This window comes from Micromonospora lutea, assembly GCF_016863535.1.
GTDB classification, from domain to species: Bacteria; Actinomycetota; Actinomycetes; order Mycobacteriales; family Micromonosporaceae; genus Micromonospora; species Micromonospora lutea.
The window spans coordinates 226066-283736 of record NZ_BOPB01000001.1 but is presented as its reverse complement, the minus strand read 5'-3'; the positions used below and the strand labels follow the sequence as shown (position 1 = coordinate 283736).

Here is a 57671-nt window from a genome sequence, read left to right as displayed (position 1 = left end):
CGACGTCCTGCCGGAGGGTCAGCTGCTGGCCGTGCGGCGCACCGCGAACCTGCACACCGGCGGCACCATCCACGACGTGACCGGGGAGCTGCACCCGGCGATCGCCGAGGCGTGCGTGGCCGCCAGTCGCGCCATCGACATCCCGGTCACCGGGCTGGATCTGCTGGTGCCGGCGCCGGACCAACCCGAACACGTCTTCATCGAGGCCAACGAGCGGCCCGGGCTGGCCAACCACGAGCCACAGCCGACCGCCGAGCGCTTCGTGGATCTGCTCTTTCCCGGGACTCGGGCACCGCAGCGGCTGTGGACCCCGGCCGGTGCGGCACCATCTGGGGCATGACCGTACGCAAGACCACTCCGCTCCCCATCGACCTGGACTATCTCCGTCAGGTGCTGGTCGAGCTGCTCGACATTCCGAGTCCGTCGGGACGCACCGACCATGTGCAGCAGTACGTCGGTGAGCGCCTGTCGGCGCTCGGCATCCCGTCGACGCTGACCCGCCGGGGCGCGCTGAGCGCCTGCCTGCCCGGGCCTCGCGAAACCGGCGCGGACCGGGCCATCGTGGTGCACACCGACACGATCGGCGGGATGGTCAAGCGGCTCAAGGAGAACGGTCGGCTGGAGCTGAAGCCGATCGGCACGCACAGCGCCCGGTTCGCCGAGGGTGCCCACGTACGGATCTTCACCGACGACCTGGATCGGGTGATCACCGGTCAGGTACTGCCGCTCAAGGCCAGCGGCCACCGCTACAACGAGGCGGTCGACCTGCAGGGCATCGGCTGGGAGCAGGTGGAGGTACGCGTCGACGAGCCGGTGGAGGACATCGCCGGGCTGCGGGCGCTCGGCATCGACGCGGGCGACTTCGTCGCGTTCCTGCCCAACCCGACGGTCACCCCCAGCGGGTACGTCAAGTCCCGGCACCTGGACGACAAGGCCGGGGTGGCCGCGGTGCTGACCGCCATGAAGGCGATGGTCGACGCCGGGGTGAAGCCCGCGGTGACCGCGCACCTGCTGATCACCGTGACCGAGGAGATCGGCCACGGCGCGTCCCACGGCCTCGACCCCGACGTGGCCGAGATCGTCTCGGTCGACGCGGCGGTGGTCGCCCCCGGACAGCAGTCCCGGGAGCACTGCGCCACCCTGGCGATGGGCGACGGCGTGGGGCCCTTCGACTACCACCTCACCCGCAATCTGGCCGCGATCGCCCGGGAACACGACGTGGATCTCGTCCGGGACGTCTTCGACTACTACCGCTCGGACGTGGCGGCGGCGGTGGAGGCCGGTGCGCACGCCCGGGTGGCACTGCTCGGCTTCGGCGTCGACGCCACCCACGGTCACGAGCGCACCCACCTGGAAGGACTGCGCCACCTGGCCCAGTTGATCTGCCTCTACCTCCAGAGCGACCTGGTGTTCCCCGAATGGGACGCAGAGCCGGAGGGGGACCTGGCCGACTTTCCGTCACTGGCGGTGCAGCCGGCCAACGCCGACGGCCCCCGCGAGGGCCCGATCGGCATCGTCCAGGACGCCTGACACCGGGTACGACCGGCAGTGTGATCGAAATCCGTTGCCCGTGGGCCGGCGGCTGGATAGCGTGACGGTACACGGGAAAGGAGGTGGTCCAGACTTGTATAGCAATCGGACTCGTGAGGTGGCTGTCCGCTAGCCGCTGTCCTCGACAGTGACGCTCGTCCCTCGGACGGGCACGGTAAGAGTCGTCGAGACCGTGTGGCAGCGGTGCGGCGAAACCACGACAGCCACCCGACCCCCGGGGTGCCGGCCCAGTCCAGCCGGCCCGCGTCAGCGCGGAAGCCCCGGGGGTCGCTTCATCTTCACCGGAGGCGGCCCGTGTCCATGCGCGAGCTGGTGGTGCTCGGCACGGCGAGCCAGACGCCCACCCGGGCCCGCAACCACAACGGCTACGTGCTGCGCTGGGACGACGAGGTGATCCTCTTCGACCCCGGCGAGGGCAGTCAGCGGCAGTTGCTGCACAGCAGCGTCACCGCCACCGACCTGACCCGGATCTGCGTCACCCACTTCCACGGCGACCACTGTCTCGGCCTGCCCGGCATGATCCAGCGCCTGTCCCTGGACCGGGTGCCCCGCCCGGTGGCGGTGCACTTCCCGGCGGGGGGTGTCGACTACTTCGCCCGGCTGCGACACGCCAGTTCCTTCCACGAGACCGCCGAACTGGCCGTGGAACCCATCGAGGCGGACGGGCAGCGGATCGTGCTGCGCCACGGGACGTTGGAGGCGCGACGGCTGCGGCACCGCGTCGAGACGTACGGCTATCGGCTGCTGGAGCCGGACGGGCGTCGGATGCTGCCGGAGAAGCTGGCCGCGTACGGCATCGCCGGGCCGGCCGTCGGTGAGCTGCTCCGCACCGGCCACCTCGACCTCGACGGGCGCCGGGTCACCCGGGAGGAGGTGAGCGTGCGCCGGCCGGGGCAGCGGTTCGCCTTCGTGATGGACACCGCGCTCTGCGACGCGGTGTACGCCCTCGCCGAACACGCCGACCTGCTGGTCATCGAGTCGACGTTCCTGGAGTCGGAGGCCGCGCTCGCCGCCGAGTACGGGCACCTCACCGCCGGCCAGGCCGCGCGGGTGGCGGCCGAGTCGGGGGTACGCCGACTGGTGCTCACCCACTTCTCCCAGCGGTACGCCGATCCGGCCCGCTTCGTCGACGAGGCCCGCCGGCACTTCGACGGGGATCTGGTGATCGCCGAGGATCTGACCACGGTTCGGGTACCACCCCGGCGGGTACCCTCGGACGAGTGACCGTCACGCTACGTGCCGCGACTTCCGATGACCTCATGGCGGTCGGTGCCCTGCACCAACGTTCCCGGGTCGCCGCCTACTCGTCTTTCCTGCCGCCCGAGGCGCTGGCCGACCCGACGCCGGAGGCGATGGGCGAATACTGGACGCAGCGGTGGACCTGGGAGCGCGACAGTCACCGGATGACCCTGGCCGTACGGGACGACGCCCTGGCCGGATTCAGCTACTTCGGCCCGGACGACGAGGACGGGTCGGATGCCGGGATGCTCTGCGCGATCCACCTGGCCCCGGCCGAGCGCGGTCGAGGCGTCGGCCGGGAGCTGATGAGCGACGCGCTGGCCGGCATGCGGAAGCGGGGGTGGCGGCGCGCGGTGCTCTGGGTGCTGCGCGACAACCTCCCGGCCCGCCGCTTCTACGAGCGTGGTGGCTGGCAGCCGACCGGCACCGAACAGAACGAATTCATCGGCACCATCCAGGTCCCTCAACTCCGCTACACCCTGAGTCTGTAAGGAAGGGCACCTTCTTAACGCCTGCGGTATAGGAAGGGCACCTTCTTAACACTCGATCTTGCGAATTCGAGGGCGGCGTTAAGAGGGGGCCCCTGCTATGCACCAGGCGTTAAAAAGGTGCCCTTCCTTGCACGTTCAGCGGGCGCCGAGGTGGGCTAGGAGGTCCTGGCGGGTGAGCACGCCCTTGGGCTTGCCGTCGATCAGCACCAGCGCGGCATCGGACTTCTCCAGCAGGTTCACCGCCTCGCTGACCGGCTGACCGCCGCCGATCATCGGCAGCGGCGGCGCCATGTGGCGCTCGATCGTGTCGTGGAGCTGCGCCTGGCCGGTGAAGAGCGCGTCGAGCAGGTCCTTCTCCGCGATGGAGCCGGCCACCTCACCGGTCACCACCGGCGGTTCGGCCTTGAGCACGGGCAGCTGCGATACGCCGTACTCGCGCATGTAGTCCACCGCGTCGCGGACCGTCTCGGTCGGGTGCACGTGCACCAGTTCGGGCAGGCGACCCGGCTTGCTGGCCAGCGCCTCCGACACGGTGGGCTCGGAGCCGGCGGCGTCGAGGAAACCGTAACGGGCCATCCAGTCGTCATTGAAGATCTTGGAAAGGTAGCCCCGGCCGCCGTCCGGCAGCAGCACCACGATCACGTCGTCCGGGCCGGCGGCGCGGGCCACCTGCAACGCCGCGACGGCCGCCATCCCGCAGGAGCCACCGACCAGCAGCCCCTCCTCGCGGGCCAGCCGCCGGGTCATCTCGAACGACTGCTTGTCCGAGACCTCGATGATCTCGTCGGCCACCGTCCGGTCGTACGTCTCCGGCCAGAAGTCCTCGCCGACCCCCTCGACCAGGTAGGGCCGGCCGGTGCCGCCGGAGTAGACCGAGCCCTCCGGGTCGGCGCCGATGACCTTGACCGTGCCGCCGGACGCCTCCTTCAGGTAACGCCCGATCCCGGAGATCGTGCCGCCGGTGCCCACCCCGGCCACGAAGTGCGTGATCCGTCCCTCGGTCTGCTTCCACAGCTCCGGACCGGTGGTCTCGTAGTGCGAGCGCGGGTTCGCCACGTTGGCGTACTGGTTGGGCTTCCACGCGCCGGGGATCTCCCGGGCCAGCCGGTCGGAGACGTTGTAGTAGGAACGGGGGTCCTCCGGTGCCACCGCGGTCGGGCAGACCACCACCTCGGCGCCGTACGCCCGCAGCACGTCCTGCTTGTCCTGGCTGACCTTGTCCGGGCAGACGAAGACGCACTTGTAGCCCTTGAGCTGGGCCACCAGGGCCAACCCGACGCCGGTGTTACCGCTGGTCGGCTCGACGATGGTGCCGCCCGGGCGGAGAATTCCCGCCGCCTCGGCGTCCTCCACCATGCGCAGCGCGATCCGGTCCTTCACCGACCCGCCGGGGTTGAGGTACTCCACCTTCGCCAGCACCGTCGCCTGGATGCCCTCGGCCACGTTGCGCAGCCGGACCAGCGGCGTGTTGCCGATCATTTCGACGACGTTGTCGTAGTACTGCACGTCTTTGTGCCCTTCTGCTCCGGCACCGGCACGCCAGGCCGGGCGGGTGAATCAGGTGGAGTTCCCGCCCAGGGTACGTCGGTCAGGGCACCACATGCCCAGGGACCACGGTGCTGCGCCGGGCCTCCCACTCCAGAAAACGCTCGGTCTCGGCCAGCACCGCGCCGGCCAGCCAGGTGACCATCACCGCGTCGTCGATCAGCCCGAACACCGCGAGGAACATTTCCGGCACCACGTCGATCGGCGAGACGATGTACGCCGTGGCCGCGGTCATCATGGCCAGCCGCAGCCCGCCGTCGTACTGGCCACGGGCGGTGGCCGCGATCATCCTGGGCAGCGCCCCGATCCGGGCGCCGAGTGACGGCCCGCCCCGGGCACCGGCGGTCATCGCCCGGGCCAGGGCCACGAACGCGGCACCTCGCTTCAACGTCTTAGCCATCGTCGTGCTCCTCTCCACGTGCAGCGTGACGCCCCGCCGCAACACCGTCCATCCAAGTACCCACCGCCGTCGTTTTCCAGGCACCGGAGCGGCGTGACGACGACAGCGGGACGTCGGACGGGCGCGCTAGTGTCACGGTATGGGGGTCGCTGGTTCCGTCGTACCGGATCGTCCGCGCTGGCAGCGTGCCCTGCGGGTGGCACGGATGGCAGCCATCGGCACGGGCGCCACGGTAGCGGCCGCGGCGGCGACGACCGGCGTGCTCTTCGGTCAGGCCCGCCAGGCCCGGCGCACCATCCCCATGGCCGAGGCACCGCCACCGCGCTGCGACGGCGTCTACGGCGCGAAGTTCCCCGGAACCGCGATCACCATGGTCATTCTCGGCGACTCGTCGGCCGCCGGTTACGGGGTTCACCGACGCCGTGAGACGCCGGGTGCGTTGTTGGCCACCGGCCTGTCCCGACGCCTCCAGCGTCCCGTCCGGTTGCACCGCTTCGCGGTGGTGGGCGCCATCTCCGCCGGCCTGAAGTACCAGGTCGAGGCGGCGCTGGAGTGTGACCCCGATGTCGCGGTCATCCTCATCGGTGGCAACGACGTCACCAACCGTACGCCGCCGGCCCTGGCCGTGCGCTACCTCGTCGAGGGGGTCCGGGCGTTGCGCGCGGCCGGTGCCGAGGTGGTCGTCGGGACCTGCCCCGACCTGGGCGCGATCCGACCCATCCAACCGCCACTGCGATGGTTGGCCCGCCGGTGGAGCCGGCAACTCGCCGCGGCGCAGACGGTCGCGGTGGTGTCGGCCGGCGGTCGGACAGTCTCCCTCGGCGACCTGCTCGGTCCCCGGTTCAACGCCGAGCCGGGACGGATGTTCGCGTGGGACCGGTTTCATCCCTCCGCCGACGGATACGCGGCGGCAGCCGCCGCGCTGTTGCCGACGGTGATTTCCGCCCTGGGGCACGGCGCCGAACGCAGGCCTTCGCCAATCAGCCTCGAAGGCGTACGGTCGTTGCCGAAGGCCGCGCAGGAGGCGGCCCGGCACCCAGGGACGGAGGTCAGCGGCACGCAGCTCGGGGGCAGCGAGAGCGGACCGGCCGGCCGTTGGGCGCAGTTGCGCCGACGGAGGCTCTTCGGCACCGCTCCGTCGCCGCAGCCGGCCCCCACCGTCGACACACCCGCAGTGGAAGGATTCTCATGACCGAGCGGATCAGGGGCCGACACGGCTTCGACGCCGGCCCGAGGTTGACGCCATGACCGGCCTCCCTTCCGGCGCTCGGGTCGCCGCGCGGGTCGCCCGCACCGCCGCTTACTCCCTGCTCGCTGGCGCGCTCGGCGGGGCTGCGGTGCTCGCCGGTGAGGCCGTGGTGGCGCGCAACCGCCGCTATGCCCAGCCGGAACTCGGCCTGGCACTGCGGGCGACCGTCGGTCGGGCCGGCACTCCACCGTTGCGCCTGGTGCTGCTCGGCGACTCCTCCGCTCTCGGTGTCGGTGTCGACCGTCTCGGCGACACCATCGGCGGGCAACTGGCGGAACTGCTCGCCGAAGGGCCGGGCGGGCGTCAGGTGCACCTGTCCAGCGTCGGTGTCTCCGGTTCACGCTCCACCGACCTGGCCACCCAGGTGGCCCGGGCTCTGCTCGGTGAGCGGCCGGACGTGGCGGTCATCCTGGTCGGCGCCAACGACGTCACCAGCCTGCGCCGCCCGGCCGAGGCCGCCGCCTACCTCGGCGCGGCCGTGCACCGGCTGCGCCAGGCCGGTGTGGAGGTCGTGGTGGGCACCTGCCCGGATCTCGGCGCGGTACGCGCGATCGCGTCCCCCCTGCGGCAGGTCGTCGGATGGATAGGGCGTCGTGTCGCCCGGGCACAGACCACTGCGGTGCTCGACGCCGGCGGGACGGTGGTCGACCTGGCCGCCGAGACGGGTCCGGTGTTCCGGGCCGATGCTGGCACCTTCTGTCACGACGGCTACCACCCCTCCGCCGACGGTTACCGGGTCTGGGCCCACGCCCTGCTGCCCGCGGTCGTCGCCGCGGCGGCCATCGCCCCGCGTCACTGACGGGCCAGCTCATCGGGCGTCCGGATGTGCGGGGTGACATTTCCCGGTCACCGGAAAACTTCCGCTGCAAGTTACCGGCGAGTTAACGTGGCGGTATGCCGATTGAGTCGTCCCGCGACGCCGTCATCGTCGCCACCGCCCGCTCGCCCATCGGCCGGGCCCACAAGGGGTCCCTACGCGATCTCCGCCCGGACGATCTGGCCGCCACCATCGTGCAGGCGGCCTTGGACAAGGTGCCGCAGCTCGACCCACGACAAATCGATGATCTCTACCTCGGATGCGGTCTGCCCGGTGGGGAACAGGGCTTCAACATGGCCCGCGTGGTCGCCGTGCTGATGGGTCTCGACGGCCTGCCCGGTGCCACCCTCACCCGCTACTGCGCCTCCTCGCTGCAGACCACGCGGATGGCCATGCACGCGATCCGGGCCGGCGAGGGCGACGTCTTCATCTCAGCCGGCGTCGAGATGGTCTCCCGGTACGCACGCGGCAGCTCCGACGGGCTGCCTCCCGAGGCTCAGGCCCTGCTGGGCGGCTGGGAGAACCCCCGCTTCGCGCAGGCACGCGAGCGGTCCCGGGCCCGCACCGAGGCCGGCGCGCCGGTCTGGACCGACCCCCGAGAAAAGGACGCCCTGCCCGACGTCTACCTGGCCATGGGGCAGACCGCTGAAAACCTCGCCCAGGTGTACGACGTGAGCCGCGCGGAGATGGACGCCTTCGGCGTACGCAGTCAGAACCTGGCCGAGAAGGGGATCGCCGACGGCTTCTGGGCGCGTGAGATCACCCCGGTGACCACACCCGACGGCACGGTGGTCAGCACCGACGACGGTCCCCGGGCCGGGGTGACCCTGGAGGCGGTCTCGGCACTCAAGCCGGTCTTCCGCCCCGATGGCCGGATCACCGCCGGCAACTGCTGCCCGCTCAATGACGGGGCCGCCGCCGTGGTCGTGATGAGTGCCCAGCGGGCCGAGGAACTGGGTGTCACTCCGCTGGCAAGGATCGTTTCCACAGGTGTCACCGCCTTGTCGCCGGAGATCATGGGTCTCGGTCCGGTGGAGGCGAGCCGGCAGGCACTCGAACGCGCCGGCATGACCATCGACGACGTCGACCTGGTCGAGATCAACGAGGCGTTCGCCGCCCAGGTGATCCCGTCGTACCGCCAGCTCGGCATTCCGGAGGAGAAGCTGAACGTGATGGGCGGTGCGATCGCCGTCGGTCACCCCTTCGGAATGAGTGGTGCCCGGATCACCGGCACCCTGCTCAACGCCCTGCAGTGGCATGACGCGACCATCGGTCTGGAGACCATGTGCGTCGGCGGCGGGCAGGGCATGGCGATGATCGTCGAGCGCCTGAGCTGACGACCCTACCGCCCGGCGGTACCAGGACCGCCTGGTCCGACCGTCCGCGCGCGGGCACCTAGCCTAGTGCGGTGTCCAGAAACGTTCACCGGGCCGCACCGGGCCCAGCCGACGACCGGCGGCGTTGGACACCGCACTAGAGGGCGGCCCGGGTCGCCGCCACCTCGGTGGCGGCCCGAGTCAGCGCCTCCTCGCTCGCGTCCGCAGCGAGCAGGTCGGCGGTGACCACCCGGAGCTGGTCGGGCAGGGCGAGGTCGTTGTCGAGCCGGGGTACGACTCGTCGTGGCTGCCCTTCCGCATCCGCCGCCAGGTTGGCGATCTCCTGCACCAGCCGGTGCACCAGATCCGCCCGCGACACGTTGCCGGCCGCTGCCGCGGCCGACCACCGGGGCTGCTGCCAGTGGCTGACCTGCCGCACCAACAACTCCACCCCCCGCGCGACCTCTTCCCCCACCCCCCTCTCCACCCCCCAAACTCTACGCACCCACCCCACCTCACCGCCGATCATGCAGTTGTGGTTGTTGATTTCTCCGCATATGCCCGACTTGTACGGTGCCACAACTGCATGATCGGCGCGGTGGGGTGGGGTGGGGTGGGGTGGGGTGGGGGACGACGGCGCCCGCCCCCGGGGAGGGGGCGGGCGCCAGTCGGTCGGGGGGCGGGGAGGAGGTTAGTCTTCGCCCTGGAAGTAGCTCAGCAGGCGGAGCATCTCGATGTAGAGCCAGATCAGGCTGACCAGGATGCCGAACGCGGCCACCCAGGAGTAGCGCTGCGGCAGGCCCATCCGGACGCCGTCCTCGACCTCCTTGAAGCTGAGCACGAAGCTCAGCGAGGCCACCACGATGCAGACGATGCTGAATCCGATGGCCAGCGGGCTGCCGTCACGCAGGCCGGTGTTGACGCCGAAGAGCGCCAGCACCAGGTTGATCAGCATGACGGCGAACAGGCCCGCCATCACCGCGATCATGCCCTTGACGAACTTCGGCGTCGCCCGGATGACCCGCGCCTTGTAAAGCATGGCCATCACGAAGAAGACACCGAAGGTGGCGGTCACCGCCTGGATCACGATGCCGTCGTACAGCGACTCGAAGAACTTGCTCAGCGCGCCGACGAGAACACCCTGGACAACGGCGTACGCGACGACGAGCGCCGGGTTCGCCATCCGGGAGAACGAGATGATCAGGCCGAGCACCAGGCCGACGACGGCCGCGCCGATCCAGGCGACGCCGAGCGCCTCATCGGGCACCAACGCCCACGCCGCCGCGGCGGCGACGCCGAGGATGGCCAGGAGGGTGACCGTCTTGACCACCACGTCGTCGATCGACATGGGGGTGACCGCCGGTGGCGCCGACGGGAAGCCGGGGGCACCGGGGTAACCGGCCTGCGGCGGGGCCTGCTGGGGATAACCGGGCTGTCCGTACGGCCCGGACGGGGCGTACCCGGCGGCCCGCTCCCGCTCGGCCGCCTGGCCGAGCCGTGCGAGCACCGGGTTCGAAGTCTTCACTGTCTGGCCTCCCTAAGGGGGTCGTGGCACGTCAACGCGCGCTACAAGAGTAAACGCCCGGCACAGCCCGATGGTGAGGGGAAGGCTGAGCGATCGCTGAGAGTGCCCGGGGCGGGGGTCGAACCCGCACGCCTTGCGGCAGCCGCTTTTAAGGCGGCCGTGTCTGCCGTTCCACCACCCGGGCGGGTGACACCGAGCGCCGGCACGCACGGTGCAGTGCACACGGTAGCGGGTTCGTCGCCACTGCGGCGTCCCCCGTCGAGGCACCGCCACTAGGGTCGAAGCCGTGAGCAGCCGCCCACCCACCGCCCCCACCGACGATGTGGCAACGCCGGCAGATCACACCCCCACCCGGGTACGCCCGCAGCGGCTGCGCCGGTGGGCCCGGACCGCCGCCCGACACCGCACCGACCTGCTGGCAGGGCTGTTCTTCGCCGCGCTCGCCGGCACGCTCACCCATCGGCTCTGGGCCGACCCGAGCGGACTGGTGCTCGCCCTCAACCCCGAGGACCAGGTGCTCTACGAGTGGTTTCTGGCCGTCGACGCGCGGGCGCTGCTGGGTGACTTCGGCCTGTCCACCGACCGGCTCAACGCCCCCGACGGGGTGAACCTGATGGCCAACACGTCGGTGATCGCCCTCGGTGTGCTGTTCGCCCCGGTCACCTTGCTGTTCGGCGCTCCGGTCACCTTCGCCCTGCTGGTCACGGTCAACCTCGCCGGTACGGCGACCGCCTGGTACCTCCTCTTCAGCCGTACGCTACGGGCCCACCGGGCCGCCGCGACGCTGGGCGGCGCACTGTGCGGCTTCGCGCCCGGAATGGTGTCGCAGAGCAACAGCCACCTGCACATGACGGCGCAGTGGCTGCTACCGGTCATCGTCTGGCTGGTGGTACGGCTGCTGCGGGCCGCCGATCCCGTCGCCCGGTCCGCGCCGGCTACCGGCGTACCCGTCGGCGCTCCGGACCTGCGTCGGCTCGTGACCTCCGCGGCAGGGCTCGCCGCCGCCGTTTCCGCTCAGGTGTTCATCGGTGAGGAGGTGCTGTTCCTCGCCGCGCTCACCCTGCTGGTGATGGCGCTCACAATGATCGTCGTGGACCGTGACCTGGCCCGTCGCGCGCTGCCCGCCTTCGCCGGCGGGATGGCCCTCGCCGCCGGGACGGCCCTGCTGGTGCTCTTCCGCCCGCTGTGGTTCCAGTTCGCCGGTCCCCTCAGTGTCGCCGACGGCATGTTCAGCCCGCACTACTTCTCGACCGACCTGCGCAGCTGGTGGGCGATCTCACCACTCTCCCTGCTCGGGGACGATCGTTCCGCCCAGCTGAGCACCGGCCCCGCCGAATACAACACCTTCCTGGGCTGGCCGCTGCTGGTGGTCACCGTTGGCTGCGCCATCTGGCTGGGACGCCGTCCGCTGGTGCTGGCCTGCACCGCCGGTCTTCTGGTGATGGGTGCGCTGTCGCTCGGCCCCGAGGTGGTCTTCGGCGGCGACGACACCGGTCTACCCGGGCCGTACGCACTGCTCGGCGGCCTGCCGGTGGTCGACGGCGCGCTGCCGATGCGGTTCGCCCTGGCCGCACCGCCGCTGATGGCGACGCTCCTGGTGCTGGCGGTCGACCGGGCGCTACATGCCAGGGGCCGCACCCGCCGACTGACGCTGGTCGCGGTCGCCGTGGCGTTGGTGCCGCTGCTCCCGGCACCGCTGCCCACCGCGCAACGCCCGCCGGTGCCGGAGTTCATCACCGCCGGCCACTGGCGGACCTGTGTCGAACCCGGCGGTGTCCTGGTGCCGGTGCCACTGGCCACTCCCAAGGAGCCCTGGCCGATGCGGTGGGCGACCGCGGCGCACGTCGAGTTCAGCATGCCGGAGGGCTTTTTCATCGGCCCGCACGGCCGGGGCGGCAGCGCCGCGATGGGCGTCGCCCCGCGACCCACCTCCGCGCTCCTGGCCGAGGTGTCCAGGAGCGGCCTCCGGCCGGTCGTCGGCGACGAACAGCGCCGCCGGGCCGCGGTGGACGCCGAACACTGGGGTGCCTCGTGCGTGGTGCTGGCGGCCGACACCGCGCACGCCGACAGCCTGCGCCTGACCCTGGAGGGGCTCTACGGCCCGTCGAACCGGCTCAGCGACGCCTGGTTCTGGCGGGTCTGATCCCGCAGGCGAGAACCCTCCCCCGGCGGAGGAGGGTTCTCGCACTCACACCTTCAACGGTGGTTGGGACGCCTCGGCGAACTCCTCACGCGGGTCGTGCAGCTGGCCGAGGGCGACCACCTCGCGCTTGAGGACGAACGCCAACGTCCAGTCGACCACGACCCGGACCTTCCGGTTCAGCGACGGGATCCGGCTCATGTGGTACGTCCGGTGCATGAACCACGCCGGCCAACCGGTCATCTTGATGCCGTAGACCTGGGCCACCCCCTTGTGCAGGCCGAGGCTGGCCACACTGCCGGCGTGCTTGTGCTTGTAGGGGACCGGCTCCCGCCCCCGGATCACGGCGACGATGTTGTCGGCCATCCGCTGGGCCTGACGTACCGCGTGCTGGGCGCTCGGCGAGCAGTAGCTGCCCGGCGGCTTGGTCAAGTCCGGCACGGCGGCGCAGTCGCCGGCGCTCCAGGCACCCTCGACCACCCGGTCACCGTCGACCACCTGCAAGGTCGGCAGGCAGGTGACCCGACGCCGTTCCTCGCGGGGAAAATCGGTCGCGTCCAGCATCGGTGACGGCTTCACGCCGGCGGTCCAGACGATGGTGTCGGAGCTGAAACTGTCCCCGTCGGAAAGCTTGACCACCCCGTCGACGCAGGACTCGAGCCGGGTGTCGAGGCGGATGTCCATGTCCCGCTTCAACAGCTGCTGCACCGTGTAGGCGCCCATGTCCCGGTCCACCTCCGGCAGCACCCGCTGGGTGGCCTCGACGAGTACCCACCGCATGTCCGCGATGTCCAGCTCCGGGTAGTACTTCAGCGCGTGGCGGGCCATGTCCTCCATTTCGGCCAGCGCCTCGATACCGGCGTAACCGCCACCGACGAAGACGAAGGTCAGCGCGCGACGGCGTACCTCCGGGTCGGCCGTGGCAGCGGCCACGTCGAGCTGTTCCAGCACGTGGTTCCGCAGATAGATCGCCTCACCGATGGTCTTGAAGCCGATGCCGTGCTCGTGCAGCCCGGGGATCGGCAGGGTCCGGGAGACCGAGCCCGGGGCGACCACCACGTGGTCGTAGGTGATCTCACGGGGCGGGCCGATGATCGGCTGCACCGTGGCGGTCCTGCTCGCGTGGTCGATCCGGGTGACCGCACCGGCCATCACCTTGCACCGGCGCAACTCCCGACGCAGCGGCACCACGGCGTGCCGTGGGGAGATGTTTCCTCCCGAAGCCTCGGGTAGGAACGGCTGGTACGTCATGTGCGGCTGGGGGTCGACGACGACGACCTCGGCCTCACGGGGACTCAGCTTCTTCGACAGGCGCAGCGCCGCGTAGAGACCGACGTGCCCGGCGCCCACCACAAGGATCCGCTTCGGATTCACGCCTACCATCTTTCCCGCACTGGCAGCGGTAATCCCGTGCGCGGCCTGCTTCTGTGACCGAGCACAAGCCTGCTGTGACGGCGGTAACGCGGCCTGCGGAAACCACTTTCTCCCCGGCGGCACTGCTGAACCGGAATCCCTTCCGGCACTTCGATCACCTGCGTCGCAGCAGCCCAGCCAGCAACGCGGCCACCCCGACGGCGAGCAGCAGACCGGCGATCGTGACCGCCTGCCAGCCACCGTCACCGGCACGGACCTCGGCCAGTTCGAGCAGCAGCACACCGAGCACCGACGTGGCGAGCAACACCACGGCGGCACGGGTGAGCCAACGCACTATCACGTCCGGGTCCACCACGGCGTCGTACGGCAACACCGCCACCAGCGCGCAGAGCGTATGGGTCAGGTAGAGCGCCACCGCCACCGCCATCAGCCGCCACAACGCGATCGGCCGGCCGTACCCGTCGGTGGCGAGCAACCACCCGCCGACCGTGACCAACGCGGCGAAGGTCGGCCAGAGCCGGCGCGGCATCAGGGCCGGCAGCACCGCGACCACCACCAGCGGGCCCAGAGCATTCCCGACCACGACCTCCGCGGGGTACGCCAGCAGCAACCCCACCAGTGCGCTGAGGAAGATCCCCACCCGGACCAGCAAGGGAGCCAGGGAGATCCGCGCCGCGGCCGTCCGCACCGCGCGCACCCGCCCGATGACGGACCCCACCATCGCGCTCACCGAGCCGACCTTCCGTTCGCGACTGCGGGACTCCGCTGCGCTACATTCCTCGCGCTCACCGGCCACCGACCCGAGGGGCGGTGGCCAGCCTCGCCACGTCACGCAGCACCTGGTCGAGGCTGCCGGCACCGGCCCACGGCACCACCGGCACACCGTGCTCGCGCAACTGCGCGATCATCGTGTCCCGGTCCAGCCGCCACAGCCGGTACGCCACTTCAGCCCAGCCCCGATCCTTCGGCGGTGACAGATCCGCCGGGAGTGTGTCGACGGCCACCACGAAGCGTCCCGACCGGGCCAACCGGGCCAACATCTGCGCCGACCGCTCCTCCAGCAACGGCGTGAGCACCACCACCAGCGCGTCCGCGGAGAGCAGTTGCGGCCCGAACACCTGGTCGTACGGCTCGTGCGGGGAGGACTGGGCCTTGACGTCCAACAGCCACTCCAGCACGGTCAGGTACTGCCGGCGTCCGGTCGCGGGGCGCAACCGCCGGGCACTCGGGCCGTACTCCAGCAGCGCCACCCGGTCGCCCCGGTGCAGGTAGTGCTCGGCGATGGCGGCAGCCGCCCGGACCGTGGTGTCCAACACCGAGGCCGTACCAGCGACCCCACCGGAGCGACCCGCCTCAGCCAGCACGTCGAGCAGCACCACCACCTCGGCGTCCCGGTCGGAGAGAGTGGCCGCCACGTGCAGTTGCCGAGCTCGCAGCGACACCCGCCAGTCGATGCGACGCAACCGGTCACCAGGGGCGAAGACCCGCACCCCGGCGAGTTCTCCCCCCTCTCCAGGGCGACGCGAGTGGTGGGCGCCGACCAGGCCGGCGGCCCGGGGCATCGCCTCTACCGCCTCGAACGGCTCGGTCTTCGGGTACACCTTGGACCGGACCGGTTCGACGATCACCGCACGCGAGACCAGCAGTCCCTGGGCGGCGGCGACCCGGGCACCCGCCGGGCCCAGCGGATGCCGACCCCAACGCAACGCGGTGCCGCCCAGTTCCAGGTCGACGGCGGTGTCCGGGGCGACCGACGTGACGAACGGACGGTCCCCCACCGCCGGTTGACCGGCACCGGTTCGACCGGACCCGGCCACGGCGCTGCCGGCGAGACCCACCCGTTCCACCCGCAGCCACGGTGAGATCCGGGTACGCAGCACCGCCACGTCGTACGAGACCTCACCCGGGTTGCCGACCGTGACCGTTCCGGCCATCCGACCACCCTCTACCAGGGAATCCTCGTCGGTGCTGAGCCACACCCGGGGCAGTTCGACGGGCCGGCGCCGCAACGCGTACGCGGTACCGAGCGCGAACGGGACGGCCAGCACGATCAGGTCCACCCGCCCCAGCAGCACCGCGGCGACCAGGAGCAGACCGGTGAGCAGCACCGCCCTACCGAACGCCCAGGTGGGCGTCCAGTTGGGCGGTGCCGGACGATCCGGTGCAGTCACGCCGGGTCAGTCTCCCTGCCGACCGGCGGCGTAGCTGGGCAGCGCGCCGCTCGCCGGTGCCGGTGTGCCGTCAAGAACCTCACCGACCACGAAGGACGGATCGACCCGACGCAGCCACATCTCCGGCCGCAGCGTGATCCGGTGCGCAAGCGCCGGAGCCGCGACGTCCTTGACGTCCTCGGGAATCACGTAGTCCCGCCCGGAGAGCACCGCCCGCACCCGGGACAGCAGCAACAGCGCCAACGAACCGCGTGGCGACGCGCCGACCAACACCGACGGATGCTCGCGGGTGGCCGCGGTCAGCGCCACGATGTACCGACCCACCGAGTCCTCCACCACCACGTCCTCCAACGCCGCCTGCATGGCGCGCAGCGTGCCGGCGTCGACCACCGGTTTGATCTCGGCCTCCTCCCGACGGCGCGCCATCCGCCGACGCAGCACCTCCCACTCCTCGTCCTGCGGCGGGTAGCCGAACGACACCCGCAGCAGGAACCGGTCCAGTTGCGCTTCCGGCAGCGGATAGGTGCCCTCGTACTCGATGGGGTTGGCGGTGGCCAGCACATGGAACGGCTCATCAAGCCGGTACGTCACACCCTCCACCGAGACCTGCTTCTCCTGCATCGCCTCCAACAGCGCCGACTGGGTCTTCGGCGGGGTCCGGTTGATTTCGTCGGCGAGCAGCAGGTTGGTGAAGACCGGACCGGCCCGGAAGGTGAAGTCGCCGGTGCGCTGGTCGTAGAGGAACGAACCGGTGACGTCGGCGGGCAGCAGATCGGGAGTGAACTGGAGGCGGCGGAAGTCCAGCCCCAGCGCCTGGGCGAAAGACCGCGCGGTGAGCGTCTTGCCCAGCCCCGGCAGGTCCTCCAGCAACACGTGCCCGCCGGCGAGGATGCCGGCGAGCACCAGTTCCAGGGCATCCCGCTTACCGACCACGACCTGGCCCACGGCGTCCAGCACCGCCCGGGCGAGGCGACCTACCTCGATGGGGGGCATCGTCCGGCCGACGTCGTTCATCAGATCTTCTCCAGTTCGGCGACGATCGCCGCGAGGTCGCGCGGCGAAGGGGTGCGGCGGGGTGGGGTCTCCAGGAACGTCGACAAGCGATCGCCCAGCAGGGCACGGGCCCGAGCCGGATCCGACTCGCGGGTGACGCCGTGTTTCAGGCGCAGTCGCTCGTCCGCCAGCTCGGCCAGGCGGGGCAGAATCACGGTGGTGAAGCGTTCCGGGCGCGTCTTGGACCACTCCAGGGGAGTCGCCCAACCGTTGATCGCGGCACGCAGCGCGTCCCGGGCGTCCCAGTTGTAGGTGCCGGGTTCCTCGCCGCCCCGTGATGATGAGCCGCCCTGGCCGGACTTCGGCGGTGGGGCCAGCGCAGCGACGATCCGGCGTACCACCAGCAACGCGACCACGGCGGCGACCAGCACCAGCAGCGACACCCGCAGCCCCACCGCGCGCAGCGCGGCGACGGCCACGACGGTGGCGGCGGCGGTGACACCGAGCAGACCGACCACGGTACGCAGCCGTCCGCCCTCGCGCGGCTCGGAGTGGACCGGCCGCTCCTCGGAGAAGCTGAGCAGGTCGTCGATGCTCGTGCTGCTCACACCGTCTCCCGCTCGGCCAGTGCGGTGAGTTCGCCGCGCAGCCGACGGAGTGCCGCCCGGGCCTGGTCCCTGGTCCGTTCGTCCACCGGCCGGGTGGCGTACCGGGCCTCGCGGTAGACGTTCGCGAACTCGGCCAGCACGTCGGCGCTCACGATCGCCGGCACACCGGTGGCCGGGTCACCGCGCAGCAGCCGGATGACCAGGTCGGTGGGGGTGTCGCCGGTCAGCCGGGACACCCCGGCGGCGGCGGCGGCCTCTTCGAGGCGTACCCAGCAGGCGATCACCGCGGCTCGTGGGTCGGTGGCACGGTCGTCCAGGTCGACCAGGCCGGCGTCGACGGCCGCCACCACCTCCGCGGCGGTGCCCTCGGCGCTGCGCCGGGTCGACTGCGCCGGCAGTGCCCGGGTGACCCGACGCGCCACCGCCCGCGTCACGGTCCAGAGCAGATAGCTGAGGGCGCCCAGCAGCGCCAGCCCGAGTATCGCCACCGCCACCGTGCCGAGCCAGGACGGAATGTGGGTACGCGTCTCCTCGGCGACCTCGCGGGGTTCGACCGGGATCGACGGACGCGGCTCCCCGCTCGGGTACTCCAGCACGAAAGGCGCATCCTTGACCGCGGGCGGTATCTGACTCGCACCGATCGACGAATGTGCGGTCGCCAGGGTGACGGCGGCGAGCAGGGCGACCACCGCCGTCACCGGCCACCACCTGCGAAGCACGTCCATCGGTTACCTCCGGGCCATCGGGGCGTACGGCGGGAGCTCACGCACTCGGTCCGCCATCGTCACCGCCCCGCCGCCTCAATCCACCCCGGCCAGCTGTTTCGCCCGAGCGAACACATCGTCCAGCATCTCTGGTGTCAGCCGGCCGGTGAAGGTGTTCTGCTGGCTGACGTGGTAGCAACCCAGCAGTTCCGGTACGGCCGTGCCGGACCAGTGTGCCCCATGCCCGAACGACGGTCGCGGGCTGGGCGGACGGACGCCGTACGCGGCGCGCAACGCTGGCCACCATGCGGCCCAGGCGAAGGCGCCCAGCGCCACCACCACCCGCAGCGTCGGCCGGATCAGCTCGACCTCCCGGTGCAGCCAGGGCGCGCAGGTGTCCCGCTCACCCGGAGTGGGCTTGTTGTCCGGTGGCGCGCAGCGTACAGCGGAGAAGATTCTCGTCGCCCGCAGCGCCAGTCCGTCGGTGGCGGACACACTGGTCGGCTGATTGGCCAGGCCAGCCCGATGCAGAGCGGCGAAGAGCACATCACCGGAACGGTCGCCGGTGAAGATCCGGCCGGTGCGGTTGCCACCGTGCGCGGCCGGGGCCAGACCGAGGATGGCGATCCGGGCCGCCGGGTCACCCATGCCCGGCACCGGCCGTCCCCAGTACTCCTGATCGCGGAAGGCCGCCCGCTTCGTGCGGGCGACCTCCTCTCGCCAGTCGACCAACCGTGGGCAGGCGAAGCAGTCGACGACGCCCGCGTCCAGGTCAGCCAGATCCGTCGCCCGCGCGGCGCGAGCGACGACCTCGGCGGGGGTACGCGACTCAGCCAAGCTTGGCCCGGAAGAGTTCCAAAGTGCGCGCCCAGGCACTGGTGGCTGCCCGCTGGTCGAACTTCTCGGGCCGGTCCTCGTTGAAGAAGGCGTGCGCGGTGCCCGGGTAGTCGTGCAGCTGGCAGGTGCCACCGGAGACTTCGATGGCTCGGCGTACCGCCTGCACACCCGGATCCGCCGAGGTGCCGTCCGCCTCGGAGCAGTGCACCAGCGCGTCCTTGCCCGCGTACTCGGCCCACTCGGTACGCATGCCCTCCCAGGGCAGCTGAGGGTAGAAGGCCGCGGTGGCGACGATCCGCTCGGAGAAGTTCGCCGCCCACAACGCCAGACTGGCCCCGGCGCAGAAGCCGGCGCAGCCCACCTTGCCGGTGACCTCGACGCGACCGGCGAGATAGTCGGCGGCGGCGGCGATCTCCCGTGCCGTCTCGTCCATCTGCGGCCCGTTGAGCAACCGCCGAGGCTCGCTCGGCTTCCCGGCTGGCTCGCCGTGCCGGAAATCGGGGGCGAGGGCGACGAAACCCGCCTCGGCGAAGCGGTCCACCACCGACCTGATGTGCGGCACGAGGCCCCACCAGTCCTGAATCACGATCACCGCTGGGCTTGCCGCATCGGTGGTGGGTATCGCGAGATATCCCTCACCCGTGCCGCCATCACCACGGTAGGTCACCATCTCGCCCATCGGCCCGTCCTCCTAGCGGTCAGTCATCGTTGGCTGGTCGCCCAGTGGTCCTACGTGCCGGTAGCCTGCCACGGGGTGACCATTGCCGGGAAGATGCCGGAACAGTGGCATTCACCTCCTGTTCGCGTTTGCCAGGCTCCAGGCGATGCCGTCGAGGATGTCGTGCTCGGAGGCGATCACGTCCGCCATGCCCGCCCGTTCCATGGCCACCCGGAGCACCAACGCGCCAGCACCGATCACGTCGGCTCGACCGGGATGCATCACCGGGATGGCCAGCCGCTGCTCACGCGTCATGGCCAGCAGTTCGGCGGTGACCTCCGCCACCCGCTCGTACGACACCCGGGCGTGGTGGATACGGCCCGGGTCGTACCCGGTGAGGCCCTCGGCGATCGCGACCACGGTGGTGACCGAGCCGGCGAGCCCGACCAGCGTGGCCGCCTGCCGTCCCGGCACGGCCGTCAGCGCCCGATCCACCGCGACCGCGATGTCGGCCTGCGCCGCGGCGATCTCGTCGAGGCCGGGCGGGTCACCGTGCAGGTGCCGCTCGGTCATCCGCACACAGCCGATGTCCATGGAGATGGCGGCGTCGACACCACCGTCCCGGGTGCCCACGACGAACTCGGTCGAGCCACCGCCGATGTCCAGCACCAGGTACGGCGACTGCGCGTCGGTGGGCAGACCGCGCACCGCCCCGGTGAACGACAGCCGGGCCTCCTCGTCACCGCTGACCACCTCGGGTGGGACGCCGAGCGTCCGCTCGACCATGGCGCGGAATTCGGCGGCGTTCTCCGCGTCCCGACTGGCCGAGGTGGCGCACATCCGCACCCGCTCGGCCCCGAGCCGCTTTATCTCCGAGGCGTAGTCGGCGAGGGCGACCCGGGTCCGCTCGATCGCCTCCGGAGCGAGCCGACCGGTGGCGTCCACACCTTGGCCGAGCCGGACGATCTCCATCCGTCGGCTCAGGTCGACAAGCGGTGCGGTGGGCCCGGCCGACGGGTCGGGCAGATCTGCCACCAGCAGCCGGATCGAGTTGGTGCCACAGTCGATGGCCGCCACGCGTGTCGTCACGACGGAAACCCTACCGCCATCCCCAGCCCGCCACCCCACCGCCGCAACCACGGACAGTAGCGGGCGAGCGTCGGTGACTCTCCGGAGCCGAGCGCCGAGGGCCCGCCCTCCCCTCTCGCATCCTTTGCTCTGCTTACTCATACGCACAAGCTGTTGACCAGGGGTTCTCTACCCGGCAAATTGGATCAGCCATCACTGACGGTAAACCTGTGCGCATAGTTAAGCAGAGCAAAGGTGGCGAGGGGGTGAGTCGACCTGCCGGGGAACGTCACCGGGGGTCACGGCAGAGGGCGGCGGCGCCCGGCCCGGCACCGGCAGGGGAGGGGCCGGGGGGAGTCAGAGGCGTAGCAGCATGCGGGTGTTGCCGAGGGTGTTCGGCTTGACCCGTTCCAGGTCGAGGAACTCGGCGACACCCTCGTCATAGGAGCGCAGCAGTTGCTCGTAGACCGGGTGCGGCACCGGGGCGCCGTCGATCTCGGTGAAGCCGAACGAACCGAAGAACCGGGTCTCGAAGGTCAGCACGAAGATGCGGGCCACCCCGAGGTCCCGCGCCGCGTCGATCAGCTCCGCGACGATCCGGTGCCCGATCTGCTGGCCCCGGCAACTGGGATCGACCGCCACCGTACGGATCTCCGCCAGGTCCTCCCACATCACGTGCAGCGCGCCGCAGCCCACCACCGCGCCGTCGGAGACCCGGCAGGCGACCCGAAACTCCTGCACGTCCTCGTACAGGGTCACCGTGGCCTTGCTGAGCAGCCGGCGGTCGTCGGTGTACGTGTCGACCAGCCGTCGGATCGCCCGCACGTCGGCGGTCCGGGCCCGACGGACCACGACACCGCCGTCACTCACCCGACCTCCGGCACATCGACACAGCGTCCCGCCGTCCACCAGGGCTCCACCAGGTCGAGCGTCTCGTCGCCGAACGGGTTCACCCCGGGTCCGGCGGCAAGCGCGTGGCCAAGATGAACGTGCAGGCACTTGACCCGGCCGGGCATCCCGCCGGCCGAGATACCGGCGATCTCGGGTACTTCGGCGATGGCGTCGCGGCGGGTCAGGTAGTCCTCGTGGGCCGCGCGGTACCGGGCCGCCAGCTCCGGGTCGGCCGCCAGCCGCTCCGCCATGTCCTTCATCAGACCGGCCGACTCCAACCGGCTGCACGCTGCGGTCGCGCGCGGACAGGTCAGATAGAACAGCGTCGGGAAGGGAGTGCCGTCGGCCAGCCGGGGGGTCGTCTCGACCACGTCCGGTAGACCGCACGGGCAGCGGTGAGCCACCGCCCGGGTGCCCCGGGGCGGGCGTCCGAGCTGCGCGGCCACCGCGGCCAGGTCGGCCTGCGTGGCCGGCTCCCGCTTCGGCAGGGGTACGGAATTCGCCGCCGGCTCCTGCGGGGGTACGACAGTCACGATGCCATCTCTCGTCGGGTGCTGAACCGTCGGTGGTTCACTCTTCGGCGTTCAGTCTTCGGTCTGGTGGGCGTCAGCGGCCCGCACGCTGGACCAGAGCGTGTCGTACCAGGGGTCGGGCGGGACCGGGGTCGTCGGGCTCTCACCGGTGCCCGCTTCCCGGGCCGCGCCTGCCGGGTCGTCGAGCAGGATCAGCATCTTCTCGCCGGGCCGCCGCATGAAGAACCGCTCCCGGGCCTGGGTCTCGATGTACGCCTCGTCCTGCCACTTCTCCGCCTGCGTGGTCAGCTCGGCGATCAGCTTCCGCTGGGCGGCCTGCGACGCCTCCATCCGCTCGATGTCGGCCTGCTGGTCGAGGTAGACCCGGACCGGATAGGTGTAGGCGAGAGCCAGTGCGATCAACACGGCGAACAGCACGGTCGCCCGACCGGTGAGACCTCGGGAACGGGGTGCGGACAGCCGCGTCACCGCGCTGCCGGCCGTCGTACGCCGGGCAGCGGCAGGGCGCTTGGCGGAGCGTACGCCCTCGGCACCGCGGGTGGCCGACGGCGCACGGCCGGCGGCGGACCGCGACTCGGCGCGGACACCACTGTCGCGGGCCGTGCCGGGCCGTCCGGCGCGCGCCGGACGGCGGACCGGACGCTGACCACCCGGCGTGCGGCGCTGCTGCATCACACCCCTCCCCCGAGGTCCGGCAATCGTCAGGCGGAACGGTAGCGCGGGAAGGCGCCGGCACCGGCGTACCGCGCCGCGTCGGCCAGTTCCTCCTCGATGCGCAGGAGCTGGTTGTACTTCGCCACCCGGTCCGACCGTGCCGGAGCACCGGTCTTGATCTGACCGCAGCCCGTGGCCACCGCCAGGTCGGCGATGGTGGTGTCCTCGGTCTCGCCGGAACGGTGGCTCATCATGCACGTGAAGCCGGCCCGGTGAGCCAGGTCCACCGCGTCCAGCGTCTCGGTGAGCGAGCCGATCTGATTGACCTTGACCAGCACCGAGTTGGCCGCCTTCTCGGCGATGCCCCGGGCGATGCGCTGCGGGTTGGTGACGAAGAGGTCGTCGCCGACGATCTGGATCCGGTCGCCGAGCGCGGCGGTCAGCGTCTGCCAGCCGGTCCAGTCGTCCTCGGCCAGCGGGTCCTCGATGGAGACGATCGGGTACGCGTCGGCCAGCTTGGTGTAGTACTCGCTCATCTCCGCGGCACTCTTGGCCACGCCCTCGAAGGTGTAGCTGCCATCGGCGAAGAACTCGGTGGCGGCCACGTCGAGGGCGAAGACGATGTCGGTGCCGAGCCGGTAGCCGGCCTTCTCCACCGCCTCCGCGATCAGGTCCAGGGCGGCGGCGTTGGTCGGCAGGTTCGGCGCGAAGCCACCCTCGTCGCCGAGGCCGGTGGACAGGTCCTTCTTCTTCAGCACCGACTTGAGCGCGTGGTAGACCTCGGCACCGGAACGCAGCGCCTCGCGGAAGCTGGGCGCGCCGATCGGGGCGATCATGAATTCCTGGATGTCGACGTTGCTGTCCGCGTGCGCCCCGCCGTTGAGGATGTTCATCATCGGCACCGGCAGCAGGTGCGCGTTCGGCCCGCCCAGGTAGCGGAAGAGGCTCAGGTCGGCACTGCCGGCGGCGGCCTTGGCCACGGCCAGGGAGACCCCGAGGATCGCGTTGGCACCCAACTCGGCCTTGTTGTCGGTGCCGTCGATGTCGAGCATCTTCTGGTCGATCGCCCGCTGCTCGCTGGCCTCGTAGCCGATGAGCTGGTCGACGATCCGGTCCTCGATGTTGGCGACCGCCTTCTCCACTCCCTTGCCCAGGTAGCGGCCCTTGTCACCGTCGCGCAGCTCGATCGCCTCGAAGGCGCCGGTGGAGGCGCCCGAGGGCACCGCCGCCCGCGAGATCGTCCCGTCGTCGAGCCCGACCTCGACCTCGACCGTCGGGTTGCCCCGCGAGTCAAGGATCTCCCGAGCCTCGATTACCTCGATGGTTGCCACTGAGTTGCTCCTCGTTCGTGTGGTCTCGTCCGGTATCGGCCGCGACGGTGCGGCTGAGGCAGGTGTTGAACGCAGCGTATCGGTCCCGGCCCGCGGGTGCGGCCACCGGGCGGGGGCGACGGCTACGCTCCGGTCATCCTCAGGTCGGACATTCCCGGATTCTCGTGCCTCAACCGGCAACGGGTTTGCACGAGCGGGACCCGATCGACAAGGCTGGTCGCCATGCCCGCCGCCTCGACCACTCTCCGTACGCTCGCTGTGTCGGTCATCACGTTGCTCACCGTCACCGGCTGTCAGGCGCTGGACGACGCCGGCCGGGCCATGGGCCGAGCCGACATCGTCAACGACCTCGCCGCCCGGGTGGACCGGGCGCTGGAGCTGACCTACTCGGCGGAGTACCAGCTGGCCGGCGGGAAGCGCGCCTTGTTCGTCCAGTCGCAGGACCCGGCCCGGTCCAGCTACACCTGGCCCGGTGGGAAGGTGACGGTCACCGACGAGGCGACCACCCGGTGCGACACCGACGGCAGCCGGACCGTCTGCACCCTGGAGGCACCGCCCGCCCCCAACAGCAAGCCGTCGGTCGTGGTCTTCGCCGAGGCCGAGCTACAGGGGCTGATCACGCCGCCGATGGTGATGGGCCTGCTGACCTCGGCGGCGCTGGACCCGGACGCGGTGATCACCGAACGCAGCACCACCGTCGTCGGTCACCACGCCACCTGTGTCGACGTACGCCAGAACGCGGAGAGCTTCACCGCCTGCGTGACCGGCGACGGCACGCTGGGCAGCTTCACCGGACAGCTCGACGGGCAACCGGTCGAGCTGGCGCTGAGCCGCTACCGCGGCCAGGTCGACGGGGGTGCCTTCGACCTGCCGGCCGGCGCCGACGTGGTGGACCGACGCCCCGCCGGTCCCTGACCCGCTGCGGCGTTCCTACCGGTCCAGCAGGGTACGCAGATGGCGCGGCGGCGGGCTGCCGTGGGCGAGCATCTCGTCGTGCCAGTCCCGCAGCGGCACGTCGGGTGGGCGGGCGGCGGCGATCTCGGCCATCTCGCTGTAGCCGACGAAGTACGTCGACAACTGCGCCGAAGTCAGCAGCGCGCGACGCCACTTGCCCGCCGCCTCGCTCTCCTCCTGGAAGCCGCGTCCGGTCAGCAGCGCCATCGCCTCCGCCTCGGGCAGCTCCTCGGCGTGGGTGAGCTGGTCGAGCAGCGCGTTGAGGGTCATCCGTAGCTGCATCTTCAACTGCTGCAACCGCACCGGCAGGCCGCCGAAGCCGCGCCCGACCATCAGCTCCTCGGCGTAGACCGCCCACCCCTCGACGAAGGGGCCGGAACGGATCAACGCCCGTACCCGGGTGGAGCCGGCGAAGCGTCTTGCGTGGGCAAGCTGAAGGAAGTGGCCGGGCATCGCCTCGTGCACGGTGAGATTGCGGATCATGTGGTCGTTGTACTCGCGGTAGAACGATTCGATCCGGCTCGCCGGCCACTCCTCGGGGGTCGGCGCGATGCAGTAGAACGTCGGCACGGCCGCTGTCTCCAGATTGCCGGGCGCATCGCAGTAGGCCACCGCCACGCCCCGGGCGAACGGCGGCATCACCTGGATGACGCACGGGTCCTCCGGCACGCTCACCAGATCGTGCGCCCGGACGAAGTCGCTCGCCTCGTCCAGCGTGATCGAGGCCAGGTCGACGATGGTGTGGTCGGCGGGATGCTCGGCGGCGAGCAGGTCCAGTGCCCGGCGTACGGTCTCGTCGTCGGCGGGACCACCGACCAACTCGACCGCCGCCGCGCGGATCTCGTCGGTGACCCGGTCGAGGTTCGCCCAGGCCCGGCGCTGGATCTCGGCGGCGCTCAGCTCGGTGTCGAGGGTGTGCCACAGTCGCGCCTCCCAGCGCCGCCGCCCCAGCCGGGGGTCGCGGCCAGGCCCGGCGTCCGCTGCCAGGCCGACGCGCAGCCAGGCGACGAACTCGTCGAGCGCGGCCAGGGCCGCGGTGGCGGCCGGCTCGATCCGGCCGATGGCGTCGGGCGCCTGCGCGAGCAGCGCGGGCACCTCGTCGCGGATGAGTGCCGCCACCCCGGTGAACTGCCCGACCGCCGTCTCGGCGTGGACCCGGGGCATGTCGCGCAGCGTCGCGCGCGCGGTGGCCAACGCGTCCGGTACGGCGGCGAGCCGGCCGGCGAGGGCGGTCGTCCGCACCTCCACCGGTGCATAGGGGCGGGACAGCAGCGCGTACAGCAACGGACCCGGGTTGTGCGCGAGCGGATCCCACTCGTGCGCCCGGATCTCGGTCAGCTCGAACAGTTCCTGGTCGACCAGGGCGGAGAGCAGGGCATGGTCGACGCGTTCCTCGGCGTCGAGGTCATCGGGATCGATCTCCACGAGGGCGCTCGCCGCATCGACAAGCATCGCCCGGTCCCCCGCGACCGCGTCGGCCGAGTAGTCAGGCAGTCGATCGTCGACCCGATGATCCCCCGCCGTCGCGGCGAGCGCCGGTCGGCTCCCCAGCAACGCCTCGACAACCCGCTCCCCCACCACCTGAAACCGTTCCACCCCCCGAAGATAGTCACCACCCACCCCCACTCGCCGCGTTGATCATGAGGTTGTTGCCCCGACACGCCGATCGGGGATGCAACAACTTCATGATCAACGCGGAGGGGCGGGCGGCTCGGTGGTGCGGAGGGTGTCGGCGAGGGCCAGGGCGGTGCGGCGGAGGGCGGCTTCGGGGTCAAGGGCTGCCTCGCGGGCCTGGGCGACTGCGGCGAGCAGGTGGGCGCCGAGGGCGGCCTCGGCGTCGGGTTGGGCCTCCGGTGACGGCAGTGGGGCGGTGACGCCGGCTCGGGCGGCACGATCCAGGATCTTCGCCGCGAGGGCGAGCGCCGGTTGGCTCAGCGCGATGCCGTCGAGCACCGAGTCGCGGGCCTTCTCGGCCTGCTTGATCCGCTCCCAGTTCGCGGTGATCTCCTCCAGGGTGCCCGCCTCGGCACCGGCGAAGACGTGCGGGTTACGCCGGATCATCTTGTCGACCAGGCCGCCGGCCACGTCGTCGACGGTCCAGCGTTCGTCCTCGGGCAACTCCTCGGCCAGCCGGGCGTGCAGCACCACCTGGAGCAGCACGTCGCCCAACTCCTCGCGCAGCGCGTCGGTGTCCCCGGCGCTGATCGCGTCGTACGCCTCGTAGCTCTCCTCCAGCAGGAACCCGGCCAGGCTCCGGTGGGTCTGCGCCCGCTTCCACGGGTCCCCGCCGGGCGACAGCAGCCGGTCGAGCACCGCCACCGCGTCGAGCAGGCGGGCACCGGGGGGATCCCACGAGCCGTACATCAGCTCCAGCTCCGCCAGCCCCGGCTCACGGGCCAGTCGCAGCCCCAACTCCCGGGCCAGCGACTCGTCCCCGGTCGGGCCGGCCAGCCAGACCACCGTGTCCTGCGCCGCCACCGCGTCCAGCAGCGCCGGCACCGGCGGCCCGTCGAGCACCCGCACCTCGGTGCCCGCCGACCGCAGCGCCGTGGTCAGCTCGCTCTCCTCGGCGACCAGCACCGGAGCAGCGCGTACGACGTCCCAGGCGGCTGCCGTCAGCAGACCGGCCGGCAACCGGGGTGAGGTCACCAGCAGGACGATGCGGGGCATGTTCAGCCGTCGGTCGGTACGGACGGCTCGGGCCGCGGCCTCGGGGTGGAGATGTCGTTGACCGCGTCGGAGGCCGGCTCACCCAGCGGCACACCCACCGCGATGGTCTGCCCGGTGAAACTCAGCACCGGGAACAGCAGCGGCCGGTACCGGGGGTTGACCGTCACGTCGTACTCCTCGACGGCCTCGCGCAGCGCGTCGCGGTTGGCCAGGGCCTGGCGCAGCTGGTCGCCGTCAAGCTGGGCGGCGGCCTGCTCGACGGTCACCTCGGCCGGCACCGCACCGGCCCGCTTGCCGGCCGCGACCAGGTCGATCAGCTCCTGCTCGGTGGGGGCCACCGGAGCGCCGATCGGGATTGCCGACAGACAGGTGTACAGCTCGGCGACCTGCCGCACGTACCCGGTCTCGGGGTTCAGCCCGAGACCCTGGGCGACCTGAGCGGGTTCGACCTGTCCCTCCGGCCGGTAGCCCTCGGCGGCCGAGACCCGCTCGCAGACCTCGGCGAGTACCAGGGTGCTCACCACCTGGCTACGTCCGGGCAGCTGCGGTTCCTGGCCGGGCGGCACCTCGTCCGCCGCGGCCGGGGGCGGGTTCTTCGCCGAAGCGTCGTCGATGACCTCGGTGACCGCGTCCTCGGTGATGCGGTGATCGCCGACGTACGCGGCGACACCCGGCTCGGAACGGCAACCGGTCAGGGCGACGAGGCCGATCGCCACGCTGGCGACGGCGACAAGACGGCGTGCACGCATGCCCGTCACTCTCTCATGCCCCTCCTCCAGCGGTGACACCGGCGGGGGTGCCGAGGACGTCGGAGAGGAGCTGGGCACACCACTCCAGCAGGGCCTGGTCACGCAGCGGCTCACCACCGACCCGACGGGTGCTCGGGCGAGGCACGCTGACCTGGTCGAGGGCCGCCTTGTAGACCGAGTCCGGGTGGTAACGCTTGAGCCGCAGCTGCTTGGAGTCCGGCAGCGGCAGCGGGCCGAACCGGAGGTGTTTGCCCTGCATGCTGACGTCGGTGAGGCCGTACTGGCGGGCCAGCAGCCGGAAGCGCGCCACCGCGATCAGGTTCTGCACCGGCGCGGGCGGCTCACCGTAGCGGTCGGTCATCTCGGCCGCCACCTCGCGCAACCGCTCCTCGTCGCGGGCCTCGGCGAGCTTGCGGTACATCTCCAGGCGCAGCCGCTCCACGCCGACGTAGTCGTGCGGCAGGTGCGCGTCCACCGGCAGGTCGATCTTGACGTCGCTCTCTTCCTCGGGCCGCTCACCCTTGAACGCCTGCACCGCCTCACCGACCATCCGGACGTACAGGTCGAACCCGACGCCCTCGATGTGCCCGGACTGCTCGCCGCCGAGCAGATTGCCGGCGCCCCGGATCTCCAGGTCCTTCATTGCCACGTACATGCCGGCGCCCAGCTCGGTGTGCTGGGCGATGGTGGCCAGGCGTTCGTGGGCGTGCTCGGTGAGCGGCTTGTCGGGCGGGTAGAGGAAGTACGCGTACGCCCGCTCCCGGCCCCGGCCCACCCGGCCCCGGATCTGGTGCAACTGGGCCAGGCCGAGCAGGTCTGCCCGCTCCACGATCAACGTGTTGGCGTTCGGGATGTCGATGCCGGACTCCACGATCGTGGTGCAGACCAGGACGTCGTACTCCTTCTCCCAGAAGCCGACCATGACCTTCTCCAGGGCGTCCTCACCCATCTGTCCGTGCGCCACCGCGACCCGTGCCTCGGGCACCAGCTCCCGCAGTTTCCGCGCAGTCCGCTCGATCGACTCGACCCGGTTGTGCAGGTAGAAGACCTGGCCGTCGCGGAGCAGCTCACGGTGGATCGCGGCGGCCACCTGCCGGTCGTCCTGCGCCCCGACGGCGGTGAGCACCGGATGCCGCTCCTCCGGCGGCGTGGCGATGGTGGACATCTCCCGGATGCCGGTGATCGCCATCTCCAGGGTGCGCGGGATCGGGGTCGCCGACATGCTCAGCACGTCGACCGCGGCCCGCATCGACTTGAGGTGCTCCTTGTGCTCGACGCCGAAGCGCTGCTCCTCGTCGACGATGACCAGCCCGAGCGACTTGAAGCGGGTGGCGGCTGCCAGCAGCCGGTGGGTGCCGATGACGATGTCGGCGGTGCCGTCGGCGACCATCTCCAGGGTCCGCTCGGCTTCCTTCGGCGTCTGGAACCTCGACAGCTGCCGGAGGGTCACCGGGAACTGGCTCATCCGCTCGGCGAAGGTGTTGTAGTGCTGCTGCACCAGCAGCGTGGTGGGCACCAGCACCGCGACCTGCTTGCCGTCCTGCACCGCCTTGAACGCCGCGCGTACCGCGATCTCGGTCTTGCCGTAGCCGACGTCGCCGCAGATCAGCCGGTCCATCGGCACGCTCTGCTCCATGTCCCGCTTCACCTCTTCGATGGCGGCGAGCTGGTCGGGCGTCTCCTGCCAGGGGAAGGCGTCCTCCAGCTCCCGCTGCCACGGGGTGTCCGGGGCGAAGGTGTGCCCCTTGGACGCCTTGCGGGCGGCGTAGAGCTGGATCAGCTGGGCGGCGATCTCGCGGACCGCCTTGCGGGCCCGGGCCTTGGACTTCTGCCAGTCCGAGCCGCCCATCTTGTGCAGGGTGGGCTGCTCACCGCCGACGTAGCGGCTCAACTGGTCGAGCTGGTCGGTGGGGACGAAGAGCCGGTCACCGGGCTGGCCGCGCTTGCTCGGGGCGTACTCGATGACCAGGTATTCCCTCGACGCTCCGTTGACGGTGCGCTGCACCAGCTCGACGTAGCGGCCGATGCCGTGCTGCTCGTGGACCACGTGGTCGCCGGCGCGCAGTTCCAGCGGGTCGATGGTGTTGCGCCGCCGACTCGGCATCTTGCGCATGTCCCGGGTCGACGCACCCCGACCGCCGGTCACGTCGCTGCCGGTGAGCAGCACGAACCGGGCCGCCTCGTCGACGAAACCACTGGTCAGGCTGCCGCAGGTGACCAGCAGCTCGCCCGGGGCGGGTGCGGCCGGCACCTGCTCGGTCATCCGGGCCCCGAGGCCGCCGTCGCGCAGCACCTCGACGGCCCGCTGGGCGGGACCGTGGCCTTCGAAGACCAGCGCGACGGACCAGCCCTCACCGGCCCAGCGCTTGAGGTCGTCGACCACCCGGGCGGTCTCGCCGTGGTAGAGCGGGGCGGGCTGGGCGGTCAGGGCCACCGCGATGGCGTCGTCGGGAGTGACGTCGACCGTCTCCGGCTCGTCCTCCCACGGCTGTCGCTGCCCGGTGCCCGCCTCGGCCAGCCCGAAGGGGGACAGTGTCCACCACGGCTGGCGCAGGGTCGCGGCGTGCGCGCGTACGTCGGCGAGGGTGTGGAAGGCGGCCGCGTCCAGGTCGATCGGGGCCTGGCCACCGACGGCGGCCGCAGCCCAGCTGGCCTGAAGGAACTCCTCGGAGGTACGCACCAGGTCGTGCGCCCGGGTGCGGATCCGCTCCGGGTCGCAGAGCAGTACGTGGGTGCCGGCCGGCATGCAGGCCAGCAGCAACTCCATCGAGTCGTTGCCGATCAGCGCCGGGGCCAGGGACTCCATCCCCTCGACCGGCACCCCACCGGCGAGCTTGTCGAGAATCTCCGCCAGTTCGGGATGCTGCCGCGCCAACGCGGCGGCCCGTTCCTGGACCTCCGGGGTGAGCAGCAGTTCGCGACACGGAGGCGCCCACAGTTGGGCGACCTGTTCGATGGTGCGCTGGTCGGCGACGGCGAAGGTGCGGATCTCCTCCACCTCGTCGCCCCAGAACTCGACCCGGGACGGATGCTCGTCGGTGGGCGGGAAGACGTCGAGGATGCCGCCGCGCACGGCGAACTCGCCCCGCTTGGTGACCAGGTCGACCCGCGCGTACGCCATGTCGGTCAACCGGCGGGCCACCTGCTCCAGATCGGCCTCGTCACCGACGGCGAGCCGGACCGGTTCCAGATCGCCGAGCCCTTTGAGCTGGGGTTGCAGCACCGAGCGGACGGGGGCCACCACCACCCGCAACGGACCGGTACGCCCGTGCGCGTCCGCCGAGTCCGGATGCGCGAGCCGGCGCAGCACGGCCAGCCGCCGGCCGACCGTGTCGGAGCGGGGCGAGAGCCGCTCGTGCGGCAGGGTCTCCCAGTTCGGGAAGAACGCCACCTGCTCGGGTGGCAGCAGGCTGCCCAGCGCGGCGACCAGATCCTCGGCCTCGCGGCTGGTGGCGGTCACCGCAAGCACCGCCCGCCCCGCTCCACCGGTCGTCGGATGGCCGTCTCCCGGATCCGCCGCGACCGCGGCGACCGCGAACGGGCGCAGCGCGGGCGGAGCGGTCAGGTCGAGCCCGTCGACCTGGGCCGCACCGGAGCGCGCCAGGTCACGGACCCGGGCGAGGCCCGGGTCGGCCAGGGCGGCGGCGAACAGTCCGGTGAGCGCAGTCATGATCACTTCCGAGATGGGGACACGACGATCACCCCGCGTCCAGACCGGACGGGGGGTGTACGGATGCCAGCCTAGCTCTGCCCCCCGACCGTCTCCCCGCTTCCCACTCCCTGGTGCGGCGCCTCGCAGGAGCGCCACCAGCCCCGAAGCGTGTGCAACTTCGGCGAAAGTGCTGCCTGCTATGCGCGAGGAGCCGCACTTCCCCCGAAGTTGTCGCCTCGACCTGAACCGTGGCGACCAAGATGGATCTTGACTGGTCGGGCGGAGGGTGATCGGCTGGGCAGGTGAGTGGTCAGTGGCGGGTGCAGTTCGACGCGGTGGTCGCCTTCGCCAACGGCGGGGGCCTGAGCACCGAGGGATTCCGGCTGGACATACCGGGAAACGGGATCGACGACGGCGACCTGGCAGCGCTCTTCGTCCGACATCTCGGCCTGCTGATGGTGTCCGACGTGCAGATCACCAACAAGACGGTCATCGAGGAAACCCACAAGGGCGGACGGGCCGTCAGGGGCGTGGCCGACGCCACCCAGGGCCGGCGGCTCGTCGAGCTGAGTCACGTGATCCACGACGGGATGATCACCCTGCCCGGCTGGCCGGCGCCCCGAATCACCGACTGGCTGACCCGGGAGGCGTCCCGGCAGCACTACGCTCCGGGCACCGAGTTCCACGTGGCGCGGATCGACATGATCGCCAACACCGGCACCTACCTGGACACGCCTGCCCACCGGTACGCCGACGGCGCCGACCTGGCCGCCACCCCGTTGGACCGCCTCGCCGACCTGCCCGCCCTGGTCGTACGGCTGCCCGCCGGGGCCCGCGCGGTGGACCGCCTGCTGCTGGCACCGTACAACGTCAGCGGCAAGGCCGTGCTGCTGCACACCGGCTGGGACGTGCATTTCGGCACCGACCGGTACGGCGCGCCGGAGGCGCCCTACCTGACCGGCGACGGCGCGCAGGCGCTGGTGCAGGCCGGTGCGGTCCTGGTCGGCATCGACTCGATCAACATCGACGACATGGGTCCGGCGGCGGGCGGTCAGCGCCCGGCGCACAGTGCCCTGCTGGCCGCCGGTATCCCGATCGTGGAACACCTCACCGGGCTGGCCGCGCTGCCGCCGGACGGCTTCCGGTTCACCGCCGCCCCACCGAGGGTCGCCGGCATGGGCACCCTTCCCGTCCGGGCCTTCGCCACCATCGACCGAGAGCGAGACAGGTGAGCACCCCACCACCCGAATTCCCGCCGGACCCCTCCTACGGCGCCCAACCGCCCGGCGGCCCCCTCGGACCGTACCCACCTGGCTTCCCGCCGCCGGGCGGTCAACCACGCCCCGTCGTGCGACGCATCCCCGAGGACCAGCCCTTCGTCGTACGCCCCAACGTCACCAAGCGTGGCCTGGTCTTCCTGGGTCTCGCCCTGGTGCTCATCGTGCCGTTCGCCTGCTGCCTCGGGGGCGGCATCGCGAGTTCGGCCGCTACCGGGAGGGAGTCGTTCCTCGCCGTCGTGGGAGTGTTCGGTTGCCTGCTGGCCGCTGTGTGCCTGCCGCTGGGCCTCCAACTGTGGCTGATCGGCTCCGGCGGCCCGGTGCTGGCGCTGGGCCCGGCGGGTCTCTGGATCCGTACCCGGCCGACCCGGGGCCAGGCTATCTGGCTGCCCTGGGAGGGCGTCGCGCAGATCTCGCGACGCCGCTGGAGCCTGGAGAAGATGCTGGTCGTCCGGCCGCGCGACGCGGACGCCCTGCGGAACCTCGGCGCGTACACCGCGCTGGACACCGGGTTGTTGAGCGCCTTCTACGGTTCCGGGCTTGTCGCCACCCTCAACTTCGCCGACAAGTCCGAGGCCGACATCCTGGCGGCCGTCGCCCACTTCAGCGCCGGCCGCTGCCCCCTCACCTGACACCCCTGCAGCGGTGCGATCTTGGACAGTTTCCGTTAGCTGCTAACGGAAACTGTCCAAGATCGCGGGGCCCGACGTTCTGGGCTCGTGCGCAACCGCAGCGGTCAGTAGCGCACCGAGATGCGGCGGTCAACCGCGTCGATGCGGACGTCACCGCCGTACGGGATGATCAACTGTGGGTCGGTGTGGCCGAGGTCGACGTCGAAGACCAGGACCGCGGCCGGGGCGTACTCGGCGAAGGCTCGGGTGATCGCGGCGCGCTGCTCCCGGGCGTACCCCGTCTTCTCCTGCGGGGTGAGCCGGCGGTCGAAGTTCCACGCCTTGGCCCGGCCCACCAGCGCGGCCGGGAAGGCGGCGAGCAGGCCGCGCTCGCCGAGGTTGCGCAGCATCCGGTACACCTCCGTGGCCGGGGGCAGTTCCTCGGAGGTCTCGATCAGGAAGACCGAGCCGGCGAGCTGGTCGACCGGCGCGACCCGGTCGGCGGCGAGCAGCCAGTGCAACACCCTCCAGGTTTCCACCCCAGGTACGGCCCTCGACCACCGTGGCGGGGCCCTGCCAGCTCCAGCCGGTGCCGGGAGACATCACCGGCTCGTCCGCCAGCGACGCCGGATCGTTCCAGTCGCGCGGTTCGTCGCCCCACTCGGTCGCCGGGGCAAGGTCGTACCCACCCGAGGTCAGCAGCGCCGCGCGCAGCGAGTCGGCGGTCAGCGGGTGCAGCGCGCCGGACCGGCCGAGGTGCACCAGCACCGAGCCACCGTGATAGCTGACGATGCCGAGCCGGTGCAGATGGTTGAGCAGGTTGGTGTTGTCCGAGTACCCGAAGTAGGGCTTCGGGTTGGCTCGCAGCACAGCGTCGTCCAGGTGCGGGGTGACGGTGATCAGGTCCTCGCCACCGACGGTGGCGAGCACGGCGGTGATCGTGGGGTCGGCGAAGGCGTCGGTCAGGTCCCGCGCGCGGTCACGCAGGTCGGCACCCATGATCCGGGTGGTTGGGTACTCCACCGGCTCCAGGCCGTACTCCTCGCGCAGCCGACGCAGGCCCAGCTCGTACACGTGGGGGAACAGGCCCGGCAGGCCGGCGGAGGGTGAGACGACCGCGACGCGGTCGCCGGGCCGTGGCTTGGGCGGGTATATCGGTGTTCCCATGACCCGCAGGTTAAAGACCGCGGGAAGCGAGTTTCCACCCGACGATGTTAGAAAGGGACCCTTCTTCTACACGAGGCGTTAACAAGGGGCCCTTCCTTGCATCAGGGGTGGCGTGGATACGATCGGGGGAGTCGGACAGCGCTGTCCTTCGTACTGAGGTGAGGAGCGCATGGTGACCGACCAGCATGATCACGACGGCCCCGACGCCGCCCTGCGCGCCGACATCCGCAGGCTGGGCACGTTGCTCGGACAAACTCTGGCCCGTCAGGAGGGGCGCCCACTGCTCGACCTGGTCGAGGAGATCCGCGCCCAGGTACGCACCGACGCCCCGGCCGCCGCCCGGCGGCTCGGCGGGCTCGATGTGACCACCGGCACCAAGCTGGCGCGGGCCTTCTCGACCTACTTCCACCTGGCCAACATCACCGAGCAGGTGCACCGCGCCCGTGACCTGCGCCGTCGCCGCGCCATCCAGGGCGGCTGGCTGGACCAGGCGGCCAAGATGATCGCCGAACGCGGGGTGCCGGCCGAGGAGATCGCATCGGTGGCCCGCCGGTTGGCGGTTCGTCCGGTCTTCACCGCCCACCCGACCGAGGCGGCCCGCCGGTCGATCCTGTCGAAGCTGCGCGCGATCGCCGACGAACTGGACGCCGAGACGGCCAACGCGATCCTCTACGGTGCCAGCGACGAGGGCCCGGCGAACCGGCGGCTGGCCGAGCTGCTCGACCTGATGTGGCAGACCGACGAGCTGCGCCTGGACCGGCCGGACCCGACCGACGAGGCGCGCAACGCCATCTACTATCTGCGTGACCTGTACGCCGAGGCGGCTCCGCAGGTGCTCGACGACCTCGCCGAGACGCTGCGTACCCTCGGTGTGGAGACCTCCCCCACGGCCCGGCCGCTGACCTTCGGCACCTGGATCGGCGGCGACCGGGACGGCAACCCGTTCGTCACTCCGACGGTGACCCGTGAGGTGCTGGCCATTCAGCACGAGCATGGCTTGACCGCCACCGAGGCGGCGATGGAGGAGCTGATCAACGAGGTGTCGGTCTCCCGCCGGTTGCGCGGGGTGTCGCTCGACCTCTCCGCCAGCCTCGCCGCCGACCTCGACGCGCTACCCGAGGTGGCACCCCGGTTCCGCCGGGTCAACGCGGAGGAGCCGTACCGGCTCAAGGCCCGTTGTGTACGCGCCAAGCTCGCCAACACCCGGGCCCGGCTGCGTCAGGGCACGCCGCACGTGCCGGGGCGGGACTACCGTGGCTCGGCCGAGCTGATCGCCGACCTGGATCTGCTGCGCGCCTCGCTGGCCCGCAACTCCGGTCAGCTGACCGCCGTCGGCCGGCTCGCCTCGACCATCCGTACCGTCTCGGCGTTCGGCCTGCACCTGGCGACCATGGACGTCCGTGAGCACGCCGAGAAGCACCACGAGGTCCTCACCCAGTTGTACGCGGCGGTGGGCGAGGTCGACGGCTACCCGTCGCTGAGCCGGCTGGAGCGCACCAAGCTGCTCGCCGACGAGCTGACCGGCCGTCGGCCGTTGTCGACCGCGGACACGCCGCTGAGCGAGTCGGCCCGCAAGACGTTCGACGTGTTCGGCACCATCCGCGAGGCGCAGGACCGGTTCGGCTCCGAGGTGATCGAGTCGTACATCATCTCGATGACCCTCGGCGTCGACGACGTGCTCGCCGCGGTGGTGCTCGCCCGCGAGGCCGGCCTGGTCGACGTGCACAGCGGCCGGGCCCGGATCGGTTTCGTGCCGCTGCTGGAGACCCCGGCCGAGCTGAACACCGGTGGCGAACTGCTCGACGAGTTGCTGTCGCTGCCGGCGTACCGGGCGCTGGTGGCGGCCCGGGGAGACGTGCAGGAGGTGATGCTCGGCTACTCCGACTCCAACAAGGAGGCCGGCATCACCACCAGCCAGTGGTCCATCCACCGGGCGCAGCGGGCACTGCGCGACGTGGCCGCCCGGCACGGAGTGCACCTGCGGCTCTTCCACGGCCGGGGCGGCACGGTCGGGCGCGGCGGCGGCCCCACGCACGACGCGATCCTGGCCCAGCCGTACGGCACCCTCGACGGCGAGATCAAGGTGACCGAACAGGGCGAGGTGATCTCCGACAAGTACACGCTGCCGGCGCTGGCCCGGGAGAACCTGGAGCTGAGCGTGGCCGCCGTGCTCCAGGCGACGCTGCTGCACACCGCGCCCCGGCAACCCGCTGAGATGCTGGAACGTTGGGACGCGACGATGGACGCGGTGTCCGAGTCGGCCTTCCGGTCGTACCGGTCGCTGGTGGAGGATCCGGACCTGCCCGCGTACTTCTGGGCCTCCACCCCGACGGAGTTGCTCGGTGCGCTGAACATCGGCTCCCGGCCGGCGAAGCGGCCGAACACCGGTGCCGGGCTGTCCGGGCTGCGGGCCATTCCGTGGGTGTTCGGTTGGACCCAGACCCGACAGATCGTGCCCGGTTGGTTCGGGGTCGGCTCCGGCCTGGCCGCCGCGCGGGAGGCCGGTCTGGCGGACGTGCTGGCCGAGATGCACCGCAACTGGCACTTCTTCCGCACGTTCCTGTCCAACGTGGAGATGATGCTGAGCAAGACTGACCTCGGCATCGCCCGCCGGTACGTGGAGACCCTGGTCCCGAAGAAGCTGCACCCGATCTTCGACAAGATCGAGCAGGAGTACGAGCTGACCCGGCGCGAGGTGCTGGCGGTCACCGACTCACCCGACCTGCTGGAGAACTCCCCGGTGCTGCAACGCACCCTCGCCGTACGCGACACCTACCTGGAACCGTTGCACCACCTCCAGGTGGCGCTGCTGCGGCAGTACCGCGAGTCAGGGGCGGCCGGACGATCGGTGGCGACCGCGCCGGGTGGCCGGCGTGCCCCCAGCGACGGCACCGCCCTGGAGCGGGCCCTGCTCACCACGGTCAACGGCATCGCCGCCGGCATGCGCAACACCGGCTGAGGAGTAAGGAAGGGCCCCTTCCTAACGCGTACGGTAGAGGAAGGGGCCCTTCCCAACATCAGCCTCCCGGTCGGAGCACCCGGCTCGCCGCCGCAGCGTTGTCGGCCGCCGCCTGGGTGCGCTGGGCGCCGGTGACGCAGACATCGTCACCGATGAACGCCTCCCGCCAGACGTACCCGGAAATGCAGGTGTGCGGCCCGTACGCCCCGTTGACCCACCGCGACGCCGCCGCCGCGTTGTCGGCCGCGACCTGGGTGCGCGTCGCGCCGGTCACGCAGACCCGGTCGCTGGGCCGGGCCTCACGCCAGACGTACCCCTGCAGGCAGCGGTTGACGATGTCGGTGGTGACGGTGACGGTGGCGTTGTTGCCGGACCGGCCGTTGACGCTGATCTGCACCCCGTTGGCGTTGAGCGACTGCGCGGGACCGCCTCCGGGTCCGGTGCGCAGCAGATAGGGGGTGCCGTCGCGGACCTCGTGCAACAGGACGGTGTCGGCCGGGATACCGGCGCTCCAGCCGGTCTTGCGGCGGTACTCGACGGTGTAGTAGTTGAACAGGTCACCGGGATTGAACGGGATCCGGACCAGCTGCGGTCCGCTCGCCGTCGGCGTCTCCAGCGCGGCGAGCGAGATCGTCCGGGTGCCGACCCCGTCCGCGCCCATGGTGAAGATCCGGTTCTTCGGCAGCCAGCCGATCTCGTCGCGGTGCGGGCCGTTGAGCCCGACCGCGCTGGTGCCGTAGTTCGCGGTGGCGAAGGCGTAGATGTGCATCGCGCTCATCTCGTCCCACGGGTCGTCGTACTCGCCCGGCTGCGACCAGGACGCGTTCTGGTACGTGGTGTCGTTGGAGTACGAGTGGCCCAGGCCCATGCCGTGCAGCATCTCGTGCGCGGCGAAGCCGACGTTCCACGCACCGGGGTCCAGCAGCACCCGGCCACCGGAGGCACCCGAGTCGACCCAGTCGTTGAGCATCACGGCGATGCGGTGGCCGGCCGGCACGGTGTAGCCGTTCGCGGCCGCGGTGTCGATACACCGCTGGATCCGTGTCCCCCGGCTGATGTCCCGGTAGTCGTCCAGCGTCCAGGACATCGTGTACCAGCCCCGTACCGCCGATCCGGCCAACGAGACGCGACCGCCGGACTGGTCGGTGAAGTAGTCGGCCACGCCGCCGGTGCCCGCACCCGCCGGGGTGAGAAAGTTGGCGAAGAACAACGGCGGCTGCGGGGTGGCGGGCCGGTCGCTGAACCGGCACAGCAGGATCGACCAGGGCGTGTTGTTCCGGATCGGGGTGGCCGACGCGGGCCCGGCCGGCACCAAGACGGCACCGGCCAGGGCACCGACGAGGGCCAGGGCACCCGCCATGACCCTCCGGGCGACTCTAGAACGCACGCGAACCTCCATTGTGGGTGTACCGGCAGTTGGGACGGTGCGAGCATCAGACAACGGGATTCGGTGGTTGGCAGCGGACGAGTCGGCTTGCCGACCGCCGGGGATCCGACGATGCCGGGCCGGCCGTGACGCCCGAAACATCTTCGGCCGATATTCCGCGCGGCGGGGCGTGGGCATCCGTCGAGGTGCCGGTGGCTCATCTTTGGCAAGCTCATCGAATGGAGTTCTCGACCCTCGCGGTTGTCGTCGTCTGTCTCGGTGCCGGTGGCGCGGTCGGCTGGTTCGCCGCTCGGGCCCGCTCGATGGCCGAGATCGCCCGGCTGGACGCCACCCTGCGCGCCACCCGTGAGGGTGAGGGGCGGCTGGAGCAGTCGATGCGGGCGTTGAGTTACGAGGCGACGGCCCAGTCGCAGGAGGCGGTGGCCCGGGCGGTGGCCCCGCTGCACGACACGTTGCGGCGCTACGAGCAGCGGGTCGCCGACCTCGAACGGGAGCGGGTCGACGCGTACGCCGAACTGCGCGAGCAGGTCCGCTCGATGAGTGTGGTCTCCGGCGAGCTGCGCACGGAGACCAAACAGCTGGTGGCAGCGCTGCGCGCGCCACAGGTACGCGGCCGGTGGGGCGAGCACCAGTTGCGCCGCATCGTCGAGGCCGCCGGCATGCTGGAGCACTGCGACTTCGCCGAGCAGGTCACCGCCGCCACCGACCAGCAGACGGTACGCCCCGACCTGGTGGTCCGCCTGCATGGCGGTCGGAGCGTGGTGGTGGACGCCAAGGCGCCGTTCGACGCGTACCTCACCGCGATGGAGGCGCGCGACGAGCGGGGCCGGGACACCCACCTGGACCTGCACGCGAAGCATCTCCGGGCGCACGTCGACGCGTTGGCCGCGAAGTCGTACTGGGCCGCGTTCGAGTCCACTCCGGAGTTCGTGGTGCTCTTCGTGCCGGCCGACCCGTTCCTGGACGTCGCCCTGCAACGTGATCCGACGCTGTTGGAGCATGCGTTCGCCCGCAACGTGGTGCTGGCCACCCCGGCCACTCTGGTCGCGCTGCTGCGTACGGTCGCCTGGTCGTGGCGGTCGGAACAGCTGGCCCGCAACGCGATGGCCGTGCACACGCTGGCGCGGGAACTGTACGGACGGTTGTCGACGCTCGGTGACCACGTCGGCAAGCTGGGTGCCTCGCTCGGCGGCGCGGTCACCGCCTACAACCGGGCGGTGGGCTCGTTGGAGGCCCGGGTGCTGGTCAGCGCCCGCAAACTGGCCGAGCTGGGCGTATCGGATCAGGAACTGCCCACGCCGGGGCAGGTGGAGTTGGCACCTCGGCAGCCGCAGGCGCCGGAACTCCTTCCAGAATCCAGTTCGGATGGTCGAACTCGGTCTGAGTGAAATCGACCTCTACCATCTTCGATGTGACAATGTGCGTCTCGCGTATCACGAGATGGTCACAACGTACCTGCCGGTAGTGACATCGATGGTCGGCACCACGAAGGATTTCGCTCACGCGTGCCCTGCATCTGAGGGCGCCTGAGTTCTCTGGAGGAAAGAGAACGTGAGTAGACCCCGAAACCTGAGCCGGCGTACCTCGGCCGCGCTCTTCGCCTCGGTGATGGCGGCCAGCGCCGTGACCGTGGCGGGCGGTGCCGCCACCGCGAGCGCCGCTCCTGCCGGACCCGACGCCGCGCAGGCCACCCCCGCCGAGGCGTTGAGCCAGCATGACGCCAAGCTGCTTGCCGAGGCGGAGGCGAAGAACGCCCCCACCGTCACGATGATCGTCGCCACCGACAAGGGCAAGGCGAAGGACGTCGCCGACGACCTCAAGGACCTCGGCGCTGCCGTCACCGAACGCTACGACACCATCGGATACGTGCTCGCGAAGGTGCCGACCAGCAAGGCGGTCAAGGCCGCCAAGCTGCCCGGTGTCGCCGCGATCGACCTGGACGAGGAGATCAAGCTCCCCGACCCGACGCCGGACGTCGCGCCGGACGGCAGGAAGGCCGGCAAGCAGGGCAGCACGCTCGCTGGTCCCGGGGCCAAGACACCCGCCGACAACCCGTACATGCCGACGAACGAGACCGGTGCGGTCAAGTTCGTCAAGCAGAACAAGAAGTGGGACGGCCGCGGCGTCACCATCGGCATCATGGACTCCGGTGTGGACCTGGAACACCCTGCGCTGCAGAAGACCACCACCGGCGAGCGCAAGATCGTCGACTGGGTGACCGCCACCGACCCGTTCGAGGACGCAACCTGGCGGCCGATGATCAACCAGGTGACCGGGCCGACGTTCACCCTGGCCGGTCGCACCTGGACCGCGCCGGCCGGCACCTACCGGTTCAACCTGTTCAACGAGAACATCACGAACAACAGCGACCCGGCCGGTGACGTCAACCGCGACGGCGACAACACCGACCAGTTCGGCATCCTGTTCGACCCGGCCACCAACAACGTCTGGGTCGACACCGACCAGGACGGCGACTTCACCGACGAGGCCGTGATGCGGCCGTACAAGGAGAAGTTCGACGTCGGTTACTTCGGCACCGACAACCCGGCGACGCCGGCCCAGGAGCGGATGTCGTTCGTCGTCGAGTACCGCAAGAACGTGGACACCACCCCGCTGGGCGGTCCCGGTCTGGTCGACTACGTCAACATCGGCATCATCGAGAGCGCGCACGGCACGCACGTCGCCGGCATCACCGCCGCCAACGACATGCTCGGCAACAGCGCGTTCGACGGAGCGGCCCCCGGCGCCAAGATCGTTTCCTCCCGTGCCTGTTCCTGGGGCGGTGGCTGCACGGCCGCCGCACTCACCACCGGCATGGCCGATCTGGTGATCAACCGCGGGGTCGACGTGATCAACATGTCGATCGGTGGCCTGCCGGCGCTCAACGACGGCAACAACGCCCGCGCCACCCTCTACAACAACCTGATCACCACCTACGGGGTGCAGATGTTCATCTCGGCCGGCAACTCCGGCCCGGGCGTGAACACCATCGGCGACCCGTCGGCGTCGACGAACGTGGTCAGCGTCGCCGCCAGCGTCAGCAAGGACACCTGGCTGGCCAACTACGGCTCGGTGGTCAAGAAGAAGAACGCCCTGTTCAACTTCTCCTCGCGCGGCCCGCGTGAGGACGGTGGCGCCAAGCCGAACATCGCCGCGCCGGGCTCGGCCATCTCCACCACCCCGGTCTGGCAGGCCGGCAGCCCGGTCGCCGAGGCCGGTTACTCACTGCCGCCGGGCTATGGCATGTTCAACGGCACGTCGATGGCCTCCCCGCAGGCTGCCGGTGCCGCCGCGCTGCTGCTCTCGGCCGCCAAGGCGACCGACAAGGGCATCACCCCGGAGATGCTGCGCCGGGCGATCTACACCTCGGCCAAGCCGATCGCCGACACCCCGACCTACGGGCAGGGCTACGGCATGTTCGACGTGCCGGGTGCCTGGAAGCTGCTCAAGAAGGGTGTGCAGACCCGCTCGTACACCGCCGACGCACCGGTCTGCACGGTGCTCTCCGGCATGCTGGCCACCCCGAACCGTGGCACCGGCATCTACAACCGCTGCGGCTCCGCCGACGGCGGCCACAAGATCAACCAGTCGAAGTCGTACCAGGTCCAGCTGACCCGGACCAGCGGCCCGACCGGCAACGTCAAGCACAAGGTCGAGCTGCGCGGCAACAACGGCACCTTCTCGGCGCCGAAGAACGTCACGCTGCCGCTGAACCGGACCGTCACCATCACGATCAACGCCAAGCCCAAGAGCGCGGGCGCACACAGCACGATCGTGACCGTCGACGACCCGGCCACCAACACGATCGACTTCGAGTTCTCCGCCGTGGTGGTGGCCTCGAACGACGTCAGCAAGCCCAACTTCGCCTACTCGGCACGGGGCTCGGTGGACCGGAACAGCACCACGTCGTACTTCGTGACGGTGCCGCCGGGTGCCGGTGCGCTGCAGGTGAACCTCTCCGGCATCGCCACCGGGTCGCAGACCCGCTTCATCGCGTTCAACCCGTGGGGTGTGCCGGTGGAGAGCACCTCCAGCCTGACCTGCTACACCAACTTCGCCAGCGCCTGCAACGCCTTCGAGCGTGACTACCAGAACCCAATGCCGGGTGTCTGGGAGATCGAGGTCGAGTCCCGGCGGACCTCGCCGTCGCTGAACAACCCGTACCAGCTCCAGGCACGGGTTCAGGGCGTCGCCGTCGAGCCGGCCGTGGTCGAACTGCCGTCGGTCACCGCCGGCACCCCGACCCCGGTCACCTGGTCGCTGACGAACACCTTCGGCCCGGTCACGGTGACCGGCCAGGGTGGTCCGCTGGCCAGCTCGCACGCCGAGCGGGCGACCATCGCGGAGTACGCGGAGCAGGAGTTCACCGTCGACGTGCCGGCGGGGGCCACCAGCTTCACCGCCCGCATCGGCAACACCTCGAACGCCGGTGCCGACCTCGACCTGTTCGTCTACCGGGGCGGTGCCCTGGTGGCCTACAACGCCGACGGCGACTCCGAGGAGTTCGTGACCATCGCCAACCCGCCGGCGGGCACCTACACCGTGGTCGTCGAGGCGTACTCGGTCGACGGTGCCGGTGGCAGCACCGAGTACGACTACCGGGACTCGTTCTCCTCCCCGGCGCTCGGCACCCTCGCGGCGTCGGGCGGCACCCTCACCCTCGCGCACGGCGCCACCGGCACCATCTCGGGCACGGTGACCGCCCAGTCCGCCCCGTCCGCGGGTCGGTCGCTCTTCGGTGAGCTGTCCGTGGTGACCACCGAAGGCGCGGTCGTCGGCCGCGGCGCGGTCTCGGTCGGCGCGGTGAACTGACACCACCCGCACCACCAGGAAGCCCGTCTCCGATCCTTCGGAGACGGGCTTCCGTCCGTCTACCGCCCGGGATCATCGGTGAGATGGCTGCTATCCAGCTCGGCCCGTTCCGGGCGATGGACGCTGGTGGGCACACAAACCCACGACGAGCAGCAGGTACGCGGCCAGCTCGATGGCGGCGGCGACCGCCGGTCCGGGCGCGGGCACACTCGTGTTGGCATGGAACGCGCTGGTGAACAGGGCGCCACGGTCCACGTACGACGGCAGCGGGAGCGGAGCCAGGGCCGCGTCAAGCTGCGACAGAGCGACAAGTGCCAGCAGGGCGGCACCGCTGGCGGCGAGCCGGCGGCGGCAACCGGCCAGCAGTACGGCCAGGACGATCGTGCCGAAGGCGACGACGAGGGGCGCCAGCACTGCGGCGGTCACCTCCACACCGGTCGGACCGCCGTACCCGGGGTGTACCCGCTGCGCTTCCCGTACCGCGAGGTGGACCTCGACCAGCCGGAGGACCGCGTACCCGGCCACCAGTGCCGCCGCCAGTGTCGCGCCGGTGAGGACCAGCCGGTTCGGGCGGGCTTCCCGCCACCGCATGGCGACCAGCAGCACCAGCACGAAGGCCAGCGCCGCCCAGCTCATGCGAAGGCCGGTGAGGAACCCCAGGGTCAGGTCAGCCGGACCGGACCGGAGGACCTGCAGACGACCGGTGCCGGCGGGCGGCATGGTGGCGAACGCGTCGACGACAAGCACGGTCAGCGCCAGCGGTACCACCCAGGGCCGGGAGCGCGGCCGGGCGGTCAGGGCGTACACCACCAGCAGCAGCAACGCGGCCACCTCGGCCTGACGCAGCAGGGGAACACCGGTGAGGATGCCGACGACGTGCACGGCGGCGAGGGCCCCGGCCGCCGTGGGAAGGATCGGTCGGTACCGCACCGGGGCATCCTGCCATCAACTGATCCACACCGTCGTCCGGGCGGTGAGGGGCCCTCGGAGCCTCGTTCAACCGCGCTTGGCGGAGCTCACCACGAACGGGGTGCCCTGCTGGCAGGTGGACATCATGGTCGGGTCGGGTCGCCCGGTCACCGTCACCGACGTGCCTGCGGTGAGTACGTCGCGGGGGCCGCCGAGCAGCAGGTAACCATCGAGCAGCAGGCAGCCGGGCTCGACGCCGGACTCGATCCGACCGGTCAGGGTGATCTCGCCGGTCGTCGACGGCTTCGAAGGGGCGCTCGGCCGGACCGTCGGTCGGGTGGTGGGTGCCGTCGGGTCCGCCGGATCGGAGGGCGAGGGTGCGGACAGGCTCGGGTCCGGGGTCGGCAACTCGGTCACGGGTGATGCTCCCGTCGGGGTGGGGGTGGTGGTGCCCTCCCCCGCGTCCTGGCCGCCGCAGGCGGCGAGCGCCGTGCAGATGATCAGCGCGGTGGCGGCGATCCGAAGGGTCCTCATGTCAGGCTCTGACGCACCGGGGCGGTGAACAGTTCCATCGGGCCGGCCCGGCGTGCTCAGTCGCGGGCCGCCGCAGCGGCCTTCATGTCGCGCTTGAGTTCCTGCGGCAGCGAGAAGGTGAGCCGCTCGTTCGCGGTCACCACTTCCTCCACGTCGGTGAAGCCGCGCTCGGCGAGGTGTGCCAGCACCTCCTGCACCAGCTCCTCCGGCACGCTGGCACCCGAGGTCAGCCCCACCGTCCGCGCGTCGGCCAGCCAGGCGTCCTCGATCTCGTGGGCGAAGTCGACCAGGTGCCCGGCGCGGGCACCGCCGTCGAGGGCCACCTCGACCAGGCGTATGGAGTTGGACGAGTTGCGTGAGCCGACGACGATCACCACGTCGCATTCCGGCGCGATCTCCTTGATCACATACTGCCGGTTGCTGGTGGCGTAGCAGATGTCGTCACTGGGCGGCGACTGGAGCATCGGCAGCCGCTTCTTGAGCCGGGCCACGGTCTCCATCGTCTCGTCCACCGACAGCGTCGTCTGTGACAGCCAGACGACCTTGTTCGGGTCCCGCACGGTGATCCGGTCGGCGTCCTCCGGACCGTCCACCAGCTGGATGTGCTCCGGCGCCTCCCCGGAGGTGCCGATGACCTCTTCGTGCCCCTCGTGACCGATGAGCAGGATGTCGTAGTCCTCGGCGGCGAACCGCTTCGCCTCGTGGTGCACCTTCGTCACCAGCGGACAGGTGGCGTCGATCGCCTTGAGCGACCGCTGCTTCGCCTGCTCGTAGACCTCGGGCGCCACGCCGTGCGCGGAGAAGATCACCGTGGCGCCCTCCGGCACCTCCTCGTTCTCCTCCACGAAGATCGCGCCCTGGGCCTCCAGCGTCTGCACCACGTGCTTGTTGTGCACGATCTGCTTGCGGACGTAGATGGGCGCACCGTAGAGCTTGAGCGCCTCCTCGACGGTCTGCACCGCCCGGTCCACGCCCGCGCAGTAGCCGCGGGGCTTGGCCAGGAGCACGCGCTTGCCGGTCCGGGACGTCACCTCAACCTCAGTCACCCGCCCATCGTACGTGCCGATCCCACCCCCGGCAGCGCCCAAGCCCCCACCCCCCGCCCCCTCCCCCTCCCCGTCCCCCGCCCCTCCCCGTCCCCCGCCCCGTCGATCATGAGGTTGTTCCCCGCGACACGCCGGCGGGAGCGCAATAACCTCATGATCAACGCCAACGGTGGGGCGGATCGTAGGGTGGTGGGGTGGGTGCGGGTGAGGGTGCGGGTGGGAAGAGCAGCTCCGAGGAGCCGTGGCCGGTACGCGTGGTCAGTCAGAAGATCGGTGCATGGGTGGCCCGGCTCGGGTGGGTGTGGGTCGACGGGCAGGTGGCGCAGATCAGTCGACGGCCCGGTGCCAGCACCGTGTTCCTGACGCTGCGTGACCCGTCCGCCGACCTGAGCCTGACGGTCACCACCAACCGCGACGTACTCGACTCCGGTGCGCCTGAGCTGCGCGAGGGTGCCCGGGTGGTGCTGCACGCCAAGCCCGAGTTCTACGCCGCCCGGGGCACGCTGAGCCTGCGCGCGGACGAGATCCGCCAGGTCGGCCTCGGTGAACTGCTCGCTCGGCTGGAGAAGCTCAAGAAGCTGCTGGCCGCCGAGGGGTTGTTCGACCGGGCCCGAAAGCGTCGTCCACCGTTTCTGCCGCAGCGCATCGGGCTCATCACCGGTCGGGCCAGCGCTGCCGAACGCGACGTGCTGACCAATGCCCGCCGGCGCTGGCCGGCCGTGGAGTTCCGGACGGTGAACGTGGCCGTGCAGGGCCCGAGCGCCGTCCCCCAGATCGTGGACGCGCTCAAGGTGCTGGACGCGGACCCGAGCATCGACGTGATCATCCTGGCCCGGGGTGGCGGTGGCATCGAGGATCTGCTCCCCTTCTCCGACGAGGCGCTGTGCCGAGCCGTCTTCGTGTGTCGTACACCGGTGATCAGCGCGATCGGCCACGAAACGGACGCGCCACTTGTCGACTACGTGGCCGACGTCCGCGCGTCGACCCCCACCGACGCGGCGAAACGGGTGGTGCCCGACCTGGCCGAGGAGGTACGCCTGATCAAGCAGGCCCGGTATCGGCTGCATCGGGCCGTACACAACCTCGTCGATCGGGAGTCCCACCGCATCGACGCGCTACGGTCCCGTCCGGTGCTGGCCCGCCCGCAGGTGATGATCGAGCACCGGGCTGCCGAGGTGGCCGCCCTGCGCCAGCGCGCCGGCCGCTGCCTGGATCACCGACTCGCCGCTGCCGGCGACGACCTCCGGCACACCCTGGCTCGGCTGCGCGCCCTCTCTCCGGCCGCCACCCTCGACCGTGGCTACGCCATCGTGCAACGCGGCGACGGTTATGTCGTACGCGCGGCCACCGACGTGGCTCCCGGCGACCCGCTGCGGGTACGCCTCGCTGACGGCGAGTTGGCCGCCACGGTCGACCGTTGACCGGGGTTGTGACGGTGGTGCGGTCATCCGGGGTGTCGGGTGGTTGTGCTGAGATGGGTGCGATGACTGACGAGAAGACCAGCGGGCCGGACGAACGGCTCAGCTACGAGCAGGCCCGCGCCGAACTCGCGTCGGTGGTGGAGCGGCTGGAGGCCGGCGGCACGTCGCTGGAGGAGTCGCTGGCGCTGTGGGAACGCGGCGAAGCGCTGGCGGTCATCTGCCAGCGCTGGCTCGATGGCGCCCGTGCCCGCATCGACGCCGCCCGTCCCGAACCGGCGGCCTGACGCGCAGGCGCGGCGGGAGCCGGTTGGCTCCCGCCGCGAACGCGTACGGTTCATGACGAGCGATGCGTGCCGAAGTCCGGCCGCGTGTCGCCGCGCCAGGGATTCAGTCGAACAGGTTGTACAGCTCCGGCGGAGCCTCAACGACCTGGTCAGCCGAGGGCTTGGTCGCCTCGGTCGCGTTGCCGTAGTCGGAGTACGTCACCTTGATCTCCTGCCCAGCGGCGTGACCTGCCTCGGGCAGTCGGATGACCAGTTCCGTGAGCCGTCCCTGAGCATCGGTCGACGCGGTGAACGGTACGGAGTTCGCCTCCGCGCCGAGAGTGGTGATCAGGTTCGGGTCGAGCGATCCCGCGTCGGCTGCCTTCGACAGGTCGAGGGTGCCGGTGTACGCGCCGTCACCGGTACGGCGGACGTCGGTGACAGCCTCGGTCAACGCCTTACTGCCGGCCGGATCGACCTGATCGAAGTCGAAGCCGAGGGTGCGGTCACCCCGGATGCGGTTCTGGTCGAGGTGGTGGTACTTGCCGAGGTTGAGTCGGTCCACCCCGGGCACACTGGTGGCCGCCTGACCCTTGAGGTCCAGCTTCACCCAGCTGTCCGGCTTCGCGTGGACGAGATCGAGGCTGATCGCCAGGTCGTCGGTCGGCTCGCCGAGGCGCAGCCGAATCTCCGCGCTCTGGCTCGGCTGGTGCACCTGCCCCTCCGCCACCGAGCCGGCACCGGACATGCTGAACCTGAAGTTGCCGTTGCTGATCTCCCGGGTCGAGTCCAGCAGCGCCTGCTTCGCCTCGGTGTCGACCGCGGCTGCGCTACCGCTGGTGGTGACGGACGGTGTGGGGGTCGGCCCAGCGTCACCGGTGGTGGTGCAGGCGGCGACTCCGGGCGTGAAGATGGCGACGGCCACGAGGCCGGCGCTCAGTCGTCGAACGGTCATCGGTGTCTCCCAGCGGGTCATCCGGTGCGTTCTCGCCCCGGAGGCTCTCCCCTGTTCTGTTCCCTGTCGTCCGCTCGGGCAATCACCGGAGCTCCGCCGCATCTCGCGGGTCGGGCCACCGGAACACGGAACGGGGGTGGGCTGAGCCCACCCCCGTCAGTGCTGCCGTACGACCTACTTGAACATCTCGTAGGTCTGCTCGTTCGCCTCGATGACCTGGTCCGCCGGGGGCTTCTGCGCCGGAGTCGCCGAACCGTAGTCACTGTAGGTGATCGTGATGTCCTGCGCCTTCGTCTCACCCGCCGCCGGGATGGACATGACCAGCTCACTCAACCGGCCCTCGGCGTCGAGCTTCGCGGTGAAGGGGATCGACTTGGCCTGGTCGCCCAGCTCCTTGAGCATGTCCTTGTCGGCGGCGACCGAATCCTCCACCGCGGTCAGGTCGAAGGTGCCACGGTAGGTGCCCTCGCCGGTCTTCTCCACCTCGGCGAGGCCCTTGAACATGCCTGCGGCGTCGACCGGGTCGGTGCCCTCCCTGAAGATGTCCAGGTTCTTGGCGTCCTTGGCCTTGGTGGCGTCGAGGTGCTGGTACTTGTCCTTGAACGCCTCCATCCCGGGGATGCCGGCCAACAGGTCGCCCATGTCGACCTTCACCCAGGTGTCCGGCTGGATCTGGATGAGATCGAAGTCCATGGTGAAGTCCTCGTCACCCATGGTCATCGTCATCTGGGCGCTCTTGCTCGGCTTGTGGACCGTGCCCTTGCCCGTCATCGAGTCGGCCTCGATGCTGAACTTGAAGTTGCCCTCGGCCAACCCCTCGGTGGAGGCGACCAGGGCCGCCTTCGGGTCGGCCGGCGTGCCCGACCCGGACGAGGAGGCCGTCGAGGACGACTCCCCGCTGGAGTTGTTGCAGGCGGTGAGGCCGGGAACGAGCAGCGTGGCGGCGATGAGGCCCACGCTCCACCGTCGAATCTTCACAGATTGTCTCTCTTCGAGCTGGTAAAGCCTGGCCGATCGGGACCGGCGAGGCATCGAACCCGGGGAGCGTAGCGGAAAGTACCGACAGACAGGGGGCACCCACTGTCGGCCCGCGCTGACGGCGGCGCGACCCCGCGACGGATCGAGGAGGTTCAGTCCACGGCGGTGGCGAGGGCCCGCAACTCGTTGTCCCGGGCGTCGCCGACGACGATCACCGTCCGCTCCGGCTGGAGCAGCACCAATGCCTGCTCGTTGCCCCGTGCCGTGTACCGCTGCCAGGTGCCGGCGCCGAGATCGGTCTGCCCCTGCGGCCGCCCCTCGGCGGTCAGCTCGGCCGGCAGCAGCCGCTCCGACGGCACGTTGCTCTGCACCAACTGCAGGCCCCGCCCCTCCGGAGTGACATATCCCACCCGCAGGATCGCCCCGTCCTCCGCCGTCCGGTAGGTCGCGCGTACGGCCCGCCACCCGTCGCTCAGGTCGGCGGGCTCGCTCACCGGAAAGGCCCCTGCCGACTTCGCCTGTTCGAAGGCGGGCGTCGGGTCGATCGCGTTCGGCTCGTCGCCGCCGAGAAAACCCCGGTAGAAGGCGAGGAGCAGGGCGATCGGGATCAACAGCACCAGCAGCGAGATCGCCATGTCCCGAGGCGACCGGTCGGATTTCACGGCGGCTGCGGGCGGCGGCACGGGCCCATCGGCGGCTGCCGGCGGCGGCACGGGCCCGTCAGCGGCTGCCGGCGGCGGCACGGGCCCGTCAGCGGCGGCGGACGGTGGCACGGGCTTGTCGGCGGGTGCGCGGTCGGCAGGCTGTGCAGTTTCCACCCAGCCATTCTGGCAGCCGCCCGACCGGCGGTATCCGCCCCATCATCGCCCCGACCCACCCGCGCGTCCGCCATCGTGTGAGGATCAGCAACGAAGCCGGCAGCGCCGGCCCGCCCCGCAACGCCGCGAGGAGGAGCCGTTCCACATGACCACCACCCGGACGCGAATTCCACAGAATCTCGACCGTAACCTCGCCCTCGATCTGGTGAGGGTCACCGAGGCGGCAGCGATGGCCGCTGGCCGGTGGGTCGGTCGAGGCGACAAGGAGGGCGGCGACGGTGCCGCCGTCGACGCCATGCGTAAGCTGATCAACTCGATCCCGATGAAGGGCGTTGTGGTGATCGGCGAGGGCGAGAAGGACAACGCCCCGATGCTCTTCAACGGTGAGGAAGTCGGCGACGGCGAAGGTCCCGAGGTGGACGTCGCGGTCGACCCGATCGACGGCACCACCCTGATGAGCAAGGGGATGCCGAACGCCCTCGCGGTGCTGGCGGTGGCCGAACGGGGTGCCATGTTCGACCCGAGCGCGGTCTTCTACATGGAGAAGCTCGCCGTCGGCCCGGCCTACGCGGACGTGGTGGACATCGAGGCCGGCACGGTCGAGAACCTGCGCCGCATCGCCAGAGCCAAGGGCACCAGCGTCTCCGAGGTCACCGTCTGCGTGCTCGACCGGTCCCGGCACGACGGCCTGGTCGACGAGATCCGTCGCGTCGGAGCCGGCATCCGCTTCATCTCCGACGGCGACATCGCCGGTGCGATCGCCGCCGCACGTGGTGAGTCGGACGTCGACGTGCTGATGGGCATCGGCGGCACCCCGGAGGGGATCACTGCCGCCTGCGCTCTCAAGTGCATGGGCGGCATGATGCAGGCCAAGCTCTGGCCACGCGACGACGCCGAGCGCGAGAAGGCGATCGGCGCCGGCCACGACCTGGACCGGGTCCTCACCACCGACGACCTGGTCACCGGCGACAACTGCTTCTTCGTGGCCACCGGCATCACCTCCGGCGACCTGCTGCGCGGAGTGCGGTACCGGGCCGGCGGGGCGTACACCCAGTCGATCGTGATGCGCTCCAAGAGCGGCACCATCAGGGTGATCGACTCGTACCACCGCTTGGAGAAGCTCGCGCTCTACTCGGCGGTGGACTTCGACGGCCGACCCCTGGACGAACAGGCTTGAACACCCTGACGGCGACCCGACCGCCGGTGGCGGCGGGTCGCCGCCTCGGCGCGGTGGCGTTGGCGACCGTGGCCGGGGTCGCCGTGGCGACGCAGTCGCGGATCAACGGCGAGTTGGGTGTACGCCTCGGTGACGGGCTCGCCGCCGCCGGTGTCTCGTTCGGGTCGGGCCTGCTGCTGCTGATGGTGCTGGTGCCGGCCACCCGTGCCGGGCGACGCGGGCTGGCGACGCTGCGTGCCGCACTCACCCGGAGGACGCTTCGCCCCTGGCAGTGTCTCGGCGGTGCCTGTGGCGCGTTCCTGGTGTTCACTCAGGGCGCTACCGTCGGCACCCTGGGAGTCGCGGTGTTCACGGTGGCGGTCGTGGCGGGCCAGTCCGGCAGCAGTCTGCTCGTCGACCGGGCGGGGGTCGGCCCCGGTGGTCGACGACCGATCACCGGTGCCCGGCTGGCAGGTGCGGTGCTGACCGTGTTCGCGGTGCTGCTGGCGGTCAGCGACCGGTTCCGTGAGCCGGCGACCCTCGGCCTGGCAGTTCTGCCGCTACTGGCTGGGGTGGCGGTGGCCTGGCAGCAGGCGGTGAACGGCTGGGTCCGGGTGGCCAGCGAGAGCACCTTGACCGCCACGTTGGTCAATTTCGTCACCGGTACGGCGGTGCTCCTGGTCGCGTTCGCCGTCAACCTCGCGATACGGGGTCTGCCTGCCGGCGGGCTGCCCACCGACCTCTGGCTCTACCTCGGCGGGCCGATCGGCGTCACCTTCATCGCGGTGGCCGCCGCGGTGGTCCGCCTCACCGGCGTGTTGCTGCTCGGTCTGGCCACCGTCTCCGGGCAGGTGGTCGGTGCGGTACTGCTGGATCTGCTGCTGCCCTCGGCCGCGCCTCCCGACGCCACCACTCTGCTCGGTGCGATGCTGACCCTGGTCGCCGTGGCGGTCGCCGCGCTCGGCGGACGTCTCAGGGCATGGTCATCGGAGACTCGGACCGGTACGGCCCGTCGAGATCTGACCGACGTCGACGGAAGATGATCGCGGCCACGATGCCGCCGAGCAGCCCGAACAGGTGTCCCTGCCAGGAGATCCGTTCGTCGGTCGGCAGGACACCGACCAGTTGGCCGCCATAGAGGAGCCCGACCAGCAGGAACACGGCGAAGTTCCACCAACTCCGCTCGAAGATGCCCCGGGTGAGCAGAATGCCCAGGTAGCCGAAAATCACCCCGCTGGCACCGACCACGATCGTGTTGGGCGAGCCGGTGAACCACACGCCGAGCCCGCTGACCAGGACGATCACCAGGGTGGACCAGAGAAAGCGCCGGGCACCCGCCGCCAGCACGAAGGTGCCGAGCAGGATCAGTGGGATGCTGTTGCTGTAGAGGTGGTCGAAGCCATGGTGCAAAAACGGCGAGAAGAAGACGCCGTCCAGCCCGTCGATGCGCTGCGGGATGATCCCGGCGGCGGCGTCGAACCCGGCACCGAGCCAGACGTCCAGGCCCTCGACCAGGAAGAGCACCGGCACCACCGCGCACATGGCGACGAAGGCTCGGCCGATGGACGCGTAGAAGGCAACGGTGCCGAACCGGTAGGGGTCGCCATTTCCGGGGAGCAGGGTCACCCGTCAACAGCTATCAGCAAACGCGGGCAGCCGCCACTTTTCCCGCACGAGACACAGCGCGGCGGGGTGCGGTGTCCGCACCCCGCCGCCGTGGCTCAGCTCAGTAGTAGCCCTTGTTCTGCGAGTGCGTCCACGCCCCGCAGGGTGTGCTGTAGCGGCCCTTGATGTAGCCCAGCCCCCACTTGATCTGGGTGACCGGGTTGGTCTGCCAGTCGTCACCGACCGAGGACATCTTGCTTCCCGGGTACGCCTGCGGGATGCCGTACGCCCCGGAGGAAGGGTTGCGGGCCTTGTGGTTCCAGCCGCTCTCCTTGTTCCAGAGCTTGTCCAGGCACGGGAACTGATCGATCTTGAAGCCCGCGTCGATCATGAGGGCGCAGCCGACCTTCCGGTTGCCGCTGTACTCCTCGCAGGACTCCGGGATCGGGCCGTCGTACGGCTTCGCGGCCCGGGCCGCAGCCTCCTTGCGGGCCTTCTCCTCGGCCTTCTTGCGAGCTGCCTCCTCGGCCTTGCGGGCCTTCTCGGCGGCGGCCTTGGCCTGCTTCCTGACCTCGGTGGCCTGCTGACGGGCGGTGCGGACCTGGCGGGAAACCGCCTCTTCCTGCCGGTATTCGACGTTGACGTCGATGTCGCTGACGTTGCCGGCCACCTGCGTGGCAGGGCTCGAACGCTGCGACTGGCGGTCCTCGCTCAGGTAGAAACCGCCGGCTACACCCACCGAGAGCAGCGCGACAGCTGCGGTGCGGGCGGCGAACCGGCTCCACGGCCGACTCACGAAGTGATCCCTTCGTCGGGTTCAGGGACGCGGCGTGCAGCGACCGCACGGGGTCGTAGCGCGCCACGGGCGCCCGTGGCCGGCATGCCGGCCACGGTGGACGCACCGCGTCGCATCCTGACGTCGTCCGTTGCTCTGCTGGAGTGACGAACGATCACCAATGATGCTTCGGGTGCGTGGGCGCCCGTGGGACACCATCGCGCACAGTGAGGCTCTTGGGAAACCATGAACCTCGATTGTGACGTGGGTCACGCCGTAAATCAACGTGATACGCCCAAACCGGCTGTCATGTCGGGACGTCCTCCAGAAGGTCAGTCACCATCGCGGCGATAGGTGAACGCTCCGAACGGCTGAGCGTCACGTGCGCGAAGAGCTGATGACCCTTCAACGCCTCGATCACCGCAGTGACCCCGTCGTGCCGTCCGACCCGCAGATTGTCCCGCTGCGCGACGTCATGGGTCAGCACCACCCGGGAGCCCTGGCCAATCCGGGAGAGCACGGTCAGCAGCACCCCGCGCTCCAGCGACTGCGCCTCGTCGACGATGACGAACGCGTCATGCAGGCTGCGACCCCGGATGTGGGTCAGTGGCAACACCTCCAGCAGACCGCGCGAGGTGACCTCCTCCAGCACGTTCTCGTGCACCACCGCGCCGAGCGTGTCGAAGACCGCCTGTGCCCAGGGCGACATCTTTTCCGACTCCGAGCCGGGCAGGTAACCCAGTTCCTGCCCGCCGACGGCGTACAGCGGACGGAAGACGATCACCTTCTTGTGCCGGCGACGTTCCATCACCGCCTCCAACCCCGCGCACAACGCCAGGGCGGACTTGCCGGTGCCGGCCCGGCCACCGAGCGAGACGATGCCGATCGACTCGTCGAGCAGCAGGTCGAGCGCGATCCGCTGCTCGGCCGAACGCCCGTGCACGCCGAACGCCTCCCGGTCGCCACGGACCAGCCGCACCGTCTTGTCCGGCAGCACCCGTCCGAGCGCCGAGCCCCGGGAGGAGTGCAGCACCAAGCCGGTGTGGCAGGGCAGGCCCGCCGCCGCGTCCACGTCGATGACCTCTCCCGCGTAGAGCCGCGCGATGTCCTCCTCCACGAGCTCCAACTCGGCCATCCCCGTCCAGGTCGGGTCGCTGGCCTGGCCGTGCCGGTATTCGTCCGCGCGCAGCCCCACGGAGGCGGCCTTGACCCGCAACGGCATGTCCTTGCTGACCAGCGTCACCTCCCGCCCTTCGGCGGCGAGGTTCAACGCGACGGAGAGGATCCGGGCGTCATTGGACTCGTTGCGGAAGCCCGGCGGCAGTACCCCGTCATCGGTGTGGTTCAGCTCCACGCGCAGCGTGCCGCCGACATCGTTGGCCGGCACGGGCCGGTCCAGCCGACCGTGGCGCACCCGCAGCTCGTCCAGCATGCGTAGCGACTGGCGGGCGAACCAGCCCAGCTCCGGGTGATGCCGCTTGCCCTCCAACTCGGAAATCACCACCAACGGAAGCACCACCTCATGCTCGGCGAAGCGGTGGAACGCCGCCGGGTCGCTGAGTAGCACGGAGGTGTCCAGAACGAAGGACTGGCCCGCTGGTCCGGGCTCCCTGAGATCGGCCGAACCGGCGTCCGCCGTACGGCGGCTCCGGGTGCTGCGGCGGGTCGTGGTAGTCGCGGCCGGGCCCTGGTCGGCACCGGCGGCAGTACGGCGAGTCGTCACAGGCCTGCTCCGGCGGATGGGCACCCGGCCACCCGCGGTCCGCCTCCTCCGGATGCCCGGCTGACACGGGGTCGGATGCGGGCCCCGTGCGCGAGGTCGCAGGCCGGGCGGGCCGGCTGGCTCGGGACAACCCCGCGCCATGCCTAGACGCTAGCTCCCCGTACCCATCCCGGCTAGGGCGCGTGTGAAAGTCCTCGGTCGAGTCAGTCGAGCCCAGGCGGCGGCCGGCAGGGCGGAGTCGGGCCTGGAGAGAGACGAACCGGCCGGGATGCATGCCCCCTGCGCGCATCCCGGCCGGTGGGACCACCGCCACCGGTCTGACGTGGCCCCGGCGGCGCCGCCCGGAACGGGCGTACGCGCCGCGCCTGTGGACGGGCCGGAGCCCGTCGACCGGTTCAGCCGGTCCGTCGGACGAGGGTGCCGGTCGGGTGCCGCCCGGTGACCGGGGCGGCCGGCTCCGCGAAGGACGATCCGGTGTACGTGGTGCCCGGGCGGGCCACGGAACCCTTTTCGATCTCCCCCGGCGGTCCGTCGGACCGCAGTGCCGGAGGTGGTGCACACGCGCCGCGTGGCTGAAGGGGGTTCACCGTGGCCGAGACTCGGGTGGAAGGTGACGACGGTGCCGCGACGGCGAGTGCGGAGGCGATGGCCGCCTGGGCGTCCCGGCGACGCCGGTTCCACGCGCCACGGTCCCCGTCGAAGTAGCCCTGCCGGTAGCCGAAGCGGTAACCGATCCGGTAACTGAGCTGCCCGTGCAGCCGCCCGGCGGCGTAGCTCGTCGCGGCGAGCACGAGCACCAGGAAGATCGCCAGGAACGGACTCATCCGGCGGCTCCGGTTGCCCGCGCGGCCATCATCGGTCCTCCGGTTCGATCGTGGTCGGGTCGGCCACCAGCAGCCGGTCGAGGTCGTCGGTGCCGATCTCCTCCACCAGTTCGACGCTGATCCGGCAGCCGTCCATCACCACCTCGGCCATCGAAGCGCGGCGGATCTCGCCACCGGCGTCGTAGACCCGCACGCTCAGTTCCGGGCAGCCGAGGTGGGTCCGCCAGGCGTTCCACTCGGCACGGTCACCCACGCTGAGCGAAAGGTAGCGGCAGCCTCGGGCGAGATAGAGGCGCCACGGCGCACTCAGTCCGGCGGCAACCCCCTCGGC

Annotated in this window: 51 protein-coding genes, 1 tRNA gene and 1 pseudogene (2 of these 53 only partly in view); 18 read left to right on the top strand and 35 right to left on the bottom strand. The window is 70.8% G+C overall.

Features of this window, described 5'->3' with window-relative positions; all coding sequences use genetic code 11:
* The 4 genes from ngg to Vlu01_RS01320 form a co-directional block, all read left to right on the top strand.
* Positions 1 to 340, top strand: partial view of an N-acetylglutaminylglutamine synthetase gene (gene ngg / locus Vlu01_RS01335; RefSeq protein ID WP_203991377.1) — the end only. It extends 1556 nt beyond the left edge of the window; only the last 340 of its 1896 coding nucleotides appear in the window; its start codon lies beyond the left edge, outside the window; it ends in the stop codon at positions 338 to 340.
* Positions 337 to 1530 carry an osmoprotectant NAGGN system M42 family peptidase gene (locus Vlu01_RS01330; RefSeq protein WP_203991374.1) on the top strand — a complete coding sequence of 398 codons (1194 nt, stop codon included), beginning with the start codon at positions 337 to 339 and terminating at the stop codon, positions 1528 to 1530. The genes ngg and Vlu01_RS01330 overlap by 4 nt, the downstream gene beginning before the upstream one ends.
* 315 nt (positions 1531 to 1845) lie before the next feature.
* Complete coding sequence (locus tag Vlu01_RS01325) at positions 1846 to 2775, top strand: ribonuclease Z (RefSeq protein ID WP_203991371.1); 930 nt, start codon at positions 1846 to 1848, stop codon at positions 2773 to 2775.
* A complete protein-coding gene (locus tag Vlu01_RS01320; protein ID WP_203991368.1) occupies positions 2772 to 3281 on the top strand; it encodes a GNAT family N-acetyltransferase in 510 nt (169 codons plus the stop codon). Before Vlu01_RS01325 ends, Vlu01_RS01320 begins: the two co-directional genes overlap by 4 nt.
* Before the next feature lie 135 nt (positions 3282 to 3416).
* On the opposite strand, the gene Vlu01_RS01315 is transcribed toward Vlu01_RS01320, so the two are convergent.
* Both Vlu01_RS01315 and Vlu01_RS01310 read right to left on the bottom strand, forming a co-directional pair.
* Positions 3417 to 4787, bottom strand: a complete 1371-nt coding sequence (locus Vlu01_RS01315; protein WP_203991365.1) for a cystathionine beta-synthase — start codon at positions 4785 to 4787, stop codon at positions 3417 to 3419.
* Between the two features lie 82 nt (positions 4788 to 4869).
* The gene (locus Vlu01_RS01310; protein ID WP_203991362.1) at positions 4870 to 5226 is read right to left on the bottom strand and encodes a YkvA family protein; all 357 of its coding nucleotides are present in this window, start codon (positions 5224 to 5226) and stop codon (positions 4870 to 4872) included.
* A gap of 139 nt (positions 5227 to 5365) precedes the next feature.
* Here Vlu01_RS01310 and Vlu01_RS01305 point away from each other — a divergent pair, with 139 nt between their 5' ends.
* From Vlu01_RS01305 to Vlu01_RS01295, 3 genes are all read left to right on the top strand, one after another.
* Positions 5366 to 6418, top strand: coding sequence for an SGNH/GDSL hydrolase family protein (locus tag Vlu01_RS01305; RefSeq protein WP_203991359.1), 1053 nt, complete (start codon positions 5366 to 5368; stop codon positions 6416 to 6418).
* Between the two features lie 52 nt (positions 6419 to 6470).
* Entirely contained in the window at positions 6471 to 7274 is an 804-nt protein-coding gene (locus Vlu01_RS01300; RefSeq protein WP_203991356.1) for an SGNH/GDSL hydrolase family protein, read from the top strand.
* Between the two features lie 95 nt (positions 7275 to 7369).
* Complete coding sequence (locus Vlu01_RS01295) at positions 7370 to 8629, top strand: acetyl-CoA C-acetyltransferase (protein ID WP_203991353.1); 1260 nt, start codon at positions 7370 to 7372, stop codon at positions 8627 to 8629.
* Positions 8630 to 8765: 136 nt separating this feature from the next.
* Here Vlu01_RS01295 and Vlu01_RS01290 read toward each other — a convergent pair whose 3' ends face one another.
* The 3 genes from Vlu01_RS01290 to Vlu01_RS01280 all read right to left on the bottom strand — a co-directional run bounded on the left by Vlu01_RS01290 (position 8766) and on the right by Vlu01_RS01280 (position 10317).
* Positions 8766 to 9095 (bottom strand): hypothetical protein, encoded by a 330-nt coding sequence (locus Vlu01_RS01290; RefSeq protein ID WP_239095619.1) that lies wholly within the window; start codon positions 9093 to 9095, stop codon positions 8766 to 8768.
* 204 nt (positions 9096 to 9299) lie between these two features.
* A complete protein-coding gene (locus Vlu01_RS01285; RefSeq protein WP_203991350.1) occupies positions 9300 to 10133 on the bottom strand; it encodes a Bax inhibitor-1/YccA family protein in 834 nt (277 codons plus the stop codon).
* A gap of 103 nt (positions 10134 to 10236) precedes the next feature.
* Positions 10237 to 10317, bottom strand: a tRNA-Leu gene (locus tag Vlu01_RS01280).
* A 102-nt stretch (positions 10318 to 10419) separates the two neighbouring features.
* Here Vlu01_RS01280 and Vlu01_RS01275 point away from each other — a divergent pair.
* On the top strand, positions 10420 to 12276 hold the full coding sequence (locus Vlu01_RS01275; protein ID WP_239095618.1) for a hypothetical protein: 1857 nt from the start codon (positions 10420 to 10422) through the stop codon (positions 12274 to 12276).
* Positions 12277 to 12321: 45 nt separating this feature from the next.
* On the opposite strand, the gene Vlu01_RS01270 is transcribed toward Vlu01_RS01275, so the two are convergent.
* From Vlu01_RS01270 to eno, 13 genes are all read right to left on the bottom strand, one after another.
* The gene (locus Vlu01_RS01270; RefSeq protein ID WP_203991334.1) at positions 12322 to 13647 is read right to left on the bottom strand and encodes an NAD(P)/FAD-dependent oxidoreductase; all 1326 of its coding nucleotides are present in this window, start codon (positions 13645 to 13647) and stop codon (positions 12322 to 12324) included.
* A 154-nt stretch (positions 13648 to 13801) separates the two neighbouring features.
* Positions 13802 to 14368 carry a hypothetical protein gene (locus tag Vlu01_RS01265; protein ID WP_203991633.1) on the bottom strand — a complete coding sequence of 189 codons (567 nt, stop codon included), beginning with the start codon at positions 14366 to 14368 and terminating at the stop codon, positions 13802 to 13804.
* Positions 14369 to 14432: 64 nt separating this feature from the next.
* Positions 14433 to 15818 (bottom strand): DUF58 domain-containing protein, encoded by a 1386-nt coding sequence (locus Vlu01_RS01260; protein ID WP_203991330.1) that lies wholly within the window; start codon positions 15816 to 15818, stop codon positions 14433 to 14435.
* A 6-nt stretch (positions 15819 to 15824) separates the two neighbouring features.
* Positions 15825 to 16832, bottom strand: a complete 1008-nt coding sequence (locus tag Vlu01_RS01255) for an AAA family ATPase (RefSeq protein ID WP_203991327.1) — start codon at positions 16830 to 16832, stop codon at positions 15825 to 15827.
* A complete protein-coding gene (locus Vlu01_RS01250) occupies positions 16832 to 17419 on the bottom strand; it encodes a hypothetical protein (RefSeq protein ID WP_203991324.1) in 588 nt (195 codons plus the stop codon). The genes Vlu01_RS01255 and Vlu01_RS01250 overlap by 1 nt, the downstream gene beginning before the upstream one ends.
* Entirely contained in the window at positions 17416 to 18144 is a 729-nt protein-coding gene (locus Vlu01_RS01245; protein ID WP_203991321.1) for a DUF4129 domain-containing protein, read from the bottom strand. Before Vlu01_RS01245 ends, Vlu01_RS01250 begins: the two co-directional genes overlap by 4 nt.
* A 75-nt stretch (positions 18145 to 18219) precedes the next feature.
* Entirely contained in the window at positions 18220 to 18960 is a 741-nt protein-coding gene (locus Vlu01_RS01240) for a uracil-DNA glycosylase (protein WP_203991318.1), read from the bottom strand.
* Positions 18953 to 19639 (bottom strand): dienelactone hydrolase family protein, encoded by a 687-nt coding sequence (locus Vlu01_RS01235; protein WP_203991315.1) that lies wholly within the window; start codon positions 19637 to 19639, stop codon positions 18953 to 18955. The genes Vlu01_RS01240 and Vlu01_RS01235 overlap by 8 nt, the downstream gene beginning before the upstream one ends.
* Before the next feature lie 111 nt (positions 19640 to 19750).
* Positions 19751 to 20695, bottom strand: coding sequence for a Ppx/GppA phosphatase family protein (locus Vlu01_RS01230; protein ID WP_239095628.1), 945 nt, complete (start codon positions 20693 to 20695; stop codon positions 19751 to 19753).
* Positions 20696 to 21043: 348 nt separating this feature from the next.
* Entirely contained in the window at positions 21044 to 21556 is a 513-nt protein-coding gene (locus Vlu01_RS01225; protein ID WP_203991310.1) for an amino-acid N-acetyltransferase, read from the bottom strand.
* Positions 21553 to 22110, bottom strand: a complete 558-nt coding sequence (locus Vlu01_RS01220; RefSeq protein WP_203991308.1) for a DUF501 domain-containing protein — start codon at positions 22108 to 22110, stop codon at positions 21553 to 21555. The genes Vlu01_RS01225 and Vlu01_RS01220 overlap by 4 nt, the downstream gene beginning before the upstream one ends.
* A gap of 51 nt (positions 22111 to 22161) precedes the next feature.
* The gene (locus Vlu01_RS01215; protein ID WP_203991296.1) at positions 22162 to 22782 is read right to left on the bottom strand and encodes a septum formation initiator family protein; all 621 of its coding nucleotides are present in this window, start codon (positions 22780 to 22782) and stop codon (positions 22162 to 22164) included.
* Positions 22783 to 22811: 29 nt separating this feature from the next.
* Positions 22812 to 24095 (bottom strand): phosphopyruvate hydratase, encoded by a 1284-nt coding sequence (gene eno / locus Vlu01_RS01210; protein ID WP_203991293.1) that lies wholly within the window; start codon positions 24093 to 24095, stop codon positions 22812 to 22814.
* A gap of 222 nt (positions 24096 to 24317) precedes the next feature.
* Here eno and Vlu01_RS01205 point away from each other — a divergent pair, with 222 nt between their 5' ends.
* Complete coding sequence (locus Vlu01_RS01205; RefSeq protein ID WP_203991289.1) at positions 24318 to 25010, top strand: hypothetical protein; 693 nt, start codon at positions 24318 to 24320, stop codon at positions 25008 to 25010.
* 15 nt (positions 25011 to 25025) lie between these two features.
* On the opposite strand, the gene Vlu01_RS01200 is transcribed toward Vlu01_RS01205, so the two are convergent.
* The 4 genes from Vlu01_RS01200 to mfd form a co-directional block, all read right to left on the bottom strand.
* Positions 25026 to 26645: a DUF885 domain-containing protein gene (locus tag Vlu01_RS01200; RefSeq protein WP_203991286.1), complete on the bottom strand. Its 1620-nt coding sequence runs from the start codon at positions 26643 to 26645 to the stop codon at positions 25026 to 25028.
* A gap of 93 nt (positions 26646 to 26738) precedes the next feature.
* The gene (locus tag Vlu01_RS01195) at positions 26739 to 27719 is read right to left on the bottom strand and encodes a nucleoside triphosphate pyrophosphohydrolase (protein ID WP_203991283.1); all 981 of its coding nucleotides are present in this window, start codon (positions 27717 to 27719) and stop codon (positions 26739 to 26741) included.
* A 2-nt stretch (positions 27720 to 27721) separates the two neighbouring features.
* Positions 27722 to 28468, bottom strand: a complete 747-nt coding sequence (locus tag Vlu01_RS01190; RefSeq protein ID WP_203991279.1) for a hypothetical protein — start codon at positions 28466 to 28468, stop codon at positions 27722 to 27724.
* 13 nt (positions 28469 to 28481) lie between these two features.
* Positions 28482 to 32138, bottom strand: coding sequence for a transcription-repair coupling factor (gene mfd / locus Vlu01_RS01185; protein WP_203991276.1), 3657 nt, complete (start codon positions 32136 to 32138; stop codon positions 28482 to 28484).
* A gap of 284 nt (positions 32139 to 32422) precedes the next feature.
* Here mfd and Vlu01_RS01180 point away from each other — a divergent pair, with 284 nt between their 5' ends.
* Entirely contained in the window at positions 32423 to 33352 is a 930-nt protein-coding gene (locus tag Vlu01_RS01180; protein ID WP_203991273.1) for a cyclase family protein, read from the top strand.
* A 116-nt stretch (positions 33353 to 33468) separates the two neighbouring features.
* Entirely contained in the window at positions 33469 to 34029 is a 561-nt protein-coding gene (locus tag Vlu01_RS01175; RefSeq protein WP_203991270.1) for a hypothetical protein, read from the top strand.
* Positions 34030 to 34133: 104 nt separating this feature from the next.
* Here the strand turns inward: Vlu01_RS01175 and Vlu01_RS01170 are convergent.
* Positions 34134 to 35175, bottom strand: a pseudogene (locus tag Vlu01_RS01170) (S66 family peptidase).
* A 172-nt stretch (positions 35176 to 35347) separates the two neighbouring features.
* Here Vlu01_RS01170 and ppc point away from each other — a divergent pair.
* Positions 35348 to 38134 carry a phosphoenolpyruvate carboxylase gene (gene ppc / locus Vlu01_RS01165; RefSeq protein WP_203991267.1) on the top strand — a complete coding sequence of 929 codons (2787 nt, stop codon included), beginning with the start codon at positions 35348 to 35350 and terminating at the stop codon, positions 38132 to 38134.
* Positions 38135 to 38192: 58 nt separating this feature from the next.
* Here the strand turns inward: ppc and Vlu01_RS01160 are convergent, their stop codons facing one another.
* On the bottom strand, positions 38193 to 39494 hold the full coding sequence (locus tag Vlu01_RS01160) for a metallopeptidase domain-containing protein (RefSeq protein WP_203991264.1): 1302 nt from the start codon (positions 39492 to 39494) through the stop codon (positions 38193 to 38195).
* Between the two features lie 245 nt (positions 39495 to 39739).
* Here Vlu01_RS01160 and Vlu01_RS01155 point away from each other — a divergent pair, with 245 nt between their 5' ends.
* The gene (locus Vlu01_RS01155) at positions 39740 to 40909 is read left to right on the top strand and encodes a DNA recombination protein RmuC (protein WP_203991261.1); all 1170 of its coding nucleotides are present in this window, start codon (positions 39740 to 39742) and stop codon (positions 40907 to 40909) included.
* A 163-nt stretch (positions 40910 to 41072) separates the two neighbouring features.
* Positions 41073 to 44333: a S8 family serine peptidase gene (locus Vlu01_RS01150; protein ID WP_203991258.1), complete on the top strand. Its 3261-nt coding sequence runs from the start codon at positions 41073 to 41075 to the stop codon at positions 44331 to 44333.
* A gap of 90 nt (positions 44334 to 44423) precedes the next feature.
* Here the strand turns inward: Vlu01_RS01150 and Vlu01_RS01145 are convergent, their stop codons facing one another.
* The 3 genes from Vlu01_RS01145 to Vlu01_RS01135 form a co-directional block, all read right to left on the bottom strand.
* Positions 44424 to 45263 (bottom strand): hypothetical protein, encoded by an 840-nt coding sequence (locus Vlu01_RS01145; RefSeq protein WP_203991241.1) that lies wholly within the window; start codon positions 45261 to 45263, stop codon positions 44424 to 44426.
* 66 nt (positions 45264 to 45329) lie between these two features.
* Positions 45330 to 45776 (bottom strand): hypothetical protein, encoded by a 447-nt coding sequence (locus Vlu01_RS01140; protein ID WP_203991238.1) that lies wholly within the window; start codon positions 45774 to 45776, stop codon positions 45330 to 45332.
* A gap of 56 nt (positions 45777 to 45832) precedes the next feature.
* Positions 45833 to 46822 (bottom strand): 4-hydroxy-3-methylbut-2-enyl diphosphate reductase, encoded by a 990-nt coding sequence (locus Vlu01_RS01135; protein ID WP_203991235.1) that lies wholly within the window; start codon positions 46820 to 46822, stop codon positions 45833 to 45835.
* A 194-nt stretch (positions 46823 to 47016) separates the two neighbouring features.
* Between Vlu01_RS01135 and xseA the strand changes: the two genes are divergently transcribed.
* The gene (gene xseA / locus Vlu01_RS01130) at positions 47017 to 48243 is read left to right on the top strand and encodes an exodeoxyribonuclease VII large subunit (protein ID WP_203991232.1); all 1227 of its coding nucleotides are present in this window, start codon (positions 47017 to 47019) and stop codon (positions 48241 to 48243) included.
* Between the two features lie 62 nt (positions 48244 to 48305).
* The gene (locus tag Vlu01_RS01125) at positions 48306 to 48527 is read left to right on the top strand and encodes an exodeoxyribonuclease VII small subunit (RefSeq protein WP_203991229.1); all 222 of its coding nucleotides are present in this window, start codon (positions 48306 to 48308) and stop codon (positions 48525 to 48527) included.
* 103 nt (positions 48528 to 48630) lie between these two features.
* Here the strand turns inward: Vlu01_RS01125 and Vlu01_RS01120 are convergent, their stop codons facing one another.
* From Vlu01_RS01120 to Vlu01_RS01110, 3 genes are all read right to left on the bottom strand, one after another.
* Entirely contained in the window at positions 48631 to 49461 is an 831-nt protein-coding gene (locus tag Vlu01_RS01120; RefSeq protein WP_203991227.1) for a LamG domain-containing protein, read from the bottom strand.
* 174 nt (positions 49462 to 49635) lie between these two features.
* A complete protein-coding gene (locus tag Vlu01_RS01115; RefSeq protein ID WP_239095617.1) occupies positions 49636 to 50439 on the bottom strand; it encodes a hypothetical protein in 804 nt (267 codons plus the stop codon).
* Positions 50440 to 50591: 152 nt separating this feature from the next.
* A complete protein-coding gene (locus tag Vlu01_RS01110) occupies positions 50592 to 51257 on the bottom strand; it encodes a DUF4245 domain-containing protein (RefSeq protein WP_203991224.1) in 666 nt (221 codons plus the stop codon).
* 145 nt (positions 51258 to 51402) lie between these two features.
* Between Vlu01_RS01110 and glpX the strand changes: the two genes are divergently transcribed.
* Positions 51403 to 52434 carry a class II fructose-bisphosphatase gene (gene glpX / locus Vlu01_RS01105; RefSeq protein ID WP_203991221.1) on the top strand — a complete coding sequence of 344 codons (1032 nt, stop codon included), beginning with the start codon at positions 51403 to 51405 and terminating at the stop codon, positions 52432 to 52434.
* A 5-nt stretch (positions 52435 to 52439) separates the two neighbouring features.
* Complete coding sequence (locus tag Vlu01_RS01100; protein ID WP_239095627.1) at positions 52440 to 53456, top strand: DMT family transporter; 1017 nt, start codon at positions 52440 to 52442, stop codon at positions 53454 to 53456.
* Here the strand turns inward: Vlu01_RS01100 and Vlu01_RS01095 are convergent.
* The 5 genes from Vlu01_RS01095 to Vlu01_RS01075 form a co-directional block, all read right to left on the bottom strand.
* A complete protein-coding gene (locus tag Vlu01_RS01095) occupies positions 53386 to 54039 on the bottom strand; it encodes a rhomboid family intramembrane serine protease (RefSeq protein WP_203991217.1) in 654 nt (217 codons plus the stop codon). The genes Vlu01_RS01100 and Vlu01_RS01095 overlap by 71 nt on opposite strands.
* A gap of 100 nt (positions 54040 to 54139) precedes the next feature.
* Positions 54140 to 54814 carry an aggregation-promoting factor C-terminal-like domain-containing protein gene (locus Vlu01_RS01090; RefSeq protein ID WP_203991200.1) on the bottom strand — a complete coding sequence of 225 codons (675 nt, stop codon included), beginning with the start codon at positions 54812 to 54814 and terminating at the stop codon, positions 54140 to 54142.
* 286 nt (positions 54815 to 55100) lie between these two features.
* Entirely contained in the window at positions 55101 to 56516 is a 1416-nt protein-coding gene (phoH2, locus tag Vlu01_RS01085) for an RNA 5'-3' helicase PhoH2 (RefSeq protein ID WP_203991197.1), read from the bottom strand.
* A gap of 395 nt (positions 56517 to 56911) precedes the next feature.
* Complete coding sequence (locus tag Vlu01_RS01080; protein ID WP_203991192.1) at positions 56912 to 57340, bottom strand: hypothetical protein; 429 nt, start codon at positions 57338 to 57340, stop codon at positions 56912 to 56914.
* Positions 57341 to 57368: 28 nt separating this feature from the next.
* Positions 57369 to 57671 carry the 3' portion of a hypothetical protein gene (locus Vlu01_RS01075; RefSeq protein WP_203991189.1) on the bottom strand. The gene runs 42 nt beyond the window's last position, so the window shows 303 of its 345 coding nt (coding positions 43-345); the start codon falls outside the window, past its right edge; its stop codon occupies positions 57369 to 57371.

Excerpts from the sequence above, each read along its gene's own strand:
- Vlu01_RS01330 (WP_203991374.1), top strand. The coding sequence starts at position 337 with ATGACCGTACGCAAGACCACTCCGCTCCCCATCGACCTGGACTATCTC.
- Vlu01_RS01310 (WP_203991362.1), bottom strand. The coding sequence starts at position 5,226 with ATGGCTAAGACGTTGAAGCGAGGTGCCGCGTTCGTGGCCCTGGCCCGG.
- Vlu01_RS01305 (WP_203991359.1), top strand. The coding sequence starts at position 5,366 with ATGGGGGTCGCTGGTTCCGTCGTACCGGATCGTCCGCGCTGGCAGCGT.
- Vlu01_RS01300 (WP_203991356.1), top strand. The coding sequence starts at position 6,471 with ATGACCGGCCTCCCTTCCGGCGCTCGGGTCGCCGCGCGGGTCGCCCGC.
- Vlu01_RS01295 (WP_203991353.1), top strand. The coding sequence starts at position 7,370 with ATGCCGATTGAGTCGTCCCGCGACGCCGTCATCGTCGCCACCGCCCGC.
- Vlu01_RS01265 (WP_203991633.1), bottom strand. The coding sequence starts at position 14,368 with ATGGTGGGGTCCGTCATCGGGCGGGTGCGCGCGGTGCGGACGGCCGCG.
- Vlu01_RS01255 (WP_203991327.1), bottom strand. The coding sequence starts at position 16,832 with ATGAACGACGTCGGCCGGACGATGCCCCCCATCGAGGTAGGTCGCCTC.
- Vlu01_RS01245 (WP_203991321.1), bottom strand. The coding sequence starts at position 18,144 with ATGGACGTGCTTCGCAGGTGGTGGCCGGTGACGGCGGTGGTCGCCCTG.
- Vlu01_RS01235 (WP_203991315.1), bottom strand. The coding sequence starts at position 19,639 with ATGGGCGAGATGGTGACCTACCGTGGTGATGGCGGCACGGGTGAGGGA.
- Vlu01_RS01215 (WP_203991296.1), bottom strand. The coding sequence starts at position 22,782 with ATGCAGCAGCGCCGCACGCCGGGTGGTCAGCGTCCGGTCCGCCGTCCG.
- Vlu01_RS01205 (WP_203991289.1), top strand. The coding sequence starts at position 24,318 with ATGCCCGCCGCCTCGACCACTCTCCGTACGCTCGCTGTGTCGGTCATC.
- Vlu01_RS01195 (WP_203991283.1), bottom strand. The coding sequence starts at position 27,719 with ATGCCCCGCATCGTCCTGCTGGTGACCTCACCCCGGTTGCCGGCCGGT.
- Vlu01_RS01190 (WP_203991279.1), bottom strand. The coding sequence starts at position 28,468 with ATGCGTGCACGCCGTCTTGTCGCCGTCGCCAGCGTGGCGATCGGCCTC.
- mfd (WP_203991276.1), bottom strand. The coding sequence starts at position 32,138 with ATGACTGCGCTCACCGGACTGTTCGCCGCCGCCCTGGCCGACCCGGGC.
- Vlu01_RS01160 (WP_203991264.1), bottom strand. The coding sequence starts at position 39,494 with ATGGCGGGTGCCCTGGCCCTCGTCGGTGCCCTGGCCGGTGCCGTCTTG.
- Vlu01_RS01155 (WP_203991261.1), top strand. The coding sequence starts at position 39,740 with ATGGAGTTCTCGACCCTCGCGGTTGTCGTCGTCTGTCTCGGTGCCGGT.
- Vlu01_RS01140 (WP_203991238.1), bottom strand. The coding sequence starts at position 45,776 with ATGAGGACCCTTCGGATCGCCGCCACCGCGCTGATCATCTGCACGGCG.
- Vlu01_RS01125 (WP_203991229.1), top strand. The coding sequence starts at position 48,306 with ATGACTGACGAGAAGACCAGCGGGCCGGACGAACGGCTCAGCTACGAG.
- Vlu01_RS01120 (WP_203991227.1), bottom strand. The coding sequence starts at position 49,461 with ATGACCGTTCGACGACTGAGCGCCGGCCTCGTGGCCGTCGCCATCTTC.
- glpX (WP_203991221.1), top strand. The coding sequence starts at position 51,403 with ATGACCACCACCCGGACGCGAATTCCACAGAATCTCGACCGTAACCTC.
- Vlu01_RS01080 (WP_203991192.1), bottom strand. The coding sequence starts at position 57,340 with ATGAGTCCGTTCCTGGCGATCTTCCTGGTGCTCGTGCTCGCCGCGACG.